This window comes from Acinetobacter sp. YH12094 (genome assembly GCF_013419295.1).
In the GTDB taxonomy this organism is placed as follows: Bacteria; Pseudomonadota; Gammaproteobacteria; order Pseudomonadales; family Moraxellaceae; genus Acinetobacter; species Acinetobacter amyesii.
Genome location: NZ_VPAK01000012.1, coordinates 1 through 55708 on the forward strand (window position 1 = coordinate 1; position 55708 = coordinate 55708).

Annotated in this window: 70 protein-coding genes, 4 tRNA genes and 1 pseudogene (1 of these 75 cut by a window edge); 22 read left to right on the plus strand and 53 right to left on the minus strand. The window is 41.8% G+C overall.

Going from position 1 to position 55708, the window contains the following annotated elements; genetic code table 11:
• Positions 1-199 (plus strand): annotated as a pseudogene (locus FTU34_RS17745) (hypothetical protein); the annotation flags it as partial.
• On the opposite strand, the gene FTU34_RS10375 reads toward FTU34_RS17745, so the two are convergent.
• The 3 genes from FTU34_RS10375 to FTU34_RS10385 are packed head-to-tail and all read right to left on the minus strand — an operon-like array spanning position 189 to position 3025.
• Positions 189-1265, minus strand: coding sequence for a DUF6670 family protein (locus tag FTU34_RS10375; RefSeq protein WP_180035686.1), 1077 nt, complete (start codon positions 1263-1265; stop codon positions 189-191). The pseudogene FTU34_RS17745 and the gene FTU34_RS10375 overlap by 11 nt on opposite strands.
• A gap of 36 nt (positions 1266-1301) precedes the next feature.
• A complete protein-coding gene (gene pssA, locus FTU34_RS10380) occupies positions 1302-2126 on the minus strand; it encodes a CDP-diacylglycerol--serine O-phosphatidyltransferase (protein ID WP_078192422.1) in 825 nt (274 codons plus the stop codon).
• A 41-nt stretch (positions 2127-2167) separates the two neighbouring features.
• Positions 2168-3025: a 23S rRNA (adenine(2030)-N(6))-methyltransferase RlmJ gene (locus tag FTU34_RS10385; protein WP_078189232.1), complete on the minus strand. Its 858-nt coding sequence runs from the start codon at positions 3023-3025 to the stop codon at positions 2168-2170.
• Positions 3026-3139: 114 nt separating this feature from the next.
• Between FTU34_RS10385 and FTU34_RS10390 the strand changes: the two genes are divergently transcribed.
• Both FTU34_RS10390 and FTU34_RS10395 read left to right on the plus strand, forming a co-directional pair.
• Complete coding sequence (locus FTU34_RS10390) at positions 3140-3742, plus strand: 2OG-Fe(II) oxygenase (RefSeq protein ID WP_180035685.1); 603 nt, start codon at positions 3140-3142, stop codon at positions 3740-3742.
• Between the two features lie 71 nt (positions 3743-3813).
• Positions 3814-4341: a hypothetical protein gene (locus tag FTU34_RS10395; protein WP_180035684.1), complete on the plus strand. Its 528-nt coding sequence runs from the start codon at positions 3814-3816 to the stop codon at positions 4339-4341.
• A 51-nt stretch (positions 4342-4392) separates the two neighbouring features.
• On the opposite strand, the gene FTU34_RS10400 is transcribed toward FTU34_RS10395, so the two are convergent.
• From FTU34_RS10400 to FTU34_RS10420, 5 genes are all read right to left on the minus strand, one after another.
• On the minus strand, positions 4393-4650 hold the full coding sequence (locus FTU34_RS10400; protein ID WP_078189234.1) for a DUF2789 family protein: 258 nt from the start codon (positions 4648-4650) through the stop codon (positions 4393-4395).
• Positions 4651-4755: 105 nt separating this feature from the next.
• Positions 4756-5016, minus strand: coding sequence for a DUF2789 family protein (locus tag FTU34_RS10405; RefSeq protein WP_078192425.1), 261 nt, complete (start codon positions 5014-5016; stop codon positions 4756-4758).
• A gap of 188 nt (positions 5017-5204) precedes the next feature.
• Positions 5205-6191, minus strand: coding sequence for a malate dehydrogenase (locus FTU34_RS10410; protein WP_078192426.1), 987 nt, complete (start codon positions 6189-6191; stop codon positions 5205-5207).
• 170 nt (positions 6192-6361) lie between these two features.
• Positions 6362-7021, minus strand: a complete 660-nt coding sequence (locus FTU34_RS10415) for a ribonuclease I (protein ID WP_111885947.1) — start codon at positions 7019-7021, stop codon at positions 6362-6364.
• A 45-nt stretch (positions 7022-7066) separates the two neighbouring features.
• Positions 7067-9043: a lytic transglycosylase domain-containing protein gene (locus FTU34_RS10420; RefSeq protein ID WP_180035683.1), complete on the minus strand. Its 1977-nt coding sequence runs from the start codon at positions 9041-9043 to the stop codon at positions 7067-7069.
• Between the two features lie 307 nt (positions 9044-9350).
• Between FTU34_RS10420 and miaB the strand changes: the two genes are divergently transcribed.
• The 4 genes from miaB to FTU34_RS10440 all read left to right on the plus strand — a co-directional run bounded on the left by miaB (position 9351) and on the right by FTU34_RS10440 (position 12783).
• Positions 9351-10808: a tRNA (N6-isopentenyl adenosine(37)-C2)-methylthiotransferase MiaB gene (gene miaB, locus FTU34_RS10425; RefSeq protein WP_180035682.1), complete on the plus strand. Its 1458-nt coding sequence runs from the start codon at positions 9351-9353 to the stop codon at positions 10806-10808.
• A 38-nt stretch (positions 10809-10846) separates the two neighbouring features.
• A complete protein-coding gene (locus tag FTU34_RS10430; protein WP_111885944.1) occupies positions 10847-11938 on the plus strand; it encodes a PhoH family protein in 1092 nt (363 codons plus the stop codon).
• Positions 11939-11947: 9 nt separating this feature from the next.
• Positions 11948-12430 (plus strand): rRNA maturation RNase YbeY, encoded by a 483-nt coding sequence (ybeY, locus tag FTU34_RS10435; protein WP_078192431.1) that lies wholly within the window; start codon positions 11948-11950, stop codon positions 12428-12430.
• A gap of 62 nt (positions 12431-12492) precedes the next feature.
• Positions 12493-12783, plus strand: coding sequence for an antibiotic biosynthesis monooxygenase (locus FTU34_RS10440; protein ID WP_180035681.1), 291 nt, complete (start codon positions 12493-12495; stop codon positions 12781-12783).
• Positions 12784-12786: 3 nt separating this feature from the next.
• Here the strand turns inward: FTU34_RS10440 and FTU34_RS10445 are convergent, their stop codons facing one another.
• Entirely contained in the window at positions 12787-13644 is an 858-nt protein-coding gene (locus FTU34_RS10445) for an energy transducer TonB (protein ID WP_213066202.1), read from the minus strand.
• Between the two features lie 258 nt (positions 13645-13902).
• Between FTU34_RS10445 and FTU34_RS10450 the strand changes: the two genes are divergently transcribed.
• The 4 genes from FTU34_RS10450 (at position 13903) to FTU34_RS10465 (ending at position 16784) form a co-directional block, all read left to right on the plus strand.
• Positions 13903-14586: a hypothetical protein gene (locus tag FTU34_RS10450; RefSeq protein WP_078192433.1), complete on the plus strand. Its 684-nt coding sequence runs from the start codon at positions 13903-13905 to the stop codon at positions 14584-14586.
• A 157-nt stretch (positions 14587-14743) separates the two neighbouring features.
• The gene (locus FTU34_RS10455; RefSeq protein ID WP_180010540.1) at positions 14744-15457 is read left to right on the plus strand and encodes a DUF3108 domain-containing protein; all 714 of its coding nucleotides are present in this window, start codon (positions 14744-14746) and stop codon (positions 15455-15457) included.
• Between the two features lie 91 nt (positions 15458-15548).
• Positions 15549-16124 (plus strand): xanthine phosphoribosyltransferase, encoded by a 576-nt coding sequence (locus FTU34_RS10460; protein WP_078189246.1) that lies wholly within the window; start codon positions 15549-15551, stop codon positions 16122-16124.
• 267 nt (positions 16125-16391) lie between these two features.
• Positions 16392-16784: a hypothetical protein gene (locus tag FTU34_RS10465; RefSeq protein ID WP_180035692.1), complete on the plus strand. Its 393-nt coding sequence runs from the start codon at positions 16392-16394 to the stop codon at positions 16782-16784.
• A gap of 619 nt (positions 16785-17403) precedes the next feature.
• Here FTU34_RS10465 and wrbA read toward each other — a convergent pair.
• The gene (wrbA, locus tag FTU34_RS10470) at positions 17404-17997 is read right to left on the minus strand and encodes an NAD(P)H:quinone oxidoreductase (RefSeq protein WP_180035680.1); all 594 of its coding nucleotides are present in this window, start codon (positions 17995-17997) and stop codon (positions 17404-17406) included.
• Positions 17998-18109: 112 nt separating this feature from the next.
• Here wrbA and FTU34_RS10475 point away from each other — a divergent pair, with 112 nt between their 5' ends.
• On the plus strand, positions 18110-19357 hold the full coding sequence (locus FTU34_RS10475; RefSeq protein ID WP_180035679.1) for a YihY family inner membrane protein: 1248 nt from the start codon (positions 18110-18112) through the stop codon (positions 19355-19357).
• A 53-nt stretch (positions 19358-19410) separates the two neighbouring features.
• Here FTU34_RS10475 and FTU34_RS10480 read toward each other — a convergent pair whose 3' ends face one another.
• Positions 19411-20340, minus strand: a complete 930-nt coding sequence (locus FTU34_RS10480; RefSeq protein ID WP_180035678.1) for a DMT family transporter — start codon at positions 20338-20340, stop codon at positions 19411-19413.
• A 103-nt stretch (positions 20341-20443) separates the two neighbouring features.
• On the opposite strand from FTU34_RS10480, the gene FTU34_RS10485 reads away from it, so the two are divergent.
• From FTU34_RS10485 to FTU34_RS10495, 3 genes are all read left to right on the plus strand, one after another.
• Entirely contained in the window at positions 20444-21259 is an 816-nt protein-coding gene (locus FTU34_RS10485; protein WP_180035677.1) for a helix-turn-helix domain-containing protein, read from the plus strand.
• Positions 21260-21355: 96 nt separating this feature from the next.
• A complete protein-coding gene (locus FTU34_RS10490; RefSeq protein ID WP_180035676.1) occupies positions 21356-21715 on the plus strand; it encodes an SEL1-like repeat protein in 360 nt (119 codons plus the stop codon).
• The gene (locus tag FTU34_RS10495) at positions 21696-22130 is read left to right on the plus strand and encodes a tetratricopeptide repeat protein (RefSeq protein WP_180035675.1); all 435 of its coding nucleotides are present in this window, start codon (positions 21696-21698) and stop codon (positions 22128-22130) included. The genes FTU34_RS10490 and FTU34_RS10495 overlap by 20 nt, the downstream gene beginning before the upstream one ends.
• A 52-nt stretch (positions 22131-22182) precedes the next feature.
• Here the strand turns inward: FTU34_RS10495 and FTU34_RS10500 are convergent, their stop codons facing one another.
• Positions 22183-22824: a fumarylacetoacetate hydrolase family protein gene (locus FTU34_RS10500; protein WP_180035674.1), complete on the minus strand. Its 642-nt coding sequence runs from the start codon at positions 22822-22824 to the stop codon at positions 22183-22185.
• Between the two features lie 32 nt (positions 22825-22856).
• Entirely contained in the window at positions 22857-23354 is a 498-nt protein-coding gene (locus tag FTU34_RS10505) for a YcxB family protein (RefSeq protein ID WP_180035673.1), read from the minus strand.
• Positions 23355-23517: 163 nt separating this feature from the next.
• Between FTU34_RS10505 and FTU34_RS10510 the strand changes: the two genes are divergently transcribed.
• Positions 23518-24822 (plus strand): SRPBCC family protein, encoded by a 1305-nt coding sequence (locus FTU34_RS10510; protein WP_180035672.1) that lies wholly within the window; start codon positions 23518-23520, stop codon positions 24820-24822.
• Positions 24823-24915: 93 nt separating this feature from the next.
• Here the strand turns inward: FTU34_RS10510 and FTU34_RS10515 are convergent.
• From FTU34_RS10515 to FTU34_RS10530, 4 genes are all read right to left on the minus strand, one after another.
• Positions 24916-24992: transfer RNA gene (locus tag FTU34_RS10515), tRNA-Arg, on the minus strand.
• 574 nt (positions 24993-25566) lie between these two features.
• Positions 25567-25643: transfer RNA gene (locus FTU34_RS10520), tRNA-Arg, on the minus strand.
• 45 nt (positions 25644-25688) lie between these two features.
• Positions 25689-25765, minus strand: a tRNA-Arg gene (locus FTU34_RS10525).
• A 15-nt stretch (positions 25766-25780) separates the two neighbouring features.
• A tRNA-Ser gene (locus FTU34_RS10530) sits at positions 25781-25870 on the minus strand.
• Between the two features lie 268 nt (positions 25871-26138).
• On the opposite strand from FTU34_RS10530, the gene rnr reads away from it, so the two are divergent.
• The 5 genes from rnr (at position 26139) to FTU34_RS10555 (ending at position 32406) form a co-directional block, all read left to right on the plus strand.
• Complete coding sequence (rnr, locus tag FTU34_RS10535) at positions 26139-28556, plus strand: ribonuclease R (protein ID WP_180035671.1); 2418 nt, start codon at positions 26139-26141, stop codon at positions 28554-28556.
• 161 nt (positions 28557-28717) lie between these two features.
• The gene (locus FTU34_RS10540; protein WP_180035670.1) at positions 28718-30757 is read left to right on the plus strand and encodes a M3 family metallopeptidase; all 2040 of its coding nucleotides are present in this window, start codon (positions 28718-28720) and stop codon (positions 30755-30757) included.
• A gap of 40 nt (positions 30758-30797) precedes the next feature.
• On the plus strand, positions 30798-31007 hold the full coding sequence (locus FTU34_RS10545; protein ID WP_171256675.1) for a YheV family putative zinc ribbon protein: 210 nt from the start codon (positions 30798-30800) through the stop codon (positions 31005-31007).
• Positions 31008-31023: 16 nt separating this feature from the next.
• The gene (locus FTU34_RS10550) at positions 31024-31461 is read left to right on the plus strand and encodes a hypothetical protein (protein WP_078192446.1); all 438 of its coding nucleotides are present in this window, start codon (positions 31024-31026) and stop codon (positions 31459-31461) included.
• Between the two features lie 66 nt (positions 31462-31527).
• Complete coding sequence (locus FTU34_RS10555; RefSeq protein ID WP_180035669.1) at positions 31528-32406, plus strand: DMT family transporter; 879 nt, start codon at positions 31528-31530, stop codon at positions 32404-32406.
• A gap of 86 nt (positions 32407-32492) precedes the next feature.
• Here FTU34_RS10555 and FTU34_RS10560 read toward each other — a convergent pair whose 3' ends face one another.
• From FTU34_RS10560 to FTU34_RS10580, 5 genes are all read right to left on the minus strand, one after another.
• Positions 32493-34694 carry a TRAP transporter large permease subunit gene (locus FTU34_RS10560; RefSeq protein WP_180035668.1) on the minus strand — a complete coding sequence of 734 codons (2202 nt, stop codon included), beginning with the start codon at positions 34692-34694 and terminating at the stop codon, positions 32493-32495.
• Positions 34695-34885: 191 nt separating this feature from the next.
• On the minus strand, positions 34886-35458 hold the full coding sequence (gene rrtA, locus FTU34_RS10565) for a rhombosortase (RefSeq protein ID WP_078192449.1): 573 nt from the start codon (positions 35456-35458) through the stop codon (positions 34886-34888).
• Positions 35459-35499: 41 nt separating this feature from the next.
• Positions 35500-36582: a hypothetical protein gene (locus FTU34_RS10570; protein ID WP_180035667.1), complete on the minus strand. Its 1083-nt coding sequence runs from the start codon at positions 36580-36582 to the stop codon at positions 35500-35502.
• A 519-nt stretch (positions 36583-37101) separates the two neighbouring features.
• The gene (locus FTU34_RS10575) at positions 37102-37488 is read right to left on the minus strand and encodes a hypothetical protein (protein WP_111885419.1); all 387 of its coding nucleotides are present in this window, start codon (positions 37486-37488) and stop codon (positions 37102-37104) included.
• A complete protein-coding gene (locus FTU34_RS10580; protein ID WP_218950071.1) occupies positions 37481-37738 on the minus strand; it encodes a succinate dehydrogenase assembly factor 2 in 258 nt (85 codons plus the stop codon). The genes FTU34_RS10575 and FTU34_RS10580 overlap by 8 nt, the downstream gene beginning before the upstream one ends.
• A gap of 181 nt (positions 37739-37919) precedes the next feature.
• On the opposite strand from FTU34_RS10580, the gene FTU34_RS10585 reads away from it, so the two are divergent.
• Positions 37920-39092, plus strand: coding sequence for an acyl-CoA dehydrogenase family protein (locus FTU34_RS10585; RefSeq protein ID WP_180035666.1), 1173 nt, complete (start codon positions 37920-37922; stop codon positions 39090-39092).
• Between the two features lie 44 nt (positions 39093-39136).
• Here FTU34_RS10585 and FTU34_RS10590 read toward each other — a convergent pair whose 3' ends face one another.
• From FTU34_RS10590 to FTU34_RS10740, 31 genes are all read right to left on the minus strand, one after another.
• Positions 39137-39934, minus strand: a complete 798-nt coding sequence (locus tag FTU34_RS10590; protein ID WP_373686496.1) for an alpha/beta fold hydrolase — start codon at positions 39932-39934, stop codon at positions 39137-39139.
• A gap of 132 nt (positions 39935-40066) precedes the next feature.
• Positions 40067-41557 carry an NAD(P)/FAD-dependent oxidoreductase gene (locus FTU34_RS10595; RefSeq protein WP_180035665.1) on the minus strand — a complete coding sequence of 497 codons (1491 nt, stop codon included), beginning with the start codon at positions 41555-41557 and terminating at the stop codon, positions 40067-40069.
• A 215-nt stretch (positions 41558-41772) separates the two neighbouring features.
• Positions 41773-42138 carry a 50S ribosomal protein L17 gene (gene rplQ, locus FTU34_RS10600; protein WP_005012953.1) on the minus strand — a complete coding sequence of 122 codons (366 nt, stop codon included), beginning with the start codon at positions 42136-42138 and terminating at the stop codon, positions 41773-41775.
• Between the two features lie 18 nt (positions 42139-42156).
• On the minus strand, positions 42157-43164 hold the full coding sequence (locus tag FTU34_RS10605) for a DNA-directed RNA polymerase subunit alpha (RefSeq protein WP_004650465.1): 1008 nt from the start codon (positions 43162-43164) through the stop codon (positions 42157-42159).
• 17 nt (positions 43165-43181) lie between these two features.
• Positions 43182-43808, minus strand: a complete 627-nt coding sequence (gene rpsD, locus FTU34_RS10610; RefSeq protein WP_078192454.1) for a 30S ribosomal protein S4 — start codon at positions 43806-43808, stop codon at positions 43182-43184.
• A 12-nt stretch (positions 43809-43820) separates the two neighbouring features.
• Entirely contained in the window at positions 43821-44207 is a 387-nt protein-coding gene (rpsK, locus tag FTU34_RS10615) for a 30S ribosomal protein S11 (RefSeq protein ID WP_001040166.1), read from the minus strand.
• A gap of 19 nt (positions 44208-44226) precedes the next feature.
• Positions 44227-44583 carry a 30S ribosomal protein S13 gene (gene rpsM / locus FTU34_RS10620; protein WP_078189269.1) on the minus strand — a complete coding sequence of 119 codons (357 nt, stop codon included), beginning with the start codon at positions 44581-44583 and terminating at the stop codon, positions 44227-44229.
• A gap of 107 nt (positions 44584-44690) precedes the next feature.
• Positions 44691-44807, minus strand: coding sequence for a 50S ribosomal protein L36 (gene rpmJ, locus FTU34_RS10625; RefSeq protein WP_000867907.1), 117 nt, complete (start codon positions 44805-44807; stop codon positions 44691-44693).
• Positions 44808-44827: 20 nt separating this feature from the next.
• Positions 44828-46147 (minus strand): preprotein translocase subunit SecY, encoded by a 1320-nt coding sequence (gene secY / locus FTU34_RS10630; RefSeq protein ID WP_171263746.1) that lies wholly within the window; start codon positions 46145-46147, stop codon positions 44828-44830.
• 45 nt (positions 46148-46192) lie between these two features.
• The gene (gene rplO, locus FTU34_RS10635) at positions 46193-46633 is read right to left on the minus strand and encodes a 50S ribosomal protein L15 (protein ID WP_078189271.1); all 441 of its coding nucleotides are present in this window, start codon (positions 46631-46633) and stop codon (positions 46193-46195) included.
• A gap of 3 nt (positions 46634-46636) precedes the next feature.
• Positions 46637-46813: a 50S ribosomal protein L30 gene (gene rpmD / locus FTU34_RS10640; RefSeq protein ID WP_005012961.1), complete on the minus strand. Its 177-nt coding sequence runs from the start codon at positions 46811-46813 to the stop codon at positions 46637-46639.
• A gap of 6 nt (positions 46814-46819) precedes the next feature.
• Positions 46820-47317: a 30S ribosomal protein S5 gene (rpsE, locus tag FTU34_RS10645; protein WP_067762902.1), complete on the minus strand. Its 498-nt coding sequence runs from the start codon at positions 47315-47317 to the stop codon at positions 46820-46822.
• A gap of 2 nt (positions 47318-47319) precedes the next feature.
• A complete protein-coding gene (rplR, locus tag FTU34_RS10650) occupies positions 47320-47670 on the minus strand; it encodes a 50S ribosomal protein L18 (RefSeq protein WP_067762903.1) in 351 nt (116 codons plus the stop codon).
• 14 nt (positions 47671-47684) lie between these two features.
• Positions 47685-48218 carry a 50S ribosomal protein L6 gene (gene rplF / locus FTU34_RS10655; protein WP_078189272.1) on the minus strand — a complete coding sequence of 178 codons (534 nt, stop codon included), beginning with the start codon at positions 48216-48218 and terminating at the stop codon, positions 47685-47687.
• 13 nt (positions 48219-48231) lie between these two features.
• Positions 48232-48627 (minus strand): 30S ribosomal protein S8, encoded by a 396-nt coding sequence (rpsH, locus tag FTU34_RS10660; protein WP_078189273.1) that lies wholly within the window; start codon positions 48625-48627, stop codon positions 48232-48234.
• A gap of 12 nt (positions 48628-48639) precedes the next feature.
• Positions 48640-48945 (minus strand): 30S ribosomal protein S14, encoded by a 306-nt coding sequence (gene rpsN, locus FTU34_RS10665; protein ID WP_067762906.1) that lies wholly within the window; start codon positions 48943-48945, stop codon positions 48640-48642.
• Positions 48946-48954: 9 nt separating this feature from the next.
• A complete protein-coding gene (rplE, locus tag FTU34_RS10670) occupies positions 48955-49491 on the minus strand; it encodes a 50S ribosomal protein L5 (protein ID WP_067762907.1) in 537 nt (178 codons plus the stop codon).
• 15 nt (positions 49492-49506) lie between these two features.
• On the minus strand, positions 49507-49824 hold the full coding sequence (gene rplX / locus FTU34_RS10675) for a 50S ribosomal protein L24 (protein WP_078189274.1): 318 nt from the start codon (positions 49822-49824) through the stop codon (positions 49507-49509).
• Between the two features lie 9 nt (positions 49825-49833).
• On the minus strand, positions 49834-50202 hold the full coding sequence (gene rplN, locus FTU34_RS10680) for a 50S ribosomal protein L14 (RefSeq protein WP_005012978.1): 369 nt from the start codon (positions 50200-50202) through the stop codon (positions 49834-49836).
• Positions 50203-50291: 89 nt separating this feature from the next.
• On the minus strand, positions 50292-50549 hold the full coding sequence (gene rpsQ, locus FTU34_RS10685) for a 30S ribosomal protein S17 (protein WP_078192456.1): 258 nt from the start codon (positions 50547-50549) through the stop codon (positions 50292-50294).
• A complete protein-coding gene (gene rpmC / locus FTU34_RS10690; RefSeq protein WP_005012982.1) occupies positions 50546-50743 on the minus strand; it encodes a 50S ribosomal protein L29 in 198 nt (65 codons plus the stop codon). Before rpmC ends, rpsQ begins: the two co-directional genes overlap by 4 nt.
• The gene (gene rplP / locus FTU34_RS10695) at positions 50743-51156 is read right to left on the minus strand and encodes a 50S ribosomal protein L16 (protein WP_068909575.1); all 414 of its coding nucleotides are present in this window, start codon (positions 51154-51156) and stop codon (positions 50743-50745) included. Before rplP ends, rpmC begins: the two co-directional genes overlap by 1 nt.
• 3 nt (positions 51157-51159) lie before the next feature.
• Positions 51160-51912, minus strand: a complete 753-nt coding sequence (gene rpsC, locus FTU34_RS10700) for a 30S ribosomal protein S3 (RefSeq protein WP_078189277.1) — start codon at positions 51910-51912, stop codon at positions 51160-51162.
• A gap of 1 nt (position 51913) precedes the next feature.
• Positions 51914-52243, minus strand: coding sequence for a 50S ribosomal protein L22 (gene rplV / locus FTU34_RS10705; RefSeq protein WP_035265103.1), 330 nt, complete (start codon positions 52241-52243; stop codon positions 51914-51916).
• Positions 52244-52254: 11 nt separating this feature from the next.
• Positions 52255-52530, minus strand: a complete 276-nt coding sequence (gene rpsS, locus FTU34_RS10710) for a 30S ribosomal protein S19 (protein ID WP_004281508.1) — start codon at positions 52528-52530, stop codon at positions 52255-52257.
• A 19-nt stretch (positions 52531-52549) separates the two neighbouring features.
• The gene (gene rplB, locus FTU34_RS10715; RefSeq protein WP_078189278.1) at positions 52550-53374 is read right to left on the minus strand and encodes a 50S ribosomal protein L2; all 825 of its coding nucleotides are present in this window, start codon (positions 53372-53374) and stop codon (positions 52550-52552) included.
• 11 nt (positions 53375-53385) lie between these two features.
• Positions 53386-53706, minus strand: a complete 321-nt coding sequence (gene rplW / locus FTU34_RS10720; RefSeq protein ID WP_005012992.1) for a 50S ribosomal protein L23 — start codon at positions 53704-53706, stop codon at positions 53386-53388.
• Complete coding sequence (gene rplD / locus FTU34_RS10725; RefSeq protein ID WP_180035664.1) at positions 53703-54305, minus strand: 50S ribosomal protein L4; 603 nt, start codon at positions 54303-54305, stop codon at positions 53703-53705. Before rplD ends, rplW begins: the two co-directional genes overlap by 4 nt.
• Before the next feature lie 11 nt (positions 54306-54316).
• Positions 54317-54955 (minus strand): 50S ribosomal protein L3, encoded by a 639-nt coding sequence (gene rplC / locus FTU34_RS10730; RefSeq protein WP_078189280.1) that lies wholly within the window; start codon positions 54953-54955, stop codon positions 54317-54319.
• 59 nt (positions 54956-55014) lie between these two features.
• Complete coding sequence (rpsJ, locus tag FTU34_RS10735) at positions 55015-55326, minus strand: 30S ribosomal protein S10 (protein WP_000070912.1); 312 nt, start codon at positions 55324-55326, stop codon at positions 55015-55017.
• A 268-nt stretch (positions 55327-55594) separates the two neighbouring features.
• A protein-coding gene (locus FTU34_RS10740) for a type 1 glutamine amidotransferase (RefSeq protein ID WP_180035663.1) crosses the window boundary here: on the minus strand, positions 55595-55708 show its end. The gene runs 624 nt beyond the window's last position; the window shows 114 of its 738 coding nt (coding positions 625-738); its start codon lies off the right edge, out of view; it ends in the stop codon at positions 55595-55597.

Here is a 55708-nt window from a genome sequence, read left to right on the forward strand (position 1 = left end):
AAACTTAAAAAATAAAACCCAACTTAATCAATTCAACCAAGTCATTGTTTTATCAGAAGTTTTAATCTTCATCACCGCCGATGGATGTGCATTCTACAGCATTTCACATCCGTTGCAACACCTTTTTCCATTTATTTTTATTTTTTCATTACGTTTGTTTATTTATTCTACTAAATTAAGTTTTTTTACTATTTTTTGAGCATAAAAGGGACGATATTTCCATATTTGTCCGTTAATTTATCTTTTTCATTCTTTTCTTGCCATTTTAAAGCTCGGCAATCGACATATTCACAGTAGCCACCCTCCCCACACTCGATTTCGTCGTTAATTTTAATTTGATAGTTAAAGCTTCCTGCATAGCCAGCGCCGAGTCCAAATTTAAAATCCCCACGACTCTGCGCTTGTATATGTATTTTCATTTTGTCATTTTGGTAAATCCATTCAAATTCACGTGGCAAATACATTTTTTGCAAATTTGGGGTTTTAACAGCGGGATAAACGCGCATGACTTTAAAGAACACACCTTGGTCTGCCATGAACACTTGCTGCTGATTTAAATCTCTTAGATATAAACGCGAACTCAAAATATTGTTATAACGATCTCGCGTTTGCATAAAGATAATTTGACGTTGTCGACTAAGGTTAATCACCTGATGGGTATAAAACGCTAAAGGTAAATATGGGAACTTGCGTATTTGTGCATAGGATAATACCGCCAGCTGATTTACATCATACATCTGGCCCTGAAATTTGATTTGACCTTCACATTGGCACATCACCGACCAATACTCAGCAAGACCTAATCTCAACTTAATTAAACACGAAGAAATATCGGTAGTTTGCACGGACAAATCTAAACTGAGTTCAGTATCTTCTCGATGGATTTGAAATACCGCTCCATCCCAACCAATCTGCTCTTTATCTCTAAATTTAAAGACGGTATCACTCAGACTACAGTCGTCTTTGATGGAATATGATTGTAATTGCCCAACCATATGACCGCTCACACTGGTCAATACTGTGGCTGTATTGAGTTCGTCTTGTTGAATGGACAAAGGATTTTGAAAAGCGGGAATCTGAGGCTGACCGAGCCAACTTATAAAGTTAAGATAATGTAAGGGCGCAGGAAGATTCGGTAGACAGAGTCCATAATGGACTGAAGGGTAAGGCGTATTCGGCGCATGTAGATTTATTTTTTTATGTTGTAAATCTGGAGCTTGATTCAGTCGTCTTGATTGATCCAAGAAATCTTGAAATATCTGCATATCAAGCTCCTTTTCATTTTTATTTCATGTTTTAACTCATGCTTCAGCCTTTTTTGCCATTAAGGTTGTGACAAAGCCAGACAATGCATAAATTACTGAAATAATTAAAATACCCATTGGAATATTATACGTTACAGCAGCTAAAATGAAGACTATGATTGGCAACACCGCAAATGGAACACGGCGACGATCCACAGTTTTAAATGAATAGTATTTTACATTTGAGATCATCAATAGACCCACTGCAATAATCACTACCGCATTAAAAATCTGAATACCTGTTTCGCGTAAGTCGAAGACCGCAGGGATATCCATACCTACCCATACCAATGAAATAATCATAACGGCTGCGAGTGGACTTGCAACACCAATAAAATAACGTTTATCGACAACCCCAATTTGTACGTTAAAACGTGCCAAACGGAAGGCTGCACATGCGGTGTAAACAAAACATGCTGCCAGGCCAATACGGCCTAAGTCATTTAGACTCCAGCTATACATTAAAATGGCAGGTGCAACACCAAATGCTAGCAAGTCCGACAACGAGTCAAACTGTTCACCAAAAGGACTTTGTGCGCCGATAGCACGTGCGACACGTCCATCCAAACCATCAAATAATGCTGCAAGGAAAATGGCATAAATGGCTTGTTGAAACTCACCATTCATACTGGCAATTATTGAATAAAAGCCGGATAACAACGCTGCAGTTGTAATCAAGTTTGGCCACAGATAGATCCCACGACGTTTCACTTTATGCCCTTCATGGGTATGCTCCTCTTCTTCAACTTCAAATGTAATGCCATCAAATGCATTTTCATCCTTTGAAGAAATTTCCCGCTCAGGTTTATTTGTATTTGTCATTGTTCGATCCTAACTGTGACCTTTCTTTTTCAAGTTTAAAATTATTCGCCAACCAACCAACGTACGGCTGCATGACCACCATTTTCATTCATACGAAGATGTGGGAACAACCATTGTAATGCTTCGTCCGCATCTTCAGAGAATTTCCAAGGTGGGTTAATCACCAATAAACCACAACCATTTAGACCGACTGGAGTGTCATCTGGCCATACACAAATTTCGCAAACCAACTGACGACGAATGCCGGTTTTGTACATTTTCTTTTCAAAACGTTCAATCATCGCGCGGTCTTTAATTGGATACCATACCGCAAAAACGCCTGTCGGCCATTTTTTATAAGCAGCCACCAACAATTCTACAAGCTGTGGAAAATCTTTACGTTCTAATTCGTAAGGCGGGTCAATCATGACTAAACCACGTTTTTCTTTTGGTGGAATTACACCCAGTAAACCTTCGTAAGCATCACGCTCATGCAAGCCTGCACGTTTATCAAAAATATTGTGGCGCAATTGTTGGAATACATCGCGCTGCATTTCAAAAATCGTTGCCTTATCAGTTTCACGCATGCCTTCAAGTGCGAACCACGGAGAGCCTGGATAAGCGCCTTTGCCAAAGTTTTCACGCATTTTTTCAACAACTTTTAAATATTGTTGAACACCTTCAGGCGCATTGCGTTTAATCGAATCATCGAGCTTAACTAAACGATGAATACCATTTAAAAACTCACCTGATTTCTGTGCTTCAGAGGTCGAAAGATCATATTTACCTGCACCACCATGTGTATCTACATAGCGATAAGGTTTATCTTTTGCATTCAATCGACTTAATAACTGAAGCAGCAAAACGTGCTTCATCACGTCGGCAAAGTTGCCTGCATGGAAATGGTGACGGTAATTCATGTTTCTTTAATTCCTAATATCAACGGACATTTTAGCATGAAAAATAGTTTCATTCCGATGCTATTCTTGCTCTAGAATACGTCACCTTTTTTTCCACAACTTTATGGATCGTATATGGAAACAGCCTTTCTCCCAAAGTCTTGGCCGGTTGATCAAATCCTCGATGATTTAGATCAACACGGGTTTAGCATTATTGATGACGCTTATCCTGCTGAATATATACATGCACTTGTTGAAGAATGTATGTCAAATTTAAATAAATTTAGGGATGCAGCCGTACAAAATGGAGTCATCAGTAAAATTAGAAGTGATCATATTTTATGGATTAACGACACATTAGATGTCGCACAAGAACACGTTCAAGCCTTAGAACATTTATCAGAACAATTTAATCGCGCATTTTTTTCTAACATTCACGAAGTCGAAGCACATTTTGCTTGTTATAACGCAGGTGAGTTTTATGCACTACACAAAGATAATCCTCAAGGCAAAAATGGACGTGTCATTTCAGCGGTTTATTATTTGCATGAATATTGGCAAGCCGACTGGGGCGGTGAATTGCGCTTACAGGATAAGAATGATGTTTGGCATATTATAGAACCTAAACCGAATCGCATTGCGTTATTCCAAAGTGACCTATTACACGAGGTACTCGAAGCTAAACATCAACGTTTATCGATTACGGCTTGGCTACGTAATGACAACTCGATGTGGTAATTCGAGATTCCTCCTTTAAATCCCTTAAACTATCCTCATATATGAGTCATTCATAGATGAGGATGTACCCGATGCGTCAAAACAGTCATAAAATTATTCAGCGTATTGGCGAAACCGATCAATTATTTCTACAAGGCAACAGCCCTGAACTTGCCCTTGAGCGTGCAGACTTACGCCTGCAATTGGTTAATTTAAGTAAGAACCATCAAGAACAAGTGTATTTTCTGCAAGAAGCCATTGTTCTACTTGAGCAAAGCCGGATTGAATTTGAAGAAATGCCGATTGAGCTATACATCAATTTGTCTGTACATTTAGCCAAAGCTTATATGATATTTTTTGAAATTACCCAAGAGCAGCGCTATGCCCTGATTACCCAGCAGATTATGAAACCGATGTCCAAAGCTGAACATGGCGACATTTACTTCTACTTGGCCTATGCCTCTGCGGTAAAACAGGAACCTGCGTTAACCCGCCACTGGTTAAATAAATACTGCAAATCTCAAGAATTCAAACTGACCACATTACTTGAGCATCCTGCATTTAATCCATATCGCCAAGAAGATTGGTTTGCAGAGTTACGCCAAAGCAAACTGCACTAAATAAAAAAACACCTCTGAGGAGGTGTTTTTTTATTTGTGGAAAAATGAAATCTATGCTGGCTGCAGCTTATATGCATCCATATGCAACTGTTGATTCAGCTCATCAATCCATATAGCCCAATCATCATCTTGTACTAAATGACTGATTAGAAAATCACGCTGCGCTTTATTCCAAAACGGCGCATCATGTAAATTTTCACTTGCAGCAAGCTGATGCGTACGCACGTATAATTCGATCGCAGCTGGACTGCTAGCTAACCCCAATTGAGAAAACAATAAAGCTAAGGATGGTTTATTTTGATTGAGCATCTCGCCCTCCTTATCAACTAATCTGTCATTTATTATTTAATTAACTTATATGATGAAGCTAAAAAAACCTAGCGTTAAAACTAGGTTTGTTGTTTCAAATTGTATTTAGATTTTGCATGATCCGGAAAGCTTATGTTCTGTATGCAATTGTTCATTTAAAATATCGACCACTATGGCCCAGTCATCATCTTTTTTCCAATGACTGATAATGAAGTCACGCTGTGACTTCGTCCAAAATGGCGCTTCATGCAATGGAACATCCATGGTGATTTGATGCGTTTCGATAAATTGATCAATGCCTTCCGGACTTGCATCTAACCCCAATTGTTCAAAAAATAGTTCCAACGTCGGTTGTTGATCAAACATTGCCGTTCTCCTCAAGCCAAAAACATTTCTTCCACTTCATAGTTATCTGTTTAATTGACTTTGTCAGTTGCAACTACATCTCAACGTGTTATTTTTTGTTCAAAACTTAAGCTTGGTATTTTTCGCAGGCCATAAAAAAGCACCCCAAATGGAGTGCTTTTTTTTATAATTTAATTTAAAAAATTAAATTATTTAACCATGTCAGCAACTGCTGCACGTTCTTCTTCAAGCTCGTTTAGAGTGACGTTGATACGTTCACGGCTGAATTCGTCGATTTCAAGACCTTGAACGATTTTGTATTCGCCATTTTCACAAGTTACAGGGAAACCGAACATTACGCCTTCAGGAATACCATAAGAACCGTCAGAAGGAATACCCATAGTTACCCATTTGCCGTTTGTGCCAAGAGCCCAATCGCGCATATGGTCGATTGCAGCATTTGCAGCAGAAGCAGCAGAAGAAAGACCACGCGCTTCGATGATCGCAGCACCACGTTTACCAACAGTTGGAAGGAATACGTCTTTGTTCCAAGCAGCATCGTTGATTTTGTCTTTTAAGCTTTCGCCGTTTACATTTGCAAAACGGTAGTCAGCATACATTGTTGGAGAGTGGTTACCCCAAACTGTCATGTTTTCGATGTCAGAAACTGCAACACCCGCTTTTTGAGCAAGTTGAGTTAACGCACGGTTGTGGTCAAGACGTAACATTGCTGTGAAGTTTTTCGCTGGAAGATCTGGAGCAGATTTCATTGCGATGTAAGCGTTAGTGTTTGCAGGGTTACCTACAACAAGAACTTTAACGTCACGGCTAGCAACTTCGTTAAGTGCTTGGCCTTGACCGATGAAGATTTCACCGTTTACTTTAAGAAGGTCAGCACGTTCCATACCAGGACCACGTGGACGTGAACCTACAAGAAGAGCGTAGTCAGCATCTTTGAATGCAACTTTAGGATCATCAGTACCGATCATACCTTCTAAAAGAGGGAATGCGCAGTCATCAAGTTCCATCATTACGCCTTTAAGCGCTTGTTGAGCTTTCTCAACTGGAATTTCTAATAATTGAAGGATAACTGGTTGGTCTTTACCCAACATTTCACCGCTTGCGATACGGAATAATAAGCTATAACCGATTTGACCAGCTGCGCCAGTAACGGCAACACGAACTGCTTGCTTCATGTAATTATCTCCAATTGAGGAAGGTCATAATGATTAAATAGCTGTTCTATCTAATCTTAATAATCATAAACGGCAAAGATTGTACTCCAATCTTTTGACGCTTGCATGTAAAAGAGAATGCTTTTCAACAAAAGTATGATAGGAAATATAAATAAAATGCCGAAAAAAGCTTAGAAAGAACCTTTAATTATGAAAGTTGCAGGACAATTTCCGACAATAGTCGTAGGGCAACTTTTATACTGCCCATTGTTTTTATAGCAAATTTTAATCTCGGTCAGTAAACTGCCACCACGGGTTTGCATACAGTTAAATTCAATACTTTGGGATACCAATCCGCTGTTCATACGCAACATTTTATTACGCAAGACATTGGCTTGAATGGATTGGGTTTCTTGGCTAGTCAATTCATCTGGAATTTTTAGCTTATCTGCATGATTAATAATGGTTCTGAAATACTGACTAGCATTCATTGGGATACAGCCGCCGGTAGTGTGCCAAAGCGCCACGCGAGCATTTTCATCAGGCATAATCCGTGCAACCACTTTGGCTTGCAACGGAGAAAGTTTAGCTGAACTATTGGTAGTGCAATCACGGGTAGAAGTTTCTGGATATAGTCCCGTGATATTGAGTGAATACCCTTCCAGACATTTACGTTTTTTACTTTTTAAAGGATCATAGGCGCAAACAGCTGGCACCATTTGCACATCCATCACATAGCCATTAACCACGGGTGCTGCCGAAAGCACAGACACACCAAAGCCTGCACCACTGCCAATGAGCAGTGATGTCAGTATTCGATAAACAGGTCTAATGTTCAATTCGGCATTCATTATTTACCCATATTGCGCCTCAAAACAGGCGCGTTGCTTCAATGCTTATTGCGCATTCCGTAATGGAATCATTTGCATTCGTTTTTCAATCGATTGCGGTCCCTGACCCAATAAAAGGCCGTAATGGGTTGCATTGGTCATCACATGTTTTACATACTCTCGAGTTTCCGTTAATGGGATCGATTCTGTATATTGGTCCGCTGCAATCGCTTGATACTCAGGCTGCCAGCGTCGAGCACGATTTGGACCCGCATTGTAGCCTGCAGTCGCTAATACTGGACTATTACTCAATTGACGTTGAATCATCGATAAATAGAAAGTGCCATAACGGATATTGGTATTCATATCCGTTAATGCAGCGGGGTTATAACTCTCCCCCATCTGACGAGCCACCAATTTTGCGGTGTCTGGCATAATTTGCATTAAACCACCAGCACCGACATGTGAACGTGCGCTAGTGACAAACCGACTTTCTTGACGCATCAAGCCATAAGCCCATGCAGGGTCAATCCCTGCATTACGACTATGACTCACCACATAATTTTGATGCGGCATAGCATAACGTAAAGCATAATTGTGCTGTTTAGTGGTTCGATCTGCCGCATAAATCGCCCGATCATACCACCCCATATCGGTTGCACGTTTAGCTGCGGCAAGAATCATGCCATCATCATGCTTTAAGTAGGCTTGACGCACTGCCCAGTTCCATTCACGGTTAATATAGCTGTCAGATGCATTAATATTGCGCAATGCAAAGGCACGACGGAAGTGAATATCCTGACTGAGACGCTGCGCATCTTGTGACGAAGGCTGCACATTTGACGGAATATTGTTATAAGACTGACCAATTTTGTCACGTGCTAACAAATTATGGTAATCATCGCCAATGGCAAGCTTACGATAAATTTCTTTTGCCGCACGTTTAGATGAGGCATCGCCACGTTGTTCAGAGGCACGTGCTAACCAATATTGCCAACGATCTTCTTGCTTTTGCGAAACGCTCATCGCATCAATTGCACGAATGACACTTTCCCATGCGCCAAAACGAATGGCTTGTCGCGCATAAATCTCGGCTTCTTCTGCACTAAAAGGCAAGCCATAACTCAAATCAAGATAATTTAGAACTTCACGGTTGAAATTATTTTTCATTACCGTTGTACCACCGATATACCCGACACTACGGTATAGGGCTTTTTGTACATCGGCTGGTGTGCCTTCTGCTGCACGTTTCACCGAAGAAATTGCGCCATTTAAGTCGCTATCGGCCAAGCGTCCCATCGCATAAATCAGGTATGCATGATCTTCAGCTGTGGCTTTGGGTGCAGACCATAAATAATTCAGTGGATTGGCTTGAATGGTGTTGAGTTGTGACAAATTAATATTTACGCCAATGGTTTGCGCAGTCGCAATCGCTTGTCCTGACTGACCCGCTCTTAACTGTCCCCACATCCGTTGATGGCGGTCATCTTGAGTCATTAAAGGACTCGACAGCATCATACGGCCCAAGCCCGTACACGAGTCAGGTTGTGAGTTTGTGGTCAACCATACATCTTTAAATTCTGCGTAAACCAGAGGGTCGCCCGACTTTGCGCGGACTTGAGCCATGGCACATGTTTCAGCACGGTCAGCATTAGTCACATATTGCAAAACAGGCTGTGCTGTAGCGAAATCAGCTTGTTTGACTTTTTCTTCAACATAATCTGCGGCTAATTTTTCTGCCATTGCCGAGTTTGGATAGCGCTGTGCAAAATTAATAATGGCACTTGCAGGTTGTGAAGCCAAATTGTTATTCAGTAACCAATATTCTGGATAATAGCCCAAAACATCATTTTGCATGGATGATTGGTATTGTTGTAATAAACTAATATTGCCTGCATTCGCAGCACGTAAAGCATCGTTAAACTGCTCATCTGCGGCTTGGGAAAACGCAGAAATTCCGGAGAGCCCGACACTCAAAGCAAGTAATTTAGCGTAATTTTTCTGTTTAAAATTATGTTTTAACATCCACTTGCCTTCTTTCATGTCATTCTGCTCAGTTACAGCACATCGAACTTTGTTTAGGAATTAGTTTAATAATTCTAAACTCTGCATTGTGTTCTGTTATGTAACCTTATGATTAGCCAATATTAATTTTCAAACATTTTTACTTCATAAATCAATATGGCAGAGTTGTCATTTTAGGCTGTAAGTTTCTAGTAAATTACTGCTAAAATATTGCCCATTCTTAAAATCCCCTTTTTGACCTCCGCAGCTGCACAATTCAATTGATTGAATTGTCTGTCAGCCACGTATGGTTATTGATTTTCATAAAATTCCTTTAGGAGCCTACATGACGGTTCAAACCTTCATCCCGAATAGTGCCCAAGCTGCCCCAGATAACACTGTTACCCAGCCACAGCACACCCCAGCTCAAGATGGAGCAGTGAAAAAACTGTACATCGAAACGCAAGGGTGTCAGATGAATGAGTATGACAGTCAACGTATGGGCGACCTTTTAGGTGATTCTCACGGCTATGTGCTGACAAACGATCCAAAAGAAGCGGATATTCTCCTGATGAATACCTGCTCTATCCGTGAAAAAGCACAAGAAAAAGTATTTTCTGAGTTAGGCCGCTGGCGCAAGCTGAAAGAAAAAAATCCTGACTTGGTGATTGGTGTCGGTGGTTGTGTGGCATCTCAAGAAGGCGACAACATTCAAAAACGTGCGCCTTATGTCGATATGGTCTTTGGCCCACAAACTTTGCATCGTTTACCACAAATGCTTGATCAACATACTGAGCAAGTGGTCAAACCGAAAAAAGAAAAAATTCAGTTGGTGGATATTTCATTCCCTGATATTGAAAAATTCGACTTTTTACCTGAACCGCGTGTAGAAGGCTTTAAAGCGTTTGTTTCTATCATGGAAGGCTGTTCTAAATACTGTTCATTCTGCGTGGTTCCCTATACCCGTGGTGAAGAAGTTTCTCGCCCACTCGATGACGTATTGGCTGAAATTGCCACTTTAGCTGAAAAAGGTGTACGTGAAATTTCATTACTCGGCCAAAACGTGAATGGCTACCGTGGTGAAACCTTCGAAGGTAATATATGCACCTTTGCAGAGTTACTGCGTTTAGTGGCCGAAATTCCGGGCATTGGACGTATTCGTTACACAACCTCGCACCCGCTTGAATTTAACGATGACTTGATTCAATGCTACCGTGACTTACCGCAAATGGTTTCTCACTTGCATCTACCGGTTCAAAGTGGTTCGAATGACGTTCTACAAGCCATGAAACGTAACCACACGATTGATGTATATATCGATAAAATTGCTAAATTACGTCAAGTTCGCCCTGATATGCATTTATCTAGCGACTTTATTATTGGCTTTCCGGGTGAGACTGACGAAAACTTCGAAGAAACTTATCAATTTATCCAAGATATGGATTTCGATCATTCATACAGTTTCATCTACTCAAAACGTCCGGGTACTCCTGCTTCAGAACTTGAAGACACGACCCCTGAAGATGTGAAAAAAGAACGTCTTGCAAAAGTTCAACAATGGATTAAACAATCCAGTATCGATAAAACTGATGCAATGCTAGGGACCATTCAACGTGTCTTGATTGAGTCTGTTTCAGACAAAGATCCGAACTTGCTGATTGGTACTGCAGACAATACACGTTTGGTTAGCTTTATCGGTGATCCTGCATGGGTTGGGCGTTTTGCAGAGATTGAAGTGACAGATATTAAAACTTTGAAGTTTGTTTACGGTGAACTCTTGAATCTTGAGCCTGACGTGGCGTAATGTAAGCTTAATCGTCAGACCAATTTAAAGGAATTCTCTTGACTGCAGCGATTCGACGTACTGTAACTTTTGCTGGTATTCCACTTGACCGTTTACAAAGCATGCTCGGTGCCTATAACGGTCATCTCAAACAAATTGAACAACGTTTAGATGTCAAAATTTCTCATCGTGCAGATGCTTTTTTTGTCGATGGGGAAATCGATGCGGTAGAGAGAGCCGAAAGTCTCCTTCACCGTCTTTATGAAGAGTCCGAAACCAATCCACAGATTAGTGCGGACATTTTACACATGATGATTCAAGGCAGTCAGACTGACCGCGAAATTCAGGAAGATTTTTCTGAAAATGAGCATACCGGTTTAGACAATGTTTATCTACAAACCCGTAAAGGTCGGATCAATCCACGTGGTGCCAATCAAAAACGCTATGTACAGCGTATTTTACAAAGCGATATTTCATTTGGTATCGGCCCAGCGGGTACAGGTAAAACTTATCTCGCGGTCGCCGCTGCTGTAGATATGCTAGAACGTAACGAAATTCAACGCATTTTATTGGTTCGCCCTGCGGTTGAAGCCGGTGAAAAATTGGGTTTTTTACCCGGTGATTTGAGCCAAAAAATTGACCCTTACTTACGTCCGCTATATGACGCTTTGTATGAAATGCTCGGTTTTGAAAAAGTCGCAAAACTGATTGAACGTCAAGTGATTGAAGTTGCACCACTGGCCTACATGCGTGGTCGTACCTTAAATCATTCTTTTGTGATTTTAGATGAAGCACAGAACACTACCCCTGAACAGATGAAAATGTTCCTCACCCGTTTAGGCTTTGGTTCTCGAGCGGTGATCACGGGCGACATTACACAGGTCGATTTACCTCGTGGTCAACAATCTGGTTTGGCACATGCCTTACGTGTGATTGAAAAAATCAAAGAAATTCATATTACTCGCTTCCACTCTCGTGACGTGGTACGTCATCAATTGGTTCAAAAAATTGTTGAAGCTTATGAGGGATGGGACAGCGAACAACATCGCCTCACGGCTGAACAACGTGCAGAACGTAAAGCACGTCAGGAAGCTTTGGTGGCGGACAATGATGCTAAAGCTGATGGGCAGCATCAAGACGAAAACATTTAAGGATTCATTTTGAAACTTAATCTCTCCTTGCAGCAAAATTTTCAGTCACCTGAATTGGTGGTGAAACGTGCGCATATCAAAAAAGTCGTGGAAACGGCTTTACGTCATATCGATACACAAAGTGATTGTGAGATCGGTATTGCATGTGTGGACAATGACGAAAGCCACAAATTGAACTTGGAATATCGTGGTAAAGACAAACCGACTAATGTGTTGTCTTTTCCGAGCGATCTCCCCGATGAAATGGCTGCAGTTTTAGACTCATTTCCGATTGGCGACTTGGTGATTTGTATTCCTGTGGTTCTTCGTGAAGCACAAGAACAAAGCAAAGCACCCCTGACCCACTTTACGCATATGCTGGTACACGGTACGTTGCACCTCATGGGTTACGACCATGAAACCTCTGATGAAGATGCTGAAGAAATGGAAGCGTTGGAAATCGAGATTTTAGCCAAATTAGGGTTTGATAACCCTTATCTGGAAAGAGATTAAGAACAAAAAAGCGAGCTACGGCTCGCTTTTTTTATCGTCATAAAAACCAAGGAAGGAAAGATATGCAATATATCGTGATTTTTAAAGCACGCATTTGTACGCTTGATGAGCTGTATTTTTCGACTGCACAGCAGCTTAGAGACAAAGCCTTGACACACTTTAACTGTCAACATTTTGAAGCGCTGACAGAGGGTGAGCATGAAATCGCCCTTTCCTACTGGAATACATTAGAAGACATTCGAGCTTGGCAGCAAGATGCACAACATCTAGTGGCGCAACAATTGGGGAAAAACCAATGGCATGCGAGTTTTAGCGCCGAAATCTGCGAAGTTTTGCGACGCTATCGCGACTGAATTTTAACGCACCTCAAATTCTGCTTCTGCAGGATCGAAGCGCCAAGTACGCACAATACGAAGTTCTGAGATGTCTTTCATTTTGGCATCAAACAAACCAAAAGGTGCCGCCTTACGTACAGAGGTTTTTGCAGCTTCGTCCAATAAGTTTGAACCTGAACTTTCGATCAAACGAATGGCACGAATCCCGCCATTACTGTTCAAAATAACCATTAAACGTACTTCACCGCGTAGCTGTTGCTGTTTTGCCGCTTCAGGATAATAACGGTTACCGTAAAATTCGACTTTTTCGCGAAATTTTTCCATGTAAGCAGCAGAAACATCTTGCTTGGCTTGAATACCATCAATGGTTTTAATTTTTTGCTGACGGCTAAAATTTTGTTGGCGTTGTAAATATTGAGCTTCGATACTCGCCACCATCGCAGCCTTGGCCTGAAACTGACTATTCAACTCCTCAACGGCTTTTTTGCGACTGTTTTCTTCCGCTTGTTTTTGCCAACTCAAGGTTGTCATCAACACTTTGTCTTCAAAGCTCAGCTCTTTCTTTTGTTGCAGTTGTTCTAAAGCTTCGCTTTTTTGCTCCCCGGCTTTTTGTTCGATCATCGGTGCAGGCATGTCACTCGACATACGATGTGACTCACGGAATGTCCCTGAGCCCTGCTGATCGGCTTGTGCTAAAAAGTCTGCATGTTCAATTTTTTCCGTCGTAGAACGTAAAGAAACTGCAATTTCTTTGGTGTTATAATCCGCCTCTTGGGGCATGGAAAATTGCATGGTTAAAAAAGCCAAATGCAACACAGCAGCAAACGCCAATGCAGTTGCAAATATGGGATCTTTCCACCACTCTTTCATCAAGGGCATGAACGTTATTTTTTTCAGCATCACATTAAACCGACAATTTGCCGCATTCCCCAAACTGCTTAAAACAGTATAAAATAAAACTCGTATTCATTTTTTGATGAAAACGAGAAATCCATCAACACATAGATAATGCACAATTAAAATCATGAAAATGGTGCAATTTATTTTGCTAAACTGCAAGATCAAAACCTTGTGTTTTTATAGAAATCGACAAGATAAACATCGTCAAAAAACATAATTTGTCAGGATGCACTTCTTATGCAAACGCTAGTTTCCAATATCGCTAAACGTATACGCCAAGTGTACCAAAAAGCTGAAGGATTTATTGAAGATGAGCGTGAATTCCCAATGTCTCAAGTGTTTTTAAATGCGACATTTCAGCGCTTTGTGACCGATAATGTGAAAATGCTCAAAGACTTGCATGCTGACCTGCATGATGACTGGCTTCGACTGTATGCCACATTGGATTATAACGGGCTGATCATAACACTCTCTGTCGATTTAAAACTGGTACAGATGGAACTCAACAAACAAACCCAATTGATCGTATTTGAACAAATTAGTGATACACAAGTGATTGAAGCGAAGTATCCAAATGTTCTGTATAAGATGGGCGTGCGCATGGCGTTATGGTTCTATCAAAAAGTACTCAACCAAGATCCATTGGGTATGATTTTGGAAAAGCTCAATGTGATCAAAGTTAAAGATGATTTACTGTATTTAGACCTGAATCGCTGGCTCGGTAAAAGTCGATCAATTATCGACACACTGGGCAAAGTCCATGTCAACCATGCTGTTTTACGTGAGGCCGAATTGGTGGTGATTGGTAATGTTAATTTAACCGCATTGTTCACCAAGATGTCGCAAGAACGGATAGAAGACTGGGATGACTCAAATTTAAAAGACGATGAAGTCACGCCAATTAAGCAAAAGGAAAGCTAGACTTATCCTGTACTTAGATATCTTGAGCCTATAAAACGCTACACAACATATACATTAGGCACGGATTTGTGACGTGATTCTCCACAATCCAGCCGCATAATAAACATATCAGGTGGTTTAGCCCATCGCACTTCTATTGAATAGGAAAACCATACTTATGGCACATTCAGTTTTGAAAAATTTAGGTCTTGTTGCTGGGGTATCGACTACACTGCTTTTGACTGGTTTCTCAAGTCAGTCATTTGCCATGAGTCCATTCCAAGCAAGCTACCAGTTTAATTACAACGGCAAAAACTTGGGTTCTGCAACACGTACCCTAAAACAATCTGGGAATAACTGGACGTATGTTTTCGCAGCAAAAGCTGGTGCGATGGCCTCTGCAACTGAAACCAGTCGTTTTAGTTTAAATGGCAGCCAAATTCACTCGAACAGCTTTAGCCGCAGCAGCAAAATTTTGGTGCACAACAACACCATGAATATTAATTTTAATGCTGGCGCAAAAACCATTAATACCAAAAAAGATGATAAAGCGCGTTCATTTGCGTGGAAATCAGGTGTGTTAGATGAACTCAATGCTGAATTGCAAATTCGTGAGGATTTAAAAAATGGTGGTTTGAAATCGAATTACTACATTGCCGATGCCAAAGAGGTTGAAGCTCGTAAGTTCGTGAAACAAGGCACTGAAAAAGTGAAAACCACTTACGGGACTTTTGACACCGTGAAAGTCGTGATGCGCCATGACAAACCTGGCCGTCAAACCACCTTCTGGTTAGCACCAAAACTAGATTATCTACCTGTCAAAGTTTCCCACCAAGACAATAAAACCTCTTACGGTTTATTGTTAACGGGCTATAAAGGTGCAACAAATTAATTGATTTGATCAATTTCGCTTGCATTTTTCACGGTGCTTTTTAAAATACGCTTTTGCTTTAAAAAGCACCTGCCCCCTCGAGGATTCTCCCGTGCACGCTCTGGAACAGAAAATCTTAGCTGAAGGTATCGTTCTCTCTGAAGAAGTTCTGAAAGTCGATTCTTTCCTGAACCACCAAATTGACCCTGTGATGATGCAGCAAATTGGTCAAGAATTTGCCCGTCTTTTTAAAGATGCTGGCATCACAAAAATCATTACGATTGAAGCATCAGGTATTGCACCTGCAGTAATGGCTGGTCTTGAACTTGGTGTTCCTGTGATTTTTGCACGTAAATATCAATCTTTAACCTTAAAAGATGATTTGTATCGCTCAAAAGTGTTTTCTTTCACAAAACAAACTGAAAGCACTATCGCGATTTCTAAAAAGCACATCAATGCTGAAGATAAAGTTTTAGTGATTGATGACTTTTTGGCCAATGGTCAAGCGGCTTTAGGTCTTGCAGATCTTATTCATCAAGCAAGTGCTGAAGTATTGGGTATCGGTATCGTGATTGAAAAATCATTCCAACCTGGTCGTGATATTTTGCTTGAAAAAGGCTATCGCGTTGAATCATTGGCACGTGTGAAATCACTGGCGAATGGTACAGTTGAATTTGTACGTGACTAGTTTGCGTTCAAAAGAAAAAAGAACACATCAGGTGTTCTTTTTTTTGCTAAAAATTTGCCATTAAGGTGACATAAAGCGCACTTTTTAACGCCTTAGTTACAAGCAGACAAAACATCGGTGTGCAAAACTCGATAAAATTCAGGAAAATCGTCACATTTGATCGAATGAGTCAACTACTCATCTGTCAAATTACATTATGCTGCACCATAAATTCGGCCACTTTATTTTTTAAGGCTATGGAAAGTTATGAATACAGAAGAGCAAAACATGGAATCGACAGTTAAATGTCCAAAATGTGGATCAACCCATATTGAAAAGCGTAACCATGAACAAAACTTACAAAAAATTGGTGGTGTCTTACTCAGTGGTGCAGGAGCTGCTGCAGGGACTGTCGGTGGTGCGGCATCTGGCGCATCTATTGGTGCTGCGATTGGTGGCGTGACTGCTGGCCCACTTGGCGTGATTATGGGCGGAACCATCGGGACTTTTGTTGGTGCAATTAGCGTCGGTATTACAGGCGGTTTTCTCGGACACCGTTTTGGTAAAAAAGCCGGCGTGATGGTCGATCAAAATATTTTTCTCGACTACCAATGTTTAGATTGCAAACAGCGCTTTGAAGTTGAGCAACAGCCTGAAGACGCTGCAAAGACTTCGGATTAAGACTAATTTGGATATTAAAAAAGAGCGCTTCAGCGCTCTTTTTTAATAGGTTATTGTTTTTCTAATATGTATTTCTAGTCTATTGAAATGCTATTCGAAAACCATGGCGAATCAATTATTTTGAAACATCAGTTAAAGATTTTGAGTCCACTTTAACTTGATCTTGTTTCGCTAAAAATTCTTTTTCTTCGGCTTTTTCTTTTGCGGGAAATCCATACTGTATAAACTGGCATTGCCGTACACAAGGAAGATGCAGCCAATACGGAACACAGGAAAGTCATTAGAAAATTAACAATAGACATCACACACCCCAAAGAAGAAATTTAAATACAAATCATGTAATCAAAAAATAAAAATAACGCGCCCAAAGAGAGAGCAATATTCGACTCGAAACCATCACTGAGCAGGCTGTATTTAAAAACTTTCAATATATTGTTGATATCATTTATTTTTAATATTTCAGGAATAGTTCGACAGATTTATTTTTATATTTTGGTCGGTATACAACGACATAAATAAAAAGACGTCACACGTAAATAAAGCAAGAAAAGTGAAATATTTAAGCCTTTTCTTGCCCGTTCGCTACAAAGTTAGCGCAACTTCCTAGAACATGTAAGTATCAAATCAACTTTTTGACGACTTCGCCTAGGCGTTTACCCAGCTCTTCACACAAGTTACGCTCATCTTGACTCAATAACTGATCATGGCGTGGACCACTGACATGGCTTGCACCATAAGGTGTACCACCCGTTTTGGTATTCGATAATGCCGGATGGGCATTACTTAAACCCATAACCATCATTCCGTGATGAAACAAAGGCGGCAGCATGGTCAGCAAAGTACTTTCCTGTCCCCCATGCATTGAACCTGAACTGGTAAACACACAGGCAGGTTTGCCATGTAATGCGCCATTGAGCCAAAGCGCTGTGGTTTGATCCCAGAAATATTTCATTTCCGACGCCATATTACCAAAACGTGTTGGCGAACCAAGGGCTAAACCTGAGCAATGCGCTAAGTCATCTAAGCTACAGTAAATATCGCCTTCGGCAGGAATACTGGGCTGCACGTCAGTCACCACAGCGGATAAATTTGGAACGGTTCGTATTTTTACCGCCATTCCCGACGCTTCAATTCCATTGGCAATCAAATGTGCCATCTCACGTGTTGAACCATATTTGCTGTAATACAGCACTAGTACATAAGCTTGCGTCATTTTTATAAATTCAATGAAAAAAGAAAACTATACGGTATTTTTCCTATTTTTTGGTTAAGCTAAGTGATGAAAATTGCATAAACATGACTAAAATAACTCGAGACTTGAACGAATGATCGAAGCATTTTTAAAAAAACTTCCCTTTTACGACAAGAAATGGTTTCAGTTTGTTTTATTTGTCATTCGACGTTTTGAAGCCGATCGCTGCCGTGAACAAGCAGGATCATTAACCTATACCACCTTGTTTGCAGTGGTACCCATGTTGACCGTATTCTTGGTCATCATCTCCTCAATTAAAGCTTTAGAACCTGCTCGTCAACAGCTTCAACAATTGATTTATAGTAATTTCCTACCGAAAACGACAATTGCTTTTGATAAAGCACTGAATGCATTCACCGATAAATCCAGTAACCTGACTGTTATTGGTGTACTGTTTTTATTCATTACCACAGTTATGATGCTGACCAGCATTGAGACAGTATTTAACCGAATTTGGCGGGTGCGTGAGACACGTGGCGGCATTATTGGCTTTATGCGCTATTGGACTATTATCTCATTAGGCCCAATCTTACTGGGTAGCGCATTTGTTGTGTCATCTACCTTGGCCTCTATGAATGTCCTCAGCAATAATTTTGCCGGCTATGAACTGGATGGGGCTTTTCTGCTGTGGATCTTGTCTTTTTCATTGACTATTTTAGGTTTTTTCATTCTGTATTGGACGATTCCCAACCGCAGTGTGCCGATTAAGGCCGCGCTGATCGCGGGTGTCTTTAGTGCGGTGGTCTTTGAACTGCTCAAAAACCTCTTTGGCTTTGTCATGTCAAATTTCACCAGTTATCAAATCGTTTATGGTGCATTTGCTGCGGTGCCAATTTTCCTGCTTTGGATATTCCTTTCATGGAATATCGTACTGATTGGGGTAGAAATTAGTTATGCACTGACCGCTTTCAATTCGGGCAACGACCAAAAACGCCATCCTGTGATTATGTTGATGGATTTGCTTGAATTATTTTATAAAAAGCAAAAACTCGGTCAGAGCGTGACAGAAAAAGAAGCACTTGAGGTTTTAGGGCGTGATGAAATCGGCCGCCTGCCAAGCTATATTTTATTGTTTGAAGAGCAACACCTGATTAAACGTACAGATGATGATCATTATGTTTTAGTTCGTAATTTAACCCAAGTGGACTTTTGGAGTTTTTACAGTAAGCTGCCCTATCCGCTCCCTAAACGGCAAGATTTAGGTCGCGTCGATCCAGATGATTTTTGGATGGAAAAAATTGGGCCGCAATTGGTCGAATCTGATGATTATCTTGCGGCCAAACTCTCGATACCGCTTGCGACTATTTTTGAAGAAAAATAAGCGTAAATAAAAAAAGGAGAGCCGTAGCTCTCCCTTTTAATTTATACATGATATTAGATCGCTGTGCACTGATGTCCCATCAATTTAGACAACCACCGATGCAAGGTTACCGTCATCACTCCAACCATTACTAAGGCCGTTCCCAAAATAAAGTTCAGTTCAATCGTTTCGTTTAAGATCAATACGCCAAAGACCAGTCCAAAGATTGGGGTAAGGAATGAAAAAACGCCCAGACCATTGGCCAGATATTTACTTAATAGCCAAAACCAAAGCATCAGGCTAAAAAATGAAATAATGAGCACATGAAAAATCATACTGCTGATGGACAACACCGTCCAATGTACAGTCATTTGTCCTGTCAGCCACGCCACGGGTAATAAAAATACACAACCACCAACCAATTGATAAAACAAGGTCTGAGTCGGAGGTGCATTAGAGAGTTTGGTGAGTCTTAATGAAATAGTGGTCAAGGCCCACATCACCCCTGCAAGTAGCGCCATCGCATCACCCAACAGTGCTTGAGTGTTGACTGTAGTGCTACTTTCACGTCCCATAAACGATAGAACAATACCTGAAAAGGCAATAAAAATACCGACCCATTGGATCGCTGTGAGTTTTTCTTCAGGCAACTTCCAATGTAAACCTAATGCCACAAAAATCGGTGCGGTATAGAGCAAGACAACGGTATGTGATGCAGAGGTATAGCGCAGGGATTCTGCCACTAAAATAAATTCGGCTGAAAATAAAAACGACACCCAGATACCCGGCAGCAAGTATTCGCGTGTATATAAATGTGTTCCCGGCTTAAGACGAATCAGTGGAAAGACCAACAGCGCAGCCAAACCCGATCGGATGGCAATTTGCATGATCGGCGCAATATCAACCGCGGCCAATTTCAAAATGACCTGTTGAATCCCTAAAATCATGCACAAAATAATCATCAAACCAGAAGCTTTTGCATCTAGCGCCTTACGCTGTTCCACACTATTTACTCGACAATACGACACGCAACACTATAGAACTGTCAGAAATAAAATATATACTTCAAAATAGACAAGTGATCTTCTTATTCAGGCAAAATTTCTCATGCGTCATAAAGCTCGTGCAGATCATACGCAGTTGCAACAACTTCCCACCAACGATGAAATTCAAGCAGCACTGTGGATCAGTTTTCGTGACGATCCTGCACTGTCTGTTTATCCCGTTCATGGACATGCTTGGGGCGAGTTTGTCTATGCCTTTAATGGCGTAATGGAAGTGAACATCAATCAAATAGACTATATTACCCCTCCACCTTATGGTATCTGGCTTCCCCCACATTTAGAACATAGTGGTTTAAATCGTACAGCGGTTTCACATGGAACCTTATATGTACATGAATCGCTATGTACTCACTTACCGAAACAACCGGGGATTTTACTCAGCTCACCTTTAGTTACAGCGATATTCAGCCATTTGCGTCTGTTGCATCAACAAGCCGATCTCATGGAAAATACGGCCGAGTATCAACGCTTACTCCATGTGATCTTAGATCAACTGCATCAAGCCAAACTGGTCAGTAGTTATTTACCGCATTCGGATCACCCTGCCCTCAAACAGCTGCTTGATTATTTACATCAACATCCTGCAGATCAGAGCGCGCTTGAGCAATTGGCACAGCGGATAAATATGACGGAACGTACTCTTGCGCGTTATTGTCAAAAAGAACTTGGGATGTCACTGCATGAATGGCGACAACGTCTCAAAGTCATGAAAGCCATGTCCATGCTCAACGCAGGCCAAACCATCGAAAATATTGCCTTAGAACTTGGCTATGCCAATGCCTCAGCGTTTATAAATATGTTTAAAAAATGGATGCTTTGCACCCCAGATCAGTTTAGGAAATCTACCTTAAAGCCCTAAATGTGTTTAAATTTAGCTATAAGGGTCTCTATAAAGTGATTCAACAATCCGTTAAGATCAAAAAATCTACGAAAAATGATAAAGACTCCATTTCGAATGAATAAAAAAACCATTTTAGCGCTGTGTTTATCTGCCGTATTTTTAATGGCTTGTAGTTCCAAAGAACAGCGTGAATTTAAATCCGCGCTCAAAATAGCTCAAAGTGGTGATGCGACCGCACAAATGAAAGTGGGTGATTTATACCTCAGTGGAACGGGCACAGAACAAAATATCGAACAAAGTGTACATTGGTACAAAGCTGCTGCGGATCAAGGCACTACGGTCGCATTTGCATGGTTAATGACTCAAGCCTACCAAGGAAACTCTCATGCAGATCAAGTGATTCGAAAGATGCAGCAAGATGGCAATATTTTCCTTGCACACTGGGTGCTAGACCTTGCAAAAAAAAACTCATGATCCTGCTGCTGAATATACCGTTGGTTGGATGTACGACACTGGAAAAGGCTTAATTCAAGATAAGCACCAAGCGCAAATTTGGTATGAAAAAGCTGCCAAACAAAAGAATGTCGAAGCGATCAAAGTCTTGGGAAATCAACATTATTTTTCTGAACATCCTTCGTCAACACCCGACAAAGCAGCTGAATATTTAAGCTATGCCGCAGAACAAGGGCAAGATGCTGACGCGGCGATGAAAATGGCACATTATTATCATTATGATATTCGAGATGGTGAAAAAGCGCGACTATGGTATGCCAAAGCAGGTGCATTGGGAGACACCGACTCACAGCATATGGCCGGCACCTATGAAACATGGAAAGACATTGGTCCTTTACAACCAAATGAGCCACCGCCATCAAGTAGCACTGAATAGATCAATCAAAAAAGGCTGCATTAAGCAGCCTTTTTTGTATTTCGTTCACAGATTATTTGACAAAAGTTGTCCAAACAAAATCCTGATTTTTGCCTTTCAGGGTCATTTTCAACTGCTCACCTGACTGTAGTGCCGCGACACCTGCAGGCGTACCTGTCATGACCACATCACCCGCTTCAAGACTAAACACTTGGCTAATATCGGCCAGTAATGTACCCACATCAAAAATCAGCAATGCAGTATCACCGTTCTGACGCAGTTCATCATTGACATGCAAGGTATAATGCACATCTTTCCAATCTTGAACCACTTCTTGGACATCGATCCAATCCGCAAGGATGCAAGAACCATCATAAGCTTTGGCACGTTCCCACGGCTGACCTTTTTTCTTTAAGTCATCTTGTAGATCACGCAAGGTCAGGTCTAGCCCCAAAGTCACAGCTCCGACTGCTTCTAAGGCTTTGCGTGGATCAGTTTCAGCCGATAAAGGACGATCAATACGTAAACTTAATTCACATTCATAGTGACAACTGCCCCATACAGGATTCCATGAGATGCCTTGGTCTAATGCGGTTAATGCACTTGGCGGCTTCATAAAAAGTACAGGACGGTCAGGAATTGCATTGCCTAATTCTTTGGCATGATCTGCATAACTACGACCGACGCAAACAATTTTAGATGGACGTGACTGCATACGACTCCCTCTTTTGTTATGAATAGATTGTCTTAGTGTTGAAAAGTATTGGTAAAAATCGCTTGGTCCGCAGTATCTTTAAATGCACTTTTCGGCACAATAATCACGGTTTTATTTTTCAGCTCAAGCATATAGGTCAATTTGCCTTCAGCAAAATTTGCCACTTCAGCATAATGAAAGACATTCTTACGCCCATTGGCATGAATTTCTGCATAGTCTTGAAATAAATCAATACCTTGTTCACTTTTGCCTAATTGGTATTTTACAAACTGGCGTTTAAACATCATCGGTAAAAACCAATAACGCATGATGCCTTGAAGGAGTAAAAAGAAAGCACCCAGCCCAATATAGTATGCACCGACACCATCTACACCCAAGTAAAAACCCCAGATGATAATCCCAAGGCTAATCGCTGGCGTTAAAAAACGCGTAAATTGCTTTTTGCCAAAAGTTGCTAGTGCAAAACCATCCTGTGATTCTTCTAGATTTAAAAAATAGCGCAGCGATAATGCAGGTAGATTTTCAGACATAAGCGTATGAATATTTAAAAATGAATTGCGCTAAATACTACACCACAATTCAAACTTGCTTCATGCTTTTTAATGGTCGGTTGTAACACTTCACTACTTCCCTTCCCTCTAGAAATACGTTAAAAACAGCAACAAATAAAAGATTGCATACGCAGGATGTGACATGCAGATAACAAAAATAATCATGGTACTGGTGTTTCTGAGTGGACTGAGCATATCGACCAGTTGGGCCAAATTCGTTCAATGGCAACCCCAGATTCCTAGTAGTTTGGACTTGTTTAATGGCAATGCCAAAGCCTTGGCAAATCTTGCCGGTGATCACATCGTGATTTTTGCACATCCCTCACAGCAGATTAGTCTGCCCACGATGAAAGGAGGCCAAAAAGTCATTGGTAAATTTCAAAGTGCCGCCGTGGTTATCCCAACCAACAGCAAAAATGTGGCGAGATTACTCAGTAATTATCCAAACTATGCCGGCTTATTTCCCACGCTAAAATCTGCTGAGGTTTTGCAACAGCAAGGTTCAACCAGCCAAGTTGAATATCGCATCCATATTCCAACACCAATTCCGGTTTTAAACTTTAAAGAAACCGTGGTGATGCAGCACCAAATTGATCACAACAGCATTAATAGTTTGGTTCTACAAGCACCGGTGCCCTTTGGTGCAGGGAAAATTGAATGGTTTGAGATCGATGCTCAACACACCTTGATTAGTGTGACCCAATGGGGCGATTTAAATCAGCCCAAAGGTTTTTTGTTTAGCAAAATATTAAATGCCTTACCCGATGCCAAATTAGGGATTCCTGCGGGAACCAATGGTTTTTTACTCGAATCATTACAGCGCCAATTTAAAGCCTTTAGCAGCGAAACTCTCGCTGCAAATCAATTACCTGAACTCAAATTAAATGCCTCTCAACTCGACAAAGTCACCCAATTAAGTCAAAGCTCAAAAGAACCTGTGTCCTTTATTTTGACAGCGCAACGCGTTCCCTTTGGGCAAAATTATGAATTGATGCGCTTTAGCACCAGTTTTCAATATTATGCACAAGAGCCTTCGAGCTTACAGCGCTGGATTAATGTGTCTTCGTTCAAGCACTTATTTCCAAGACAAGTTAAACATATGCAAGTGCAGAAAATTAATCCGCACCTCATGGATGCCGACTATAAAATTTCGGTGGGTTTAGGTGTGATCAATATTCCATTTGATTTTAAAATGCGTTTTAACTATCCCGACTTACTGCAAAATCAATATACCGCGACAGGTGGGGACTTAAAGTTTGTCCGAGGTGCCATGCATATTCGCCCCTTACAACAAGGGTCGTTATTACAATTGACCAGTGCGATGAAGATTGATGACAAAGCGCCTTTTTTACTTCGTGCTATGCGCAGTATGCCGTATCACGACATGTTGCCGGCTTTAGGCGGAAATACGGTCTTTGCACTTAAAGTTAAACAGAAGTTAAGTTAGAACCTTGATTGATGAGCTGAATTTATTGTTTTTAGCTATATTTCAGACACAAAAAAACCGCAACATGTGCGGTTATTTCAATCTTGATCAAGTTGGTGCGCTCAGAGAGATTCGAACTCCCGACCCCTTAGTTCGTAGCCAAGTGCTCTATCCAGCTGAGCTATGAGCGCGACGTCTTGATGAGGCTCATTATACGTGATTTTTATTTTTTGTTAAGAGCTTTTTCATATAAATTTAACCAAACGCACAGCAAATAAACAATTACCCTTTAAACACGCTAAAAATCAGCTAGATTTAATTTTTTAAAGGCTTTTGCATCACGAGTTTAGAATCTACAGTTAGCTGTAGTCACGTATAAATGCTCAAGATAAATAACAAATCTATCGCCATCATTGAATCGCGGCTTCAACTCACCCAACTTTTCTTTATCTTAGCTTTAAAAAAATGCATGACCATGAACAATTGAAATGAGGGTTAATCTATTGAAGAAAGCAAAATGAAATATACTGATAGTTTGTCTTATGAAATAGAACGCTTTATACAATCTAAGTAAAAGACAAAAGACAAAAGACAAAAGACAAAAGACAAAAGACAAAAGACAAAAGACAAAAGACAAAAGACAAAAGACAAAAGACAAAAGACAAAAGACAAAAGACAAAAGACAAAAGACAAAAGACAGGCTGCATCAAAACGATAAATCACAGGCACAAAAAAACCGCAACATGTGCGGTAATTTGTTCAAGTTGGTGCGCTCAGAGAGATTCGAACTCCCGACCCCTTAGTTCGTAGCCAAGTGCTCTATCCAGCTGAGCTATGAGCGCGTAACTTGTGTCGTCTTAAAAGACTACGTTTTCAGATTTACTTATTGGTGCGCTCAGAGAGATTCGAACTCCCGACCCCTTAGTTCGTAGCCAAGTGCTCTATCCAGCTGAGCTATGAGCGCGACATAAGTAAATCGTGGCGGTGAGAGAGGGATTCGAACCCTCGATACAGTTGCCCGTATGCATCCTTAGCAGGGATGTGGTTTCAGCCACTCACCCATCTCACCGTAACGTGCCGCCATAATACAAAGATCATGATACGACTGCAAGCACAGTCGTTATATTTTTTTCATTTTTTTACTCAATTAGATATTTTTTAAACGATTTTCAAAAAATTAGTGCAAAATTAGTTCAGCACGCGCTGCTATCCCCTACTTTTCAGCTTTAAACATTATAAAATATCGGCATAAAACACTTTATTGCAATCAATTGCGTGCAGTATCTGCTTGCATGACTTATGCTAATCCTAATCTTCTGATTTGAAGCCAAATACATATGAAAAACTGGGTCGACCCTGAAGCAAAAGCTGAAGCCGAACGTTATGACAATCCAATTCCAAGCCGTACTCTAATTCAAGAGACGATTGAACAACTGAAAACTGCAATGTCGCATGCCGATCTTGTAGAACATTTTGAAATTGCCGATCAAAAAAGTATTGATGCACTGAGTCATCGTCTGATTGCGATGGTTCGAGATGGTCAGTTGATGAAAGATGGATTTAAGTTCCAGCTTGCAGCTGAGCAACCGACTCATGAAGCAACGGTTTATATCAATTCAAAAGGTTTAGGCACAGCCAATATTAGTGGTGAAGATGACCTTTTACTTCCTGAACGTGAGTTGCGTCAGGTGTTTAATGGTGACCGTGTTAAAGTCCGCCAAACTTCGGTAGACCGTAAAGGCAAAGCATGGGGCTTTATTACTGAAGTTCTACAGCATCGTGTCAAAGAAATTATCGGTAAAGTGTCTGAGTATGAAGGTGAATATTTTATTCAGCCGGCAAATCCCAATGCACACCAACCGATTACTTTAGAAAAAGAATTAATCGAGCATGCCAAAGTCAAACTCGGCGACTCTGTACGTATTGCGATTGACAGCTACCCAACCAAAGAAGAATTTGCGACAGGTCATATTGTTCAGTCGATGGCTGATAAAGCAGACACTGAAATTATTATTCCACAAACCATTTTAGAGTTTGGTTTACCTTACGAATTCCCTGAAGCGGTACAACAAGAAGCCGACAGCTTTAAAGAACCATCAGAACAAGACCGTGAAGGTCGTGTCGATTTACGTGATTTAGCACTTGTCACCATTGATGGTGAAGATGCACGCGACTTCGATGATGCCGTGTATGCGGAAAAACGTCCGGGTGGTGGTTATCGTGTTGTCGTGGCAATTGCCGATGTCAGCCATTATGTACGTCCGGGTAAACCGCTCGATGACGAAGCTCAAGAGCGCGGTACATCGGTGTACTTCCCTCATTTTGTATTGCCGATGTTGCCTGAGGCGCTGTCGAATGGTTTATGTTCTTTGAACCCACACGTAGACCGTTTATGTATGGTCTGTGATTTAAACTTATCTCGCGCGGGTCGTGTCACTAAGTTTGAGTTCTATCCGGGTGTAATGCATTCAAAAGCTCGTTTGACCTATACTCAAGTGGCCGAATATTTTGAGGGTAATAGTCAAGCCATTCCTGAAGACCGTGATGTGCGTAAATCGGTCAATACCTTATTCCAATTGTATCAAGTGTTGAAAGGCTTACGTGCTGAACGCCACGCGATGGAATTTGAAACCGTTGAAACTTATATGACCTTTGATAAGCTAGGCGGTATTAATGAAATCCTACCGCGCAGCCGTAATGATGCACATAAGCTAATTGAAGAATGTATGTTGTTGGCAAACGTCGCAGCGGCAGAATATGCATTAAAAAATGAAATTCCAATGCTGTACCGTGTGCATGAGCCACCTGAGTTTTCACGCATTCAAAAGGTTCGTGATTTTGTGAAGTTATTGGGGCTGCCATTCCCTGAACAGCCGACTCAAGCTGACTATCAAGCCGTGATTGATGCCACCAAAGACCGTATTGATGCTCCAAGTATTCATGCCGTTTTACTCCGCTCAATGATGCAAGCCTATTATGGCGCGAACAATGCAGGTCACTTTGGCTTGGCTTATGAAGCGTATACGCATTTCACATCTCCAATCCGTCGTTATCCAGACTTGTTACTTCACCGTGCCATCAAAGCACAATTAAAGAAAAAACCTTACCCAATTTCTGGCGCTTCGCTGGATGATGCTGGTGAACACTTCTCTGCGACTGAGCGCCGTGCAGATGAAGCATCACGTTCTGTTACTACATGGTTGAAGTGCCATTACATGCAGCAACATTTGGGTGAAGAGTTTGTCGGTACCATCAGTGCAACTGCTGAATTTGGCCTGTTTGTAACGCTCAAAGACTTATATGTTGATGGCATGATCCACGTCAGCCAATTGGGTGATGACTTCTTCGTCTATGACCAACCGAGTCAGAGCTTAATTGGTCAATCTCGCGGTCAAGTTTTCAGTCTAGGCGATGAAGTTAAAATCAAAGTCGCTGGTGTAAATCTAGAAGAGCGCAAAATCGACTTTGAATTGATTCAACAATTGAGTCATGCAGGTCGTGCTATTCGAGCGCGTGCCCCTCGTGTTGCAAAGCCTACAGCCAAAGAAGAAGTCTTTTCAGAGCGTAAAACCAACGCTGCTGAAGATGGAGAACAGCCCATACGACGCAAAAAATCGAAATCTAAGCCCAGTTCATTCGGTAAAAAGCCTGCTAAAAAATCTGCAAGCAAATCTGAAGCAAAGGCTAAAGATAAAGTGAAGAAAAAATCCAAACCGAAAAAGAAAAAATCCAATGCAAAATCATCTGCGGATTAAGGTTGAAAGAAAAGAGCGCTTCGGCGCTCTTTTTGATTCTTAAGGTCAGTGAAGACTTCGCGCCCTCTGCAGAAGATGAATAATTCCTAATTTAGTCTTGATTTAACCCGCAACAAACCCTACATCTATAAATAACTCAGGATTTATATGAAGTAAAAAATATGACTTTAGAAAAGGCAACATTGCCCGTTCCTCAATTTGATCAAATTACCTTAGATCAACTCAAAGAAAAAATTCAAAATGCGATTCAACACGGTCAACAATTTCTAAATGAACTGACGATTGTTCCAGATTCGGTACAAAAACAACTAAATACGTTAGAACAGGTCGATGACCTTGAAAATAATATGAGTGAAGCTTGGGGCGTGCTGTCGCATCTGAACGCCGTGATGAATAATGCTGAAACTCGAGAGCTCTACCAATCTTTATTACCCAGCCTGAGTGAGTACTATACGCAGCTAGGTCAACATACAGTGTTGTATCAAACGTATCAGCATGTACATGACAACAGTGTATTTGACACGCTTCCTGCAGCACAACAAAGCGCGATTAAACTTGCGTTACGAGATTTTAAACTTTCAGGCGTAGCCTTAGAAGGTGAAGCGAAAAAACGCTATGCAGAAATATCTGCACGACTTTCACAGTTATCATCAGACTTTTCCAATCACGTATTGGATGCCACCCAAGCCTACTTCAAACCTTTAACTGAAGCGCAGCTCAAAGGACTACCTCAAGGCAGTATTGAACTTCTGAAACAATATGGTCAGCAACGCGAACTCGAACAGGCTGTAGCCACACTCGACTTCCCGTCTTATATTGCCATTATGACCTATGCAGAAGACCGCGAAGTGCGTGAAGCACTCTATAAAGCCTATACCACACGTGCTTCTGATCAGGCAGACTCTGCTGAATTTGACAATACAGCGGTCATGGAAGAAATATTGAAGCTACGTCTGGAAATGGCTAGCCTGCTTGGTTTTAACAATTACGCCGAATTGTCCTTGGCAAGCAAAATGGCACCCGATGTGGCAACTGTAGATCAGTTCCTGATTGAACTGGCAGAACATGCGCGTGTGCCAGCAGAGAAAGAAATCGCTGAACTGAAAGCCATTGCAGCGCAAGACGGTATCACTGAGTTACAACCGTGGGATGCCACTTTCTACTCAGAAAAACTCAAAGTTCAACAGTTTAATTTGTCACAAAAAGACCTGAAGCCCTACTTCCCTGCACCTAAGATTATTCAAGGCTTGTTCAGCATTGTAAATCGTCTCTATGGCATCAATGTAATCGAGCGTGAAGCGCCTGTTTGGCATCCCGATGCACGTTACTTTGAACTTGAAGATCAAGGCAGCGTGATTGGCGGTTTTTACTTTGACCTGTATGCACGAAGCGGTAAACGTGGCGGCGCATGGATGAGCGGCTTCCGTTCACGCATGCAAACTGAAAATGGTCTGCAAAAACCAATTTGCTACATGGTCTGCAACTTTACCCCACCTGTCGGTGAGCAAGCTACTTTACTCACTCATGATGAAGTAACGACGCTGTTCCACGAATTTGGTCATGGCTTACATCACATGCTCACTGAAGTCGATAATATTGCTGTGGCTGGTACACATGGCGTGGCGTGGGATGCTGTAGAGCTGCCAAGTCAATTCATGGAGTTTTGGACTTGGGATCAAGAAAGTTTAGATTTACTTAGTGAACATATAGAATCAAAGCAAACTTTACCAGCCGATCTGTTAAAAGCACTACAAGATGCGCGTTTCTTCCAGTCAGGGATGCAAACGTTACGTCAAATTGAATTTGCCATGTTTGACTTAAATATCCATAAGGCCAACCCTGCTTTGGACGCTACAGGCATCCAAAAAACCTTAGATGATATTCGTCAAAAATATGCAGTTGCACCCACCACTTCATACAACCGTTTCCAACATGGTTTCAGTCATATCTTCGCAGGTGGTTACGCTGCTGGTTATTATTCATACAAATGGGCAGAGGTTTTGGCAAGTGATGCCTTCGACCGATTCGAAAATGAAGGAATTTTTAATACTTCGACTGGCAAGTCGTTTAGACAATTTATTCTAGCAGTTGGCGGAAAAGATACGGCACTTGACGCATTTATCAATTTCCGCGGACGCGAGCCAAAAATAGATGCTCTGCTGCGTCATCAAGGTTGGACGAACGCATCTAAAAACGCTTAAACTAGGGACCTTAGTTAGATTCAAGGTAAGTATGATGACCATTAAACGACGCTTCATTGCAGGTGCAAAATGTCCAAAATGCCAAGCGATGGACCGGGTTGTCATGCTGACCTCTGGCGAAGACGAATGGATCGAATGCATTGATTGTGGTTACAGTGAAAATCGACCGACTCATGTCGATCAACCTGAACAACCTGCCGTGCCAGACGATATCGGTGTGATCCAATTTAAGCCACGTCAGCCTAAATAAAAATTAAGGTCAAGCAATGACAGAAGATCAAAGACATAATCCAAAATTGTTAGTTGGAATCATTGGGGGCTTAACGTTATTGATTGCTATCTTTTTTGCATATCAATGGTTAAGCAGCAGTACAGCAGATAAATCTGCGCTTCAAGAAGAAATGGTCGCTGCACCGGCTAAACCGCCTGTTGCAGTCCCAGTCCAATCTGAAACTGAAGCATCAGTCCCTGTCGCAGAGACTGAAACCCTTAAATTGGTCGAAGAAGACATTTTAGATGCAGCTGTACCTGAAAATGCCTCTTTAGCCAAAGAAGAAATTGCCAAATTAGATGACATTCAACAACAATTGAATGATCAGGAGCAAAGCTTAAAACAGCAACATTCAGATGCAGATGAGCTGATTAAACTGAAAGAAGAACAAATTAAATTACTCGAAGCACAGTTAGCGCAACAAGCAAAATAACTGACTTCTGCTACACCATGCGTACTTATAGGCTAGAATATCATCAGATTTTCTAGCCTTTTTGTTATGTCCACTACTACAACGCCACAAAATATCCCCAAAGCAATTGGCTTTCTCATGCTGTCAGCGCTGCTTTTTTCCATCATGGGGGTTTGTATACGCTACGCATCCCACACAGTAGATAATGCCACCATCGTATTTTTTCGCAATGCGGTTGGCTTATTGATCTTTCTACCTTTGATCCTACAAAAGGGCAGCACATTTTTTAGAACTGAAAAATTGTGGATGCATACCTGGCGTTCAATCGTAGGCTTGGTGGCAATGTATGGCTTTTTTTATGCCATTGCCCACTTAAAACTCTCCAATGCCATGGTCTTCACCTATTCCTCGCCGATCTTCATCCCCTTAATTGCATGGTTATTTTTAAAAGAAAAAATGACCCTGAGTATGCTCATTGCCGCAGTCATTGGTTTAATCGGCGTGCTCTTCGTCGCAAAGCCCGATGCAGGAATGTTTAATCAGTTATCACTGATCGGACTGACCGCAAGCTTCTTGGCAGCCATGGCATTTGTCACTGTCCGTGCCCTTACAGCAACCGAGCCGCCTGAACGCATTGTGTTTTATTTCTGCTTTTTTGGCACGCTCATTTCCATGATCCCGATGTTCTGGCTTTGGCGTCCTTATAGTTTAAAGGAGTTAGCCTTTCTGATTACAGCGGGGCTTTTGGCCAATATCAGTCAAATTTTTATGTCCAATGCCTATAAGCTTGCACCCGCAGGTCAAATTGGCCCCGTGAACTATATCGCGATTATTTTTGCGGGTATTTGGGGCTTTGCCCTGTGGCAAGAATTGCCAGACATTTACAGCCTATTCGGCTTTGCTTTTATATTTTTAGCGATTTTGCTTTGTAGTCCGATCCTACAAAATAAGTTTAAAAAGTCGTAAAGATCTCATTCATTTACTATCAATCGCGCGTCCCCTTATTCAATAAAAAAGCACCCGAAGGTGCTTTTTTATAGCTCACTGCGAATTTATTGGTACCAACCAAACAGTTTCAGAATATAAGGCGCATAAGTCACGATCACCAAAGCTGGGAACAATACAAGGATCGGTAAAATCCAACGTTCATAGCGATAATAGAAATTGGTGTATTGGGCTTTTGCTTCTGCATCTGCTGCCCGCACCTCCTCATCCCCGACGGAGAGTCGTGTCAACAAGTGATTCAGCGCTACAGGTGGCGAAACATAACCGAGCTCAAAGGCAACCAAAACGATCATCCAGAAGTGAATCGGATGAATACCATTTTCATAAGCTACTGGTGCAATCGTTGCTGCAACCAAAATCACTGCCCCGAATGGATCTGTCGTCATACCAATAATCGCCAACAACAATGCGATAAAGGCCAATGAAATATAGATATTGCCCAAATGCGTTGGTAATAATTCAACGATTTCTGTACGTTCAATCAAACCGCCGACACTTGCCGACAAGGCCATTAAGATAATTAATGCGCCAATGTGTCCAACCGTTTCTGAAGAAGCAAACCAAATTGAACTACCGAAACCACGACGGTTAGCCCCATGTCCACCATGTTCACGCATGAACTCAGAACTTTGCTCATGTTGTAAGCTGAGTTGTTCATGTGCATCTACAGTTTGCGAAGTAAAACGATCTGCAAACCAACGGTCAAACATAATGTAAACAATCAGAATGATCGGTAGAACCACAGGGGCAGTGAATTCATCCATTTGCGTATCTAAACCGTACTTGTAGAAAGCAATCACAAGCAAGGTCAGTACGATATACGGAATCACGGGAATGAATGCTTTCAGCATGCCCGGAATAGCCACTTTCGGCGATGCCACACGGAAACGTGTTTCTGCCAAGAACAGTGAAATACCCAAGAACAAGAATGCTGTGAGCCAGAACACATAGATACCGTGATCAAATAGCTCATCTGACGTCACATGGCGGCTATCAAGCATCGAGATCAGGATAATCAATAGACATGGACGGATGACCACACCTAAGGAACCTGACATTGCAGATACAGCGAGTGCAAACTGACGACGAGAGCCAGAGTTCCACACTTCTTTATAAATAATTGCACCGGCTGCTACAACGAAGATCCCGGAAGCGCCGGTATAAGCGGTTGGAATCGCCGCGGCAATCAGAATTAACCACGTCAAGGTCTCAGGTGCTAAGTTCCATGGACGTAAAATCCACAAGAACAAATCCATCACGCGCGTTTGGGTCAATAACATTCCGGCCCAAATAAACAGTGCAAGGTTCAGGAAAATCCCGGAGAACTCGACCAACTGTCCAAGGTAAATCCCCTGACCCATTGGATAGTCCATAAAGAAGGTAAACGCCACACCCGTAATAATCGCCATAAAGGCATACAACGGTACACTCAATAGCGCAAAACCAATATTCCCCGGACCCGGCTCTTTCGCAGCAGGTGGTTTAAAGAACTGATAAATACTGATGAGCGTGACAATACCAAACAAGGCTAACCACAACCAATATACCGCCAAGGTTTCTGTGGTCGATTTCACCCCAGAATTTAGGACTGAATTAAACTGACTATATACCGAGAAGGTTAATAGGCCATTCCCAATCGCCATGAATAAAGCATAGACTTTATAATCCAAGCGTGTTGTTGGCGCACGTAGACCAATATGATGGAACTTCACTGAAGCAGTAATGGCAGACACCAAGACCATCAGTAAAAGAATCAATACACGGTTTTCGGAACCAAATTTAAAGATGCCAAAGAATGTCGTTTCAATCGCACGATAAGTACGAATACTTGGATGCTCATCTAAATAAGCTTTTGCTTTGTCATAAAATTGGAATTTTTCTTCACATTGCTGTACACCTGCCATGACTGATGCACGTACATCAGATTCAGATGCTGTACCAAAAATATCTGCAAATTCGTCAGCCGCATTGGCTTTCATTTGCGTTTGCACCATTTTATCTACATCTGGGTGGCGGTCACAATCTGGCTTGGTCGGTTCTGCACGTAAAAATGAATACTGCATCCCAATGCTTTCATTACCATACAAACGTTCACCAGTACGCAGAAGCTGACCATGAATCATCTCCCCTGTCCCGATAATCAATGTAAGCAGAAGCAAGATCAACACGACTAGAGTCGAAATCCATTCTGTCCAGACATACCTTAACAGCCCGACGATGCCGGATCTGTTTTGTGTATCATTTTGCATGAGTCTTCCTATTTTTTATTTTGGAGCCTAGCGGGGCTAAGCATCCTTTTCCTTATCGGCTCGAGAAGTTCCTTTCCCTGACCTAACTGTTTTATTATTACGTTTAAATTTGCATCAATATTCAAAACATTAAAATGACAATATGTATTTTCTTTTCGGTTTTTTTTGTCAACCCAATCACCTAAAGTGCGCTAGCGATCCCAGAAATAATTACCAATAAGATAAAACACGGCGATGACAATGCCCCAAATCACCCCCAATAAATGAGCTTCGACTAAAACGGGGCTTCCTATTAATTCAGCCGTTCCGGTGTTCCCCACGGTATTTTCCCACACCAATTTTGCCAAAATCAGCAACAGAACAAAGGCTGCAAAATTTCGCTCCCGTTTATACATTAAATGTACGCAAGCGACTGCAACATAAGCGCCATGCAAGACACCAGATAATCCTGCATAGGCTTCAATATCGGGGAGGAAAAAATAGAAACTCAGACTAATTAAAGGGGATAAAATCAATAAAATGGCAACAAAATGCCATATTGAAACTCTTGGAAAAATAAACGGTAAGCAGATAAAGGCCAACATATTTAAAGCAAAATGAATCCAACCGACGTGAACCCAATGCGCGGTCCATAAGCGCCAAAAGTCATGAAATAAGTCATCTTGCCAGTAGATAAAATAGTCTTTAAATACCTGTAGCGAGGCACAGATCGAAACGAATACGGCAAGAAAGACAATTTTCGGAATTAAAAATTGTGTTTTCATTTTCGCTCCTCCTGTACCTCACATTTGGACTACATGCTTTATTAATTTGTTGCAGCGCCACTCGTTTCTGTAGCACTACTGGTTTCAGCATCGCCACTAAACAAATCATCGAGTTCTGAACTATTGGCACTTTCATCCCAGAAATGTTCCATACCATCATCGCCGGTACGAACGCCTGTATGTTCAGTCCAATAACGATCTGAAATCCCTTTCACCATGCTTTCAGCCATACTATCGATGAGCTTAAATTGTGGGTTAACAGGTTTTTCATCGCTACGTGCCTGTGCAAAAGTACGTAAGGCATCACGGATTTTCGCATCATCGCCACTGGCTTGTGCAGCAACTGCATATAACGCATGTGACAGTCTTACGCCTTTTTGCTCACCAATTTGCGCCGATTGTTTTAAGGTTTGGTATGGATCAGGTTTTCCATCTCCTGCACCCGGCAATAACGTCCAGATCACAGCGCGGGTTGCATTTGGTGCGCCCCAGAATTTTTCATTATTCAGACACACCATACCGCGTTCAACGATCGCAGCAATGTCTTTAGGAACGTTTACCGCCCCACCTGAGTTAATATCATTGGTCATGGCCTGTAAGCCACTTAACATTCCCAACATATACACTGTTTGGTCAATGTCGCTGTTCATTTTTGGACAGCCTTCACCTAGACTTTTCTTATACTTCTTTTCAAAACGATCTTGAAATAATTGATAGCCGGTATATTGACGCTGTGCCGCAAGTGCCGCCCAACGCTTTTGCTCAACACGGGCATCCTGTGCTTCGGTCACTTGGTTGGCTTTAGATGCACGTAAATAGCGTAACTCTGCGTCCAAGGCTTTTTGTTCTGCACAAATCCCTGCTGCTGAATACATCAACACAGCCACACGTGTTGGGTCTGCGCCCATATCTTTGGTGGCCATAATAGCTGGAGTTAATGAATTACCTGAATTACACACCATTTCAGCATCTTCCATGGCTAAAATGGGTGGCACAATATGTTTTTCAGTAAATCCGAGTGCGACATTAGCACCGGTTTTTACAACCTGCGAACAACCCGCGAATAATGTACTTGTTATTGCTACAACTGCCACACCCTGGCATATTTTTTGGACGCTCGACATTTTCCTGTCCTCTATAATTGTGTTTATGTCCATCACGACAAACATATCAGAAGCAAAAAATGAATAAAAGAGTATTTGCTCTAATTTGAACGACACACTGTGCCATGAATCACGCTGAATGCAATTGACTGATTTTTTAGAAAGACTAAATTTTAGGCAAAAAAAAGTAGCATAGCGACGGTTCGGCACATGCTACTTATTAACTGTGAAAGCGTTTGACTGCTTATTTTTGAGTTAACTGTTCCTTCAGCACTGTTCCTAGTCGTCCTATAACAATTGCTAACACAATCGCTATTACCAGAAACATCCAAGTTGGCATCATCATGATGATTTCCTTTAACGGCTGTTGGTAAGGCTAATATATAGGCAGAGAATCAACACACAGCTTAAAATTGTCTGACAATTTAAATATTTTGCCAATAAAATCCAATCCTGTCAGACAAGAATATTTTAAACACAAGATAAGATAATGAAATATTTGAATTTTATTGAATTTTAAAAATTAAGGCTGTCTAACAATTAGATCATTTTGGCCAATACTTTGAGTGATTTCCACTGTTTCAATGACAATTGATCGCGCCAAATAATCACCGGTTTTGCACGTGCATGCATAAAGTACACCACAATATACATTTGATGATCCAAAATATGGCTAATTTGAACACGTTGTACTGGGCGGTTCAGTCGTTGCAAAGACCAATCAGTTCCATCCAAATATTCTAGACTGGTGACGTGTAAATGCTTACGGAAAAACAGAACATAAACCACTAGCCCGATGAGAAAAAATATCCCCCAAAGCATGGGCGTTAGTAACTGATAAAGCAGCGTCATCAATACCGCAAAAATAAAAAACTGAAACGCATGCGATAAAAAACTGCGTTTCAGTTTGAATTGCCGATTATCCATGAACGTAATGTTTTAATTTTTGAATAAACGTTTTTAATTCAGGACGTGGCGGTTCACTAACTTCCATAAACCAATCCAACAAATCTGGATCTTCTGCAGCAACGAGTTCTGCAAACATGTCTTTTTCAGCTGCATCGGCTTGTAAATAGTAATTTTTGACGTAGGGATCAAAATAAATATCAATCTCTTTTAAACCACGACGTGCACGGTAGATCACTTTACGCTCTTCTAAGCTGATTTCATCAGTCATTGTCTTCCCCAATCGTTGAACCCGTCTAGTGTAACTCATCCACCCCATTGAAGTGGAGTGTTTTCAAAGATTGACCGAATGCTTCATCGCATTTCCTGCTTTTGAATGTTCTGCACATTGCAGTCACTCGCTGCATCTTATAAGTTGAGACAAAGCCATAAAAATGAATAGGATATTCAAAATGCAATCTGGAGCGATTCGCCCACTCAACAACATGCTGCCACGTCAATTATTTAATGCAGAACATGATGCATTTCGTGAAACAGTACGAAAATTTTATGAAAAAGAAGTTGTGCCCAATATCGAAAAGTATGAAAAACAACAACATGTAGACCGTGACTTATGGAATAAAGCCGGTGCCATGGGCTTGCTTTGCCCGACCATGCCCGAAGCTTATGGCGGCTATGGTGTAGACCGACTCTATAGCATGATTCTGATTGAAGAGCAGGCCTATGCTATGGACTCCTCTACCGGCTTTTCACTGCATTCCGACATCGTGGCCAATTATATTCATAACTTTGGCAATGAAGAACAAAAGCTGCATTGGCTGCCGAAAATGGCTTCTGGCGAAACCGTGACTGCCATTGCAATGACCGAACCGGGCACAGGTTCAGACCTACAAGCCGTACGCACAACTGCTACAGAAGATGGTGATGACTATATTATTAATGGGTCAAAGATTTTTATCACCAATGGCTATTTATGTGACATGGCGATTGTGGTCTGTAAGACAGGCAATAGTGAAAAAGGCTCAGCTAATTTATCGCTAATTATCGTCGAGGCAGATCGCGTCGGTTTTAGTAAAGGCAAACCTTTAAACAAAATTGGCATGAAAGGTCAGGATACCTGTGAACTGTTCTTTGATAATGTCCACGTCCCTAAAAGCAACTTACTCGGCATGCAAGGTATGGGCTTTATGATGCTGATGAAGGAATTGGCTTGGGAGCGTATGTTGGTTGCGATTATTTGCCAAGCCGGTGCAGAAGCAGCCTTTGCGCACACAGTTCAATACACCAAAGAACGTAAGGCATTTGGCAAGACCGTATCAAGTTTCCAAAACACCCGTTTTAAATTGGCAGAACTACGTACTGAGATCGATTTTTGTCGAGCTTATCTAGATCGCTGTATGGAACTACAACTTGAGGAACAGCTCGGTATTGACGCTGCAGCCGCTGCTAAATACAAAATTTCAGAAATGTTTTCCAAAGTTGTGGATGAATGTCTGCAGTTGCATGGTGGCTATGGCTATATGCTTGAATATCCAATTGCTCGCGCTTATATCGACAATCGTGCCAACCGTATCTATGCCGGAACCAATGAAATTATGAAAGAGCTCATTTCCCGATCTTTATAACAACAAAGCCCATCATCAGATGGGCTTTTTACATTCTTTCGATATCAACTTAAATCATTCACAAAATCACAGATCAGTGCAGTGACCAAAGCAGGTTGCTCTTTGTGCGGCATGTGATGAAGCCCTTCCAAAATCTCTAGCTCGGTATCGCCTTGTATACCCGAAAAAAGTTTCTGAGCTTGTGCTGTCGTCCCGTATTCATCCAGTTCTCCATGAATGATCAAGCTTGGACACTGTACTTTTCCAGCATAATGCTCGAGGTTCCATTGACGAAAACTCGGTGAGAGCCAAGTTTCAGTCCAAGCATCCAAAACCCATTGGGCTTTATCCCCATGGTATTTAGCCAAGCGTTCAAGCTGTCCAGGCTGCGCAAACCCTGTTTTAGCTTCACGTATACCCGATAATGTGAGTTCTTCCACTTCATACTGTGCTGATATAGTAATCAGACCTCGACATTGTTCAGTATATTCACTGGCAATCACAACAGACATTCCTCCGCCAACACTATGCCCCATCACGATAAACTGTTGAATGGAATAATGTTGAAGTAGCGCCTTAAAGCCCTGCTGTGCTTCGGCATAGACAAAATCAGTACTTAATACATCAGGATTTGCTGACGAACGACCAAAACCCAACCGATCATAAGCAATGACCTTTCTGCCAGACGCAGAAGCCAATTGCGCAGGAAAATCACGCCACAAATCCACACTCCCCAGTGAATCATGCATCAATATAATCGGAGCCAAAGTTGCATCATTATCTGCTATTTCAGGCTGCCAAGCTTTAATATATAGCTCATAATCATTTAATTTTATAAATTCTGAATGTTGTTGAATATTCACATTAACCCTGTGTGCTTTTCCTTATTTCAACATGATATATTTTTCGACAAATAATACGCATCAAATAAAACCCTAAAGTCACTCATTTAAAGCAAAAAAAGGAGCATCATGCTCCTTTTTTATGTAATAGACTTAAGAAACTAATCTGGGTTTAGCAGCCACTTGATCAGACTTTTTTTCAAATTTCAGCACTCCATCTTCAAATGAAGCATGCTTTAATTCTTTACGATCTGCCAAATAGTTATTGCTGACTTTCCACGGTGCATGTTTACCCTGTTTTGGCATCACATCTGCTGCACGTGCAATATAGCCTGAAGTCAAACTTCCCATTACGGTATCTTCTAACAACTCGGTCGCATCGCCTTGTGGAATCACTTGGTTATAACCATTTTGATCCATATAGTTAATCAATTTACAGATGTATTCAGAAGCAATATCGACTTTTAATGTCCATGAAGCATTAATATAGCCAATAATCATCGCCATATTGGGTACATCACTGACCATCACGCCATGGTACAACATATGTTTAGAGGTATTTAATGGCTGTCCATCGATTGTGGCACTAATCCCGCCTAAAATTTGAATATTTAGACCTGTAGCTGAAATTACTACGTCCGCATCAAGATGCTTGCCTGATTTCAATTGAATGCCATTTTCAGTAAAACTTTCAATTTGATCGGTTTCAACAGATGCACGGCCTTCGCGTAAAATTTTAAACAAATCACCATCTGGCACCACACAAAGGCGCTGATCCCAAGGATTGTAATCTGGGGAAAAGTGCTTCATATCCACTTTACCTTTCAACTGCAACTCAATTGATTTTAATAAAAATTTACGGAGTAATTTAGGTTGCTTTTGTGCAACAGCATAAACAGCCCGTTGGACACCGATATTTCGTGCACGGGTAAGTTTATAAGCAACATCTTCAGGTAATACTTTACGCATCTTGTCATAAATGATGTCAATAGAAGGTACTGAGGCAATATAAGTTGGAGAGCGCTGTAACATCGTTACATGAGCTGCACCTCCTTTTGCCATGGCAGGGACCAAGGTAATCGCTGTTGCACCACTGCCAATAATGACCACTTTTTTACCTGCGTAATTAAAATTTTCAGGCCAATGTTGTGGATGAATAAAGGTACCTTTGAACTTTTCTTGCCCTGCGAACTCAGGTTGGAACCCTTGGTCATAATTATAATAACCCGTACAGCCAAAGACGAAATTTGCAACCCAGGTTTGTTGCTTCTTCTTCGCATCTTCAATAACAACAGACCACTTACGAGTCTGTGAGTCGTAATTTGCACTCACAACACGGTGTTGAAAATGAATTTTTTCTTTAATCTTATATTCGTCAATTACTTCAGAAAGATAGCCTTTGATCGAAGGCCCGTCTGCAAGCACACTAGATTTTTTCCACGGCTTAAAATTAAAGCCAAAAGTTGACATGTCCGAATCAGAACGAATACCAGGATATTTAAAAAGATCCCATGTACCACCGAAACTTTCACGACGTTCAATAATTTCAAATGAACGATTAGGACAATTTTTTGAAAGATGAGCAGCCAAACCTACACCGGAGATACCTGCACCTACAATGAGAATATCAACTTGTTTTTCCATGTTGTTCTTTTAACCTATCTTAGATTTATATTTATTAAATCACATTTTTGACAATGAACAATGTCAAGTTTAAGCAAAAGGCGTTTTATTTTTATCTTTTAAGGACAAATTGAATTATTGTCTAACAATATATAGCCACCACAAAACTGCAGGCATTAAAAAAGGTCGGTTAAAAACCGACCTTTTTAGAACAACGTACGCTGCTCTTCACGAAATTAGTTAACTTCGCGATCTACTAGCTCAACGTAAGCCATCGGTGCAGCATCACCTGCACGGAAGCCCGCTTTAAGAACACGTAGATAACCGCCGTTACGCTCTTTGTAACGAGGGCCAAGAACGGTAAATAATTTACCAACAGTTGCAGCTGAACGAGTACGAGCAAACGCTAAACGACGGTTTGCTACAGAATCGACTTTAGCTAAAGTGATTAAAGGCTCAGCAACACGACGTAATTCTTTTGCTTTAGGAACAGTAGTTTTAATTAACTCGTGTTCGAACAAAGAATTAGCCATGTTTTGGAACATCGCTTTACGATGACTGCTTGTACGGCCTAATTTCACACCACTATTACGATGACGCATGGTGATAGTCCTACTTAATTAACGGCTACGATAAGCAAAGCGATCGTCCATGCGGAGGCTAGCCGGTGGCCAGTTCTCTAAACGCATGCCCAATTGCAAGCCTTTCGATGCCAGAACATCTTTAATCTCAGTCAACGATTTTTTACCTAAGTTAGGAGTTTTAAGCAACTCAACTTCAGTACGTTGAACAAGATCGCCAATGTAGTAAATATTTTCTGCTTTCAAACAGTTAGCAGAACGAACAGTAAGCTCTAGATCATCTACTGGACGAAGCAAAATCGGATCAACTTCTTCACGAGGCTCTTGAGCAACTGGTGCTTGATCTTTCTGAAGATCAACAAAAATTGCAATTTGTTGTTGCAAGATTGTTGCCGCTTTGCGGATTGCTTCTTCAGGATCAACAGTACCGTTGGTTTCAAGATCAATGATCAGTTTATCAAGATCAGTACGTTGTTCTACACGAGCGTTTTCCACTGTGTAAGACACACGTTTGATTGGGCTGTAAGAAGCATCTAATTGCAAACGACCCACTGGGCGAGTTTCGCCCTCAGGGAAGCGTGAATCAGAAGTCTCATAACCACGACCTTGAGAAACTTTCAGGCGCATTTTTAATGAGCCAGAAGCACTTAAAGTACCGATCAAATGTTCAGGGTTAACCACTTCAACATTGTGTGGTAAACGAAGGTCAGCGGCTGTAACGTCGCCAGGACCTTGTTTTTCCAATGTCAGATAAGCTTCATTTTGATCGAACAGCTTAATAGACAATCCTTTTAGGTTCAGCAAGAGCTCGACGATGTCCTGCTGCAAGCCTTCCAAAGTACTGTACTCGTGCTCGACACCTTCAATCTCTACTTCAACCACGGCTGCGCCAGGTAAAGAAGACAAAAGGATACGACGTAAAGCATTACCAAGAGTATGACCAAAGCCACGCTCTAATGGTTCTAGAATAACTTTTGCCGAGGTCCCGCTTGCCGCTTCGACCTTAATCGCTTGCGGAGTTAGAAACTCATTTGCAGTACGCGTCATTATTGCTACCTCAAGGATTATTTAGAATACAATTCTACAATCAAGCTTTCGTTGATTTCAGCAGGTAAATCAGAGCGATCTGGTGCAGCTTTGAATGTACCTTCCAATTTAGAATGATCAATTTCAATCCAAGATGGAATGCCACGTTGAGTCGCTAACTCAACTGCGTTTTTAATACGCAATTGTTGTTTAGCACCTTCGTGAACCGCAACAACGTCACCAGCTTTAACTTGGATAGACGCGATGTTAACACGACGACCATTTAAAGTGATTGAACGGTGAGATACAAGCTGACGAGCTTCTGCACGTGTAGAACCAAAACCCATGCGATAAACAACGTTATCTAGACGGCTTTCAAGAAGTTTCAACAAGTTTTCACCTGTTGCGCCTTTAACACGAGCAGCTTCTTTGTAGTAGTTACTAAATTGACGCTCTAAAACACCGTACATACGACGTACTTTTTGTTTTTCACGTAATTGTAGTGAGTACTCAGATTGTTTGCCGCCACGAGCGCCACCATGTTGGCCAGGTGCTTTAGCAGCTTTTTTTGTTTTGACGTCAAATGGTTTAACGCCAGATTTTAATTGCAGGTCTGTCCCTTCGCGGCGAGAGAGTTTGCATTTTGGACCAATATAACGAGCCATGAATGTTTCTCCTTACACGCGACGTTTTTTAGGTGGACGGCAACCGTTGTGCGGGATTGGCGTCACATCGGTAATGCTGTTAATTTTATAACCCACTGCACCTAAAGCACGAACCGCAGATTCACGACCTGGACCAGGACCTTTTACAAGGACGTCCAAGTTTTTCAAACCGTAATCTAAAGCAGCTTTACCAGCAACCTCAGCAGCTACCTGAGCAGCAAACGGAGTTGATTTACGTGATCCACGGAAGCCTTGTCCACCAGAGGTAGCCCAAGCCAGTGCATTACCTTGACGATCGGTAATAGTCACAATGGTGTTATTAAAAGAAGCGTGAATGTGTGCAACACCTTCAGAGACGGTACGAGTGACCTTCTTGCGTGTGCGAGTATCTTTAGCCATCTTTTAGCTTCCAGAAATCTTATTTCTTAATAGGTTTGCGCGGACCTTTACGGGTACGTGCGTTAGTTTTGGTGCGTTGACCACGGACAGGCAAGCTGCGACGATGACGAAGACCGCGGTAGCAGCCTAAATCCATTAAACGTTTAATGTTCATGGAAATTTCGCGACGTAAATCACCTTCGGTAGGAACCTTAGTAACTTCTGCACGAATCGCATCAAGCTGAGCGTCATCTAATTCACGAATTTTAGTTGTTGGTGCAATACCAGCAGCAGCTAAGATAGCTTTTGCAGTGTGGCGACCAATACCAAAAATGTACGTTAGAGAGATAACAGCATGCTTGTTATCCGGAATGTTTACACCGGCAATACGAGCCATTCAATTTTCTCCAAAAAGGCAGTTAAGATAATCAACCGCCCGACAAAATCTTTGAGGGGCGGATAATAACCTAATTAGCCTACTGAAATCAACAGGTCTTGATCAGATTAACCTTGACGCTGCTTATGACGAGGTTCTGCGCTGCAAATTACGCGAATAACCCCATTACGACGGATAACTTTACAGCTACCACAAATTTTCTTTACAGAAGCTTGAACTTTCATAATGAAACCTCTAAGTGCGCTTATCCTTTCGGATGAGCAGTCGTTTTACGCATTAACGATTGATTGTCATATTGATGCGATGTGAGATGAGCTTGAAGCTGAGCCATAAAGTCCATCACCACCACCACTACGATCAGTAAAGACGTACCACCTAAGCTAAATGGAATACCAAATGAACTTTGTAGAATCATCGGCATTAAACAGATGATTGTGATATAAACCGCGCCAATAAAAGTCAAACGATTCAAAATATGATCTAAATAGCGTGCAGTTTGCTCACCAGGACGAATACCCGGTACATAAGCACCACTACGTTTTAAATTCTCTGACACTTCTTTCGGGCTAAATACTAGCGCAGTATAGAAGTAACAGAAGAAGATAATTAATGCGCCAAATAGCACCAAATACATCGGTTGACCCGGCGACAATACGAGTGCCAAATCTTGTAGGCCACGTTTAATCACGCCAGCATTTGGATCTGCGCTGCCTACCCATTGCCCTAAGCTCGCTGGGAACAATAGCAATGAACTAGCAAAAATTGCAGGAATCACACCCGCCATATTAATTTTTAATGGCAAATGTGTTTGCTGGGCAGTAAATACACGACGACCTTGTTGTTTTTGAGCATAGTTTACCGGAATACGACGCTGCGCCTTCTCAATAAACACAATTGCTGCTAACACTGCAACAGACAGCAATGCAAAAATTGCAAGACCAATTAAACTTGATTGGCCATTATCTACTGAGGTTAAAGATTGCAGAACCAAGTTCGGCAAACCAGCAACAATACCAGCGAAGATGATCATGGAAATACCATTCCCTACTCCACGCTCTGTAATTTGCTCACCTAACCACATCAGGAACATTGTACCTGCAACTAAAGAAGTTACAGCAGGAACGTAAAAAGCAAGTCCACTAGTCAAAGTAATATTTTGACTAATCAAACCTGCACACATCCCAACAGCTTGCACAAGTGCAAGAAACAATGTGCCTTGTCGCGTATATTGATTGATCTTACGCTTACCTTGTTCGCCTTCTTTCTTTAAAGCTTCCAGCGAAGGAACAACCGTAGACATTAACTGCACGATAATCGATGCAGAGATATACGGCATAATCCCAAGAGCAAGAATTGACATACGCTCTAATGCACCACCTGAGAACATGTTAAACAAACCAAGGATCGTACCTTGGTTTGCATTAAACAGATTCTCTAGTGCGGCATTGTTAATGCCCGGTACTGGAATATGTGCTCCCAGTCGAAAAACCAACAACGCCCCGATGAGGAACATCATACGGCGGATAATTTCACGATATTTCACATGAAAAGGCTGGCCTTTCATCATGTTAACATGACCTGTCGAACTAGGAGTCATAGACACTGGGGATTACTCCTCGACTTTACCGCCAGCAGCTTCAACAGCAGCTTTAGCGCCTTTAGTCAATGCAACACCTTGAACAGTGAACGCACGAGTAATTTCACCAGAAAGTACGATACGTGCACGTAACATATCTTTACGTACAACGTTAGCAGCTTTTAAAGTTTCAAGAGACACGATGTCGCCTTCAACTTTAGCGAGTTCTGATAAACGTACTTCAGCAGTTTTCAAAGCCATTTGGCTAGTGAAACCGAATTTAGGTAAACGACGATATAACGCAGTTTGACCACCTTCGAAACCAGGACGTGTACCACCGCTCTTACGTGAGTTTTGACCTTTGACACCACGGCCACCAGTCTTACCAACGCCAGAACCGATACCACGGCCTAAACGTAGGTTGTCACGCTTAGCACCTTCTGCAGGTGCAATTGTATTTAAACGCAGAGTCATGGCTTATTCCTCTACACTAACCATATAGTAAACTTGGTTGATCATACCACGGTTAGAAGGCGTATCTTGCACTTCAACTGTATGACCAATACGACGCAGACCTAAACCTTTAAGGCTAAGCTTGTGATTTTTCAAGCGATGCGATGAAGATTTAGTCTGGGTAACTTTAATCGTTTTCATGATTGATTACCCTTGAATTTGTGCTACTGATAAACCACGTTTCGCAGCAACTTTCTCAGGAGAAGTCATATCACGCAAACCGTTAAAAGTTGCGTTTACTACGTTAGCAGCGTTAGTAGAACCATAACACTTAGTTAATACGTTACGTACACCTACAGCTTCTAAAACTGCACGCATAGCGCCACCAGCAATTACACCAGTACCTTCAGAAGCAGGTTGCATGTAAACGCGGCTTGCACCGTGACGAGCATTGATAGGGTGCTGAACAGTACCGTCAACAAGGTCAACAGTAATCATGTTGCGACGAGCAGCTTCAAGTGCTTTAGAAATAGCAGCTGGAACTTCACGTGCTTTACCACGACCAAAACCTACGCGACCATTACCATCACCCACAACAGTTAATGCTGTGAAAGAGAAAATACGACCACCCTTAACAACTTTGGCTACACGATCAACGGCAACCAGCTTTTCAACAAGACCTTCGTTTTGTTCAACTTTAGCCATGATTAGAACTCCAAGCCGTTTTCACGAGCAGCATCAGCCAAGGCTTTGATACGACCATGATATTTGAAACCAGAACGGTCAAATGCAACTTTAGTTACACCAGCCGCTTTAGCACGTTCTGCAATTAAAGCACCAACTTTCTGAGCCGATTCAACGTTACCAGTAGTACCAGCACGTAGAGTAGCGTCTAAAGTAGAAGCTTGCGCTAATACTTTGCCACCATCTGCAGAGATAACTTGAGCATAGATGTGACGCGGAGTGCGGTTTACACACAAACGAGTCGCACCCAATGCACGGATGTGCAAGCGTGTGCTTTTCGCACGACGCAAACGGGATTGTTTCTTTTCGTTCATAAGAACCTCGCGCCTTATTTCTTCTTAGCTTCTTTACGAAGTACAACTTCGTCAGAATAACGAACACCTTTACCTTTATAAGGCTCTGGCGGACGGTAACCACGGATTTCTGCAGCAACTTGACCTAATTTAGCTTTATCAGCTGATTTAAGTACAATTTCAGTTGCAGTAGGAGTTTCTGCAGTTACACCTTCAGGAAGGTTGTAGTCGATCGGGTGAGAGAAACCAAGGTTAAGGTTAACAATATTACCTTTAACCGCAGCTTTATAACCAACACCAATCAGTTGCAACTTACGTTCGAAACCTTCGTTAACACCTTTTACAAGATTGTTAAGCACAGCGCGAGCAGTACCAGCCTGCATCCAAGCATCTTTAGATTCAGCTTTAGGAGCAATAACTAGAGTACCGTCTTCCTGTTTTAGCTCGACCAGCGCATGCAGGTTGAAAGACAATGTACCTTTGCTGCCTTTCACTTCGACCTGCCGGCCGTTCTGAGTAACTGTAACACCGTTAGGTACAGTTACTGGGGCTTTAGCCACACGAGACATGAGGAATCACCTATTAAGAAACAAAAGCAATAACTTCACCACCGATACCTGCAGCACGTGCAGCGCGATCAGTCATGATGCCTTTGCTTGTAGAAACAATTGCAATACCTAAACCTTGCTTAACGCTAGGAAGTGCATCTTTACCGCGATATTGACGTAGACCTGGACGGCTTACGCGTTTCACAGTATCAATAACTGGTTTGCCTTCGAAATATTTTAAAGTAATCGTTAAAGTCGCTTTGCCTTCATTATCAGCAACAGCTACATCAGCGATATAACCTTCTTGTTGAAGTACGTTAGCAATCGCAACTTTCAACTTTGAGTTTGGCATAGAAACAGTTTGTTTCTTTGCCATTTGTGCGTTACGAACACGTGTTAGCATGTCGGCAACGGTATCTTGCATACTCATTTATAGTGCTCCTTACCAGCTTGCCTTAACAACGCCCGGTACATCACCTTGCATTACTGTTTCACGTAATTTGTTACGGCTTAAACCGAACTTACGGAAGTAACCATGAGGACGACCAGTTAAACCACAACGGTTACGTAGACGTACTGGAGACGCATTACGTGGTAATGCTTGAAATTTCATCATCGCTTCGAAACGTTCTTCGTCTGATGCATTTACGTTTGCGATAATTGCTTTTAATTCAGCACGTTTCGCAGCGTATTTAGCAACAGTAGCTTCGCGTTTCAATTCGCGATTAATCATACCTTTCTTAGCCATATCGACCTCTTATTTGAACGGGAAGCCGAATGCACGCATAAGCGCACGGCCTTCGTCATCGGTGCGAGCAGTCGTAGTGATGGTAATGTCCATACCACGAATACGATCAATCTTATCAAAATCGATTTCAGGGAACATGATTTGTTCCTTAAGACCCATTGAGTAGTTACCACGACCATCAAATGATTTCGCAGAGAAACCACGGAAGTCACGGATACGAGGGATCGCGATAGAGATCAAACGGTCTAAGAATTCGTACATACGTTCGCCACGTAAAGTAACTTTACAGCCGATCGGCCAACCATCACGGATTTTGAAACCAGCGATAGATTTACGAGCTAAAGTAAGTACTGGTTTTTGACCAGCAATTGCTTGCATATCAGAAAGAGCGCCATCTAACAATTTCTTGTCAGCTGATGCAGCACCAACACCCATGTTGATGGTAATTTTTGTAATGCGAGGGATATCCATCACATTCTTAACGCCCAATGTTTCTTTTAATTGAGCCTTAAGTTCGTCGTTGTAACGCGTTTTAAGTCTGGCCATTGCCTAGTCAACCTATTACTTCGCTACCGCCACTGATTCACCATTAGATTTGAATACGCGAGTTTTCACGCCTTCAATCACTTGGTAACCAACACGGTCAGCCTTTTGGGTTGTAGCATTAAAAATTGCCACGTTAGAGATATGAAGCTCAGCTTCTTGAGTTACGATGCCGCCTTCAGCGCCAGTAGCTCGGTTAGGCTTTTGATGCTTCGTTACCAAGTTAAGGCCTTCAACCTTAACACGGTCATTTGAAACAGACAAAACAGTACCTTGTTTGCCTTTTTCTTTACCTGCGATCACAATTACTTGATCGCCCTTTTTAATCTTAGCCATGAGTGCCTCTTATAGAACTTCAGGAGCCAATGAAATAATTTTCATGAACTGTTCAGTACGAAGTTCACGAGTCACTGGTCCGAAAATACGAGTTGCAATCGGCGCTTTGTTGTTGTTCAAAATAACAGCTGCGTTATCGTCGAAACGAATAACTGAACCATCTGCACGACGGATGCCGAATTTTGTACGTACAACTACAGCATTCATCACGTCACCTTTTTTAACACGTGCGCGTGGAATAGCTTCTTTTACAGTAACTTTAATAATGTCGCCAACAGAAGCATAACGACGATGTGAACCACCAAGTACTTTAATACATTGTACGCGGCGAGCACCACTGTTGTCTGCTACGTCGAGCATACTTTCGGTTTGAATCATTGCCCTACTCCAAAACCGAGCATCACCGGTCGCAATTTCGAAAGGCTCAAAGAGTACTCGAAATTGACCGATGATGCAAGAACGTTTAATTACTCAGCAGCAGCTTCAACAACTTCAACTAAAGTCCAAGACTTAGTTTTAGACATTGGGCGGCTTTCTTTGATGCTTACTACGTCGCCAACTTTAGCAACATTGTTTTCATCATGAGCGTGTAATTTAGTTGAACGGCGGATTAATTTGCCATACAACGGGTGTTGAACGCGGCGTTCGATAAGAACAACGATAGACTTGTCCATCTTGTCGCTAACTACTTTACCGGTTAACGTGCGAACTGTTTGTTCACTCATTGTCCGTTCCCCTGTTTTTCGGTAAGGAGGGTCTTAATACGAGCAATTGTCTTACGAGTAAGCGCAACTTCGTGCGATTTACCCAATTGACCAGTTGCTTTCGCCATACGAAGACGGAATTGGTTAAGCTGTTGCTCATCAAGCAAAGCTGTCAACTCTTCTACCGACTTTTCACGTAGATCATTAGTTTTCATTACATTACCGTCCGAGTCACGATAGTGGTTTTAAACGGAAGTTTTGCAGCAGCAAGCGTAAACGCTTCGCGAGCAAGTTCTTCGTTAACACCATCAATTTCGTACAAGACTTTACCTGGTTTGATTTGGCAAACCCAGTATTCCACAGAACCTTTACCTTTACCCATACGAACTTCTAATGGTTTTTCAGTAATTGGTTTGTCTGGGAAAACACGGATAAAGATCTTACCACCACGTTTAATACGACGGCTGATTGTACGACGCGCTGCTTCAATTTGACGTGCTGTCATTTGACCACGTTCAACTGATTTAAGTGCAATAGTACCAAAAGATACTGAGCTACCGCGATGTGCTAGACCAGTGTTACGGCCTTTTTGCACTTTACGGAATTTAGTACGTTTAGGTTGTAACATGGATTATTCTCCTTTTTCAGCAGAACGATCATTGCGACGACCACGACGCTCTTGACCTTCACCACGACCACGGCCACGTTTAGCTGGACGTTCTTCAGCTGGAGCTGGGTTCATGACTTGTTTCATGCCGCCCAAGATCTCACCACGGAAGATCCATACTTTAACGCCGATCGTACCGTAAGTAGTCTCAGCACGCATAGTAGCATAGTCGATGTCAGCACGAAGAGTATGAAGAGGTACACGACCTTCACGATACCATTCAGTACGAGCAATCTCAGCACCACCTAGACGGCCTGAAACTTCTACTTTGATACCTTTAGCACCAGCACGCATAGAGTTTTGAACCGCACGCTTCATAGCACGACGGAACATTACACGTTTTTCTAATTGAGAAGCGATTGCTTCAGCAACTAAACGAGCGTCTAAATCTGGGCGATCGATTTCGTTGATACTTACTTGCGCAGGAACACCCATAATGGCTGTTAATTCGCGTTGTAATTTCTCAATGTCTTCGCCTTTTTTACCGATCACGATACCAGGACGTGCAGTGCTAATAGTTACTTTAGCTGCGCCTGTAGGGCGTTCGATAAGAATATTGCTTACCATCGCATTCTTAAGTTTTTTAGTTAAAAACTCACGAACTTGAAGATCTTTTAGCAAATATTCAGCATATTGTTTCGGATTCGCATACCAGTTAGCGTTATGACGTTTCACAACACCTAGGCGGATACCGATTGGATGAACCTTCTGACCCATATCAAACCCCTACCTTAACGGTAATGTGACAAGTACGCTTAGTAATACGATCTGCACGGCCTTTAGCACGTGGCAAAATACGTTTCAGGCTCATGCCTTCATCAACGTAGATCGTAGAAACTTTAAGGTCGTCTACATCTAAACTGTTATTGTGTTCAGCGTTTGCAATCGCAGATTCCAATGCTTTTTTAACTAAAACTGCAGCTTTTTTGTTGCTGAAGTTTAAGATATTCAAAGCATGCGCAACAGATTTGCCGCGAATTAGGTCTGCAACCAAACGTGCTTTTTGTGCCGAGATAGCGGCACCGCGTAATTTAGCAGTTACTTCCATCATAGCACCTATTAACGTTTAGACTTCTTGTCAACACCGTGACCACGATAGGTACGAGTTGGCGCGAATTCACCTAATTTATGACCAACCATATGCTCAGATACGATCACTGGAACATGGTTACGGCCATTGTGTACAGAAATTGTTAGACCAACAAAATCCGGTAAGATCATCGAACGACGCGACCAAGTTTTGATCGGCTTACGGTTATTAGCCGCGATAGCCGCTTCAACCTTAGCGAACAAGTGCGCATCGACGAATGGGCCTTTTTTCAGAGAACGAGGCATTGTCAGATTCCTTTACTTGTTACTTAACGCGACGGTCGCGAATGATCATCTTAGTCGTACGCTTGTTGGTACGTGTTTTGTACCCTTTAGCTTTTTGACCCCATGGACTTACAGGTTGAATACCTTTGTTACGTCCTTCACCACCACCATGTGGATGGTCTACTGGGTTCATCGCCATACCACGTACGGTAGGACGAACGCCACGCCAGCGTGATGCACCTGCTTTACCAAGTGAACGAAGGTTGCTTTCTGAGTTAGAAACTTCACCTAACACAGCACGGCATTCAACGTGTACTTTACGCATTTCGCCTGAACGAAGACGAATGATAGCGTAAGAACCGTCACGACCCAACAATTGAGCAGATGTACCAGCAGAACGTACTAATTGTGCGCCTTTACCGATTTTAAGCTCGATGTTGTGAAGAGTAGAACCGATAGGCATGTTGCGAAGTGGCAAGCAGTTACCTGGACGGATTGGAGCATCGTTACCAGACTGAACTTGATCACCAGCGCGAAGGCCTTTAGGTGCAATAATATAGCGACGTTCACCGTCAGCATATTTCAATAAAGCAATATGAGCTGTACGGTTTGGATCGTATTCAATACGCTCAACTACAGCAGGGATGCTGTCTTTGTTACGTTTGAAGTCTACGATACGGTAGTGCTGTTTATGACCACCACCAACGTGACGAGTTGTAATGTGACCGTTGTTATTACGACCGCCAGTACGTTTTTTAGCTTCAACCAACGGAGCATATGGCGCGCCTTTGTGAAGGTGGTTATGAACCACTTTCTCTACAAAGCGACGTCCTGGAGACGTTGGCTTACATTTTTGAATCGGCATAATTTTCGTCCTTATTCCGCTGCGTTTTCAGCGGTATCGCCCAAGTCAGCCATTTCAACATCTTGGCCAGCTTTCAGGGTGACGTATGCTTTTTTAACATCAGAACGACGTCCTAATGTTTTACCAAAGCGTTTAGTCTTACCTTTAGTGATCGTTGTGTTAACTTTAACAACTTGAACACCAAATAGTTGCTCAACAGCTTTTTTGATTTCAAGTTTGTTTGCATCTAGTGCAACTTTGAACACTTGAACACCAGCAGTTTCGCCTAAAACTTGTGCTTTTTCTGAGAATACAGGTCCTTGTAGGACTTGATAGATACGTTCGTTGTTCATCCGAGTTCTACCTCAATTTTCTTAGCAGCAGCAACAGACATAACAACTTTATCGAACGCGATCAAGCTAACAGGATCGATTGCAGCAGCATCAACCACATCAACGTGTGGAATGTTGCGAGCAGCAAGATACAAGTTCTCATCAACAGCATCTGTAACGATTAATGCACGAGGTGCATTCAAGTCGTTAAGTTTTGCAAGCAATTCTTTAGTTTTTGGAGCTGCAACAGCAATCTCTTCAACTAAAATAAGGCGATCTTGACGAACAAGCTCAGCCAGGATGCATTGCATAGCACCGCGATACATTTTACGGTTTACTTTTTGAGACCAGTCTTGTGGACGAGCAGCAAAAGTTTTACCACCGCCAACCCAGATTGGGCTACGAATAGAACCAGCACGAGCGCGGCCAGTACCTTTTTGACGGAAAGGTTTTTTACCACCGCCAGAAACGTCAGCACGTGATTTTTGCGCTTTAGAACCTTGACGACCACCAGCTAAGTAAGCTGTAACAACTTGGTGTACAAGAGCTTCGTTAAAATCACGACCAAACGCAACTTCAGATAACTCAACAGCAGAGCCGGAAACAGTATTTAAATTCACGTTATTTCCCCTCAGGCCTTGATAGTAGGACGAACAGTAACGTCGCCACCAGTAGCACCAGGAACCGCGCCTTTAACAACTAGAACTGAACGTTCTGCGTCGATAGCAACGATTTCAAGACCCTGTGTAGTTACACGTTCAGCACCTAAGTGACCAGGCATTTTTTTGCCTTTGAACACGCGACCAGGAGTCTGGTTTTGACCTGTAGAACCGATAACACGGTGAGATACAGAGTTACCATGTGTAGCGTCTTGAGTACGGAAGTTCCAACGCTTAACACCACCTTGGAAACCTTTACCTTTAGATGTACCAGTAACGTCAACAATTTGACCCACTGTGAACACATCTACACCGATAGTTCCGCCAACTTCACGACCTTCAAGATCAGCTTCTGTAGCGCGGAATTCTTGAACTAGACGACCAGCAGCAACACCAGCTTTCGCAAAGTGACCTTTCTGAGCGTTAGTTACACGAGATTCGCGACGTTCACCAGTAGTGATTTGAATCGCTTGATAACCATCAGTTTCAAGCGTTTTGATTTGTGTGATGCGGTTAGGATCAACCTCAATCACTGTTACAGGTACAGAAACACCAGCATCTGTAAAGATACGTGTCATACCGCACTTGCGACCGACTAAACCAATAGCCATGTGCATAAACCTCTAAAAAAGCGGCCTAATTAACTTAGAGCGTTAATTAACCGAAAGCCTTAACCCAAAGCGATCTGAACATCAACACCAGCTGCAAGATCTAACTTCATCAATGCATCAACAGTTTTATCTGTAGGTTGAACGATGTCGATCAAACGTTTGTAAGTGCGGATCTCGTATTGGTCACGCGCATCTTTGTTAACGTGTGGTGATGTTAAAACGTTAAAACGTTCGATACGTGTAGGCATCGGGATTGGACCACAAACTTGTGCACCAGTACGTTTTGCTGTTTCTACGATTTCTTGAGCTGATTGATCAATTAAACGGTGATCAAAAGACTTAAGACGGATACGAATTCTCTGGTTAGACATACCAGTTAACTCCAAGCCAAATATATAAAGAATCACCCTTGACGCATCTCACCCCACTTTAAAAGAGGCAAGTGTCAAGAGCAGTGAAATATCACTAAGGTCACGATCGATGCCGCGACTGTCACGATGTTAACTACTTTATTCGTAGCTAACCCCCTTCATCAAAGGGTCGCCCATTATAGCTATTGTTTAATGCATAAGCAAATCCCTTTTGCTGTTTTTCTTATATTTTTCATTTTTTATGCAAGATCAATTGCTTAACTTTTAATCAACAGGCATTTTTTCTTAATACATACTCTATTGCTTGGTTTAGTATTTGATTTCCCTCAATAAATTTGTTTTTTGCGCTTTTCCGCAGATCATGTACTGGCTGTACATGTGT

Coding starts and splice junctions, on each gene's coding strand:
- rplB (WP_078189278.1), bottom strand. CDS start 53,374: ATGCCGATTCAAAAATGTAAGCCAACGTCTCCAGGACGTCGCTTTGTA.
- FTU34_RS10595 (WP_180035665.1), bottom strand. CDS start 41,557: ATGGAAAAACAAGTTGATATTCTCATTGTAGGTGCAGGTATCTCCGGT.
- FTU34_RS10575 (WP_111885419.1), bottom strand. CDS start 37,488: ATGGATAATCGGCAATTCAAACTGAAACGCAGTTTTTTATCGCATGCG.
- FTU34_RS10415 (WP_111885947.1), bottom strand. CDS start 7,021: ATGAATGCCGAATTGAACATTAGACCTGTTTATCGAATACTGACATCA.
- FTU34_RS10580 (WP_218950071.1), bottom strand. CDS start 37,738: ATGACTGATGAAATCAGCTTAGAAGAGCGTAAAGTGATCTACCGTGCA.
- rrtA (WP_078192449.1), bottom strand. CDS start 35,458: ATGAAAACACAATTTTTAATTCCGAAAATTGTCTTTCTTGCCGTATTC.
- FTU34_RS10510 (WP_180035672.1), top strand. CDS start 23,518: ATGCAGATAACAAAAATAATCATGGTACTGGTGTTTCTGAGTGGACTG.
- FTU34_RS10570 (WP_180035667.1), bottom strand. CDS start 36,582: ATGTCGAGCGTCCAAAAAATATGCCAGGGTGTGGCAGTTGTAGCAATA.
- rplX (WP_078189274.1), bottom strand. CDS start 49,824: ATGGCTAAGATTAAAAAGGGCGATCAAGTAATTGTGATCGCAGGTAAA.
- rplF (WP_078189272.1), bottom strand. CDS start 48,218: ATGTCTCGTGTGGCTAAAGCCCCAGTAACTGTACCTAACGGTGTTACA.
- FTU34_RS10445 (WP_213066202.1), bottom strand. CDS start 13,644: ATGCCCTTGATGAAAGAGTGGTGGAAAGATCCCATATTTGCAACTGCA.
- FTU34_RS10490 (WP_180035676.1), top strand. CDS start 21,356: ATGAATAAAAAAACCATTTTAGCGCTGTGTTTATCTGCCGTATTTTTA.
- FTU34_RS10560 (WP_180035668.1), bottom strand. CDS start 34,694: ATGCAAAATGATACACAAAACAGATCCGGCATCGTCGGGCTGTTAAGG.
- rpsJ (WP_000070912.1), bottom strand. CDS start 55,326: ATGTCTAACCAGAGAATTCGTATCCGTCTTAAGTCTTTTGATCACCGT.
- rpmD (WP_005012961.1), bottom strand. CDS start 46,813: ATGAAAACGATTAAAGTTACCCAGACTAAATCTTCATCGCATCGCTTG.
- wrbA (WP_180035680.1), bottom strand. CDS start 17,997: ATGACGCAAGCTTATGTACTAGTGCTGTATTACAGCAAATATGGTTCA.
- rplC (WP_078189280.1), bottom strand. CDS start 54,955: ATGGCTATTGGTTTAGTCGGTCGCAAGTGCGGTATGACACGTATCTTT.
- rplO (WP_078189271.1), bottom strand. CDS start 46,633: ATGACTCTGCGTTTAAATACAATTGCACCTGCAGAAGGTGCTAAGCGT.
- rplE (WP_067762907.1), bottom strand. CDS start 49,491: ATGGCCAGACTTAAAACGCGTTACAACGACGAACTTAAGGCTCAATTA.
- miaB (WP_180035682.1), top strand. CDS start 9,351: ATGACGGTTCAAACCTTCATCCCGAATAGTGCCCAAGCTGCCCCAGAT.
- FTU34_RS10485 (WP_180035677.1), top strand. CDS start 20,444: ATGCGTCATAAAGCTCGTGCAGATCATACGCAGTTGCAACAACTTCCC.
- FTU34_RS10395 (WP_180035684.1), top strand. CDS start 3,814: ATGCGTCAAAACAGTCATAAAATTATTCAGCGTATTGGCGAAACCGAT.
- rpsH (WP_078189273.1), bottom strand. CDS start 48,627: ATGAGTATGCAAGATACCGTTGCCGACATGCTAACACGTGTTCGTAAC.
- rplW (WP_005012992.1), bottom strand. CDS start 53,706: ATGAACAACGAACGTATCTATCAAGTCCTACAAGGACCTGTATTCTCA.
- FTU34_RS10455 (WP_180010540.1), top strand. CDS start 14,744: ATGGCACATTCAGTTTTGAAAAATTTAGGTCTTGTTGCTGGGGTATCG.
- FTU34_RS10405 (WP_078192425.1), bottom strand. CDS start 5,016: ATGTTTGATCAACAACCGACGTTGGAACTATTTTTTGAACAATTGGGG.
- rpsE (WP_067762902.1), bottom strand. CDS start 47,317: ATGGCTAAAGTTGAACAAAACGAAGGTCTTGTTGAAAAGCTGGTTGCC.
- rnr (WP_180035671.1), top strand. CDS start 26,139: ATGAAAAACTGGGTCGACCCTGAAGCAAAAGCTGAAGCCGAACGTTAT.
- rpmC (WP_005012982.1), bottom strand. CDS start 50,743: ATGAAAACTAATGATCTACGTGAAAAGTCGGTAGAAGAGTTGACAGCT.
- rpsM (WP_078189269.1), bottom strand. CDS start 44,583: ATGGCTCGTATTGCCGGTGTAAACATTCCGGATAACAAGCATGCTGTT.
- FTU34_RS10410 (WP_078192426.1), bottom strand. CDS start 6,191: ATGAAGCAAGCAGTTCGTGTTGCCGTTACTGGCGCAGCTGGTCAAATC.
- rpmJ (WP_000867907.1), bottom strand. CDS start 44,807: ATGAAAGTTCAAGCTTCTGTAAAGAAAATTTGTGGTAGCTGTAAAGTT.
- FTU34_RS10555 (WP_180035669.1), top strand. CDS start 31,528: ATGTCCACTACTACAACGCCACAAAATATCCCCAAAGCAATTGGCTTT.
- FTU34_RS10540 (WP_180035670.1), top strand. CDS start 28,718: ATGACTTTAGAAAAGGCAACATTGCCCGTTCCTCAATTTGATCAAATT.
- rpsQ (WP_078192456.1), bottom strand. CDS start 50,549: ATGAGTGAACAAACAGTTCGCACGTTAACCGGTAAAGTAGTTAGCGAC.
- rplP (WP_068909575.1), bottom strand. CDS start 51,156: ATGTTACAACCTAAACGTACTAAATTCCGTAAAGTGCAAAAAGGCCGT.
- FTU34_RS10465 (WP_180035692.1), top strand. CDS start 16,392: ATGGAATCGACAGTTAAATGTCCAAAATGTGGATCAACCCATATTGAA.
- FTU34_RS10505 (WP_180035673.1), bottom strand. CDS start 23,354: ATGTCTGAAAATCTACCTGCATTATCGCTGCGCTATTTTTTAAATCTA.
- rplQ (WP_005012953.1), bottom strand. CDS start 42,138: ATGCGTCATCGTAATAGTGGTGTGAAATTAGGCCGTACAAGCAGTCAT.
- rpsN (WP_067762906.1), bottom strand. CDS start 48,945: ATGGCTAAGAAAGGTATGATTAATCGCGAATTGAAACGCGAAGCTACT.
- FTU34_RS10500 (WP_180035674.1), bottom strand. CDS start 22,824: ATGCAGTCACGTCCATCTAAAATTGTTTGCGTCGGTCGTAGTTATGCA.
- pssA (WP_078192422.1), bottom strand. CDS start 2,126: ATGACAAATACAAATAAACCTGAGCGGGAAATTTCTTCAAAGGATGAA.
- FTU34_RS10400 (WP_078189234.1), bottom strand. CDS start 4,650: ATGCTCAATCAAAATAAACCATCCTTAGCTTTATTGTTTTCTCAATTG.
- rplR (WP_067762903.1), bottom strand. CDS start 47,670: ATGAACGAAAAGAAACAATCCCGTTTGCGTCGTGCGAAAAGCACACGC.
- FTU34_RS10420 (WP_180035683.1), bottom strand. CDS start 9,043: ATGAAAGAAGGCAAGTGGATGTTAAAACATAATTTTAAACAGAAAAAT.
- FTU34_RS10440 (WP_180035681.1), top strand. CDS start 12,493: ATGCAATATATCGTGATTTTTAAAGCACGCATTTGTACGCTTGATGAG.
- FTU34_RS10585 (WP_180035666.1), top strand. CDS start 37,920: ATGCAATCTGGAGCGATTCGCCCACTCAACAACATGCTGCCACGTCAA.
- FTU34_RS10385 (WP_078189232.1), bottom strand. CDS start 3,025: ATGAATTACCGTCACCATTTCCATGCAGGCAACTTTGCCGACGTGATG.
- FTU34_RS10390 (WP_180035685.1), top strand. CDS start 3,140: ATGGAAACAGCCTTTCTCCCAAAGTCTTGGCCGGTTGATCAAATCCTC.
- secY (WP_171263746.1), bottom strand. CDS start 46,147: ATGAAAGGCCAGCCTTTTCATGTGAAATATCGTGAAATTATCCGCCGT.
- FTU34_RS10550 (WP_078192446.1), top strand. CDS start 31,024: ATGACAGAAGATCAAAGACATAATCCAAAATTGTTAGTTGGAATCATT.
- FTU34_RS10375 (WP_180035686.1), bottom strand. CDS start 1,265: ATGCAGATATTTCAAGATTTCTTGGATCAATCAAGACGACTGAATCAA.
- rpsC (WP_078189277.1), bottom strand. CDS start 51,912: ATGGGTCAGAAGGTTCATCCAATCGGTATCCGCCTAGGTGTTGTGAAA.
- rpsS (WP_004281508.1), bottom strand. CDS start 52,530: ATGCCTCGTTCTCTGAAAAAAGGCCCATTCGTCGATGCGCACTTGTTC.
- rplV (WP_035265103.1), bottom strand. CDS start 52,243: ATGGAAGTAACTGCTAAATTACGCGGTGCCGCTATCTCGGCACAAAAA.
- FTU34_RS10450 (WP_078192433.1), top strand. CDS start 13,903: ATGCAAACGCTAGTTTCCAATATCGCTAAACGTATACGCCAAGTGTAC.
- FTU34_RS10475 (WP_180035679.1), top strand. CDS start 18,110: ATGATCGAAGCATTTTTAAAAAAACTTCCCTTTTACGACAAGAAATGG.
- FTU34_RS10605 (WP_004650465.1), bottom strand. CDS start 43,164: ATGACGCGTACTGCAAATGAGTTTCTAACTCCGCAAGCGATTAAGGTC.
- rpsD (WP_078192454.1), bottom strand. CDS start 43,808: ATGGCTCGTTATATTGGTCCAAAATGCAAACTCTCTCGCCGCGAAGGG.
- rplN (WP_005012978.1), bottom strand. CDS start 50,202: ATGATTCAAACCGAAAGTATGCTCGACGTAGCAGACAACAGTGGTGCT.
- rpsK (WP_001040166.1), bottom strand. CDS start 44,207: ATGGCTAAAGATACTCGCACACGCAAGAAGGTCACTCGTACCGTCTCT.